Raw genomic sequence first — 57,671 nt, 5'->3', positions numbered from 1 at the left:
CGGCCCGAAGCCGCTCTTGGCGGCGCGATCGGCGACCGCGTCCAGACTCACCCGTACCCGGTCCAGCAGTTCCGGATCGGCGGTGCCGCGTAGGTCCAAAGCCCGCTCGAAATGCAGGCAGGCCTCGATCAGTCGACCTTGGTCAACGCAACACCGTCCCGCGTGTTCGTGCAGCGCCACCCGCAGCCGGTCGGGTAGCTCCGGCGAGTTCGCCTGGGCGAAGAGGCGGTCGGCTTCGTCGTACTCGCCCCGCCACCGCAGCACGTGCGCAAGCCGGGCCTGCGCGAGAGCGGACCGTCGCAACTCGCCGGTGGCCTCCGCGTAGGTCAGGGCCAGTCGGCCGTCTGCCAGCGCGTCGTCCAGATCACCAGCTGCCCGGGACGCCACGGCCCGCAGACTGAGCAGCCGGGCCCGGGATCGGTTGTCCAGGGCCGTGCCGAGCTTCTCGGTCAGCCGGTGTCGGATATTCCGGAACTGCTTGGGATCGGGGATGACCTCGCGGAGCGTGGCCGGGTCCAGCCGCCAGGGAAGGTTGGCCAGCACCCGTTCGGGGTCGCCCGGTGGGGCAGCGTCGTTGACGTCCGCGGCCTCCGGTGGGTCACTCCGGTCCGTGGTGGGCGGAACCGTCGCGGGAGTGGCAGCCGTCTCCGGCGGGGGAGCGGCTTCTGCCTCCGGCGCGGGGACTTCCGTCGCCTCCGTTGGGTCCGCCTCCGTTGGGTCCGCCTCCGCTGAGCCGGCCTCCGGTCGCGGTGTCGGGGGCGCGGGGAGCACCTGGGCCGGTTCCGGCGCAACCGCCGCCGTGGTCGTCACGGCCGGGGCTACCGGCACCGAGGTCGCTACAGTCTCTGGTTCTGGTTCTGGTTCTGGTTCTGGTGTTGGTTCCGGTTCCGGCTCGGGCTCCGGTTCTGGCTCCGGCTCCGGCTCGGGTTCTGGTTCCGGCTCTGGCTTCCGGTCCGTCCCGACCGGGGGCAACGCGGTCTCCGAATCCGACGAGGTCGGCTCGGCGGTGGGAGCGAGTCCCGTCGCTGGTGCCCGTTCCAGGTCAGCGTCGGCGTGCGCCGGGTCTGGGTCTTCCGTTGGGGCAGCGTCTGCGGACGGGGCTGGATCCTCGTGCGGGGCTTCGTCGTTGCTGCTGAGGATGTCAGCGGAGTCGGCCGGTGCGGCATCGGCCGGCTCGGTCTCCTCCGGTGCGGGGTAGGCGGATTCCGTCTCCTCCTCGGGGATGCTGACAGGTTCCGCGTGCTCAGGTGTGGCGCTGGCCGCTGTCGCCGAGGGCGGTGACGCGTCGTCGAGCTGGTCGGATGCGGCCGTCGACGGTGGTGCGTCTGGGCTGGACGGGTCTGCGGCGGGGGTGAGCGGCTCGGTGGGGGCGGTTGGCTCGGCGGGGGTGGCCGGCTCGGCGGGGGTGGCCGGCCCGAACCAGGCGCTTGGCCCACCTGGCCCGGGTGCAGGCCGGACGGGCTCCGCGGTGGGCGGCGGCGGAACGTACCGCTGCGGAACGTACCGCTGCGGCCGCGGTTCCTTGATGACTGGTGTCGGTCCGGCCGCCTTGGGCGGCGGCGTCGGTCCGGGAGGTACGCCGGTGACCGGGCGGTCCGGGTCCGGATCCGGATGAGGCGGCGGGACCGTCCCGGCGCCGCCGGATACCGGTCGGCTGGGCGTGCCGGATACCGGTCGGCCGTATGGGGGTGCCGACGTGCTTGTCGGGGGACCAGCCTGCGCCGGTCGGTGGGGTGGCGGGAGGTACGGTCCGGGTGGTTTGCCGTGTTGGGGGTTCTCCTGGTTCGGGCCCGGCTGTGCTGGGTGCCAAGGGCGTCCGATACCGGGCCGAGGGTTGGCGTGCGGCTGCTGCTGGCCGGGGTGCCGGTCGGGATGGCGGACCGGTCCGGGTGCCCCATCACGGTGCGGATGGACGGTGCCGTGCTCTGCCGAGGGACCGGGGCCGGCCGGGTTACCAGGGCCAGCGGAATGTCGTCGTGGGTATGGATCAACCCGTCCGTCCCGGTGCGCCCGGGGCCCGTCCGGCCGCGGGCGCCCTTCGTCGCTCTCCGCCGGTGCGCCGCGCCGACCATGATCGGTATTGGTTGACCGCTCCCACGGGTGGCGGGTCCGAGGTGGCGGCTCTCCTGCGTCCCGACCGAAGGCGTGGCGGTCGCGCCCCCGGGGTCGCTCCTCGTCCGGTTCGGGTATCCAGCCCGGTTCCGGGTGCCGGGCGGGGGAGACCGGCTGACTCCGTCCGACGGGCTCGTGCCACGGAGCCGGGCCGTCGTGCCGGTCCGGGCGGGCGTACGGAGCCCGCCCGGAGTCGGTGCGCTGGCTTTCCCGTTCCCGGCCGGGGTTGCCCTCCCGGAAACCGCCCGGCGCCGGTCGCCGGCCTCGGTCCGCTACCCGGGATGTCTCACCCGGCCATCGGCGGCGCGGCTCCTCGTCGTGGTGGGCGCGGTGGTCGTCCGGTTCATTCCAGGAGCGGCCGGTGTAGGTCCCGTCGGGTCGGGTCGGCGCCAGCGGGGGTACCGTGGCCCGACCGACGACGGCAGCTCGTCCGCGCGGGGCGGGCGGTTGGTTGTGCTCAACGCCGATGTCACCGGGGTAGCGCTGGCCGGGGAATTGCGGATGCCACTCGTTCGTCGGCTCGACCATCCAGGACGGCTCGGTGGTGCGGTGCCACGGGTCGTACTCGCCGCGACTCATCCGTGCGACCCGTCGGTGTGGACGAGGGGGCGACCCCGGCCCGCGGGTGGGGGTTGGGCAGGATCTGTCGGGGGCGTCGGTCTGCTTTCGGGCGCGCCCCGATGACCGGCTCGCGTCCGCTCGCTCACGGCGATTGTCACCTCGTTGCACCTTGTCGCGCTGGGCACCCGCCGGCCGGTAGCGTCTCCCGTCCCGCAAGGCGTAGCTGCGGAAGGAGGGTAGCGGCGCGGGCTCGGTTGCCGCCACTGTGGCGCCCGCGCGGGACCCAAACGTTATCCCATGTTCCGGAAATTTGGGTCATATCCGGACCAGAGTTTGGTTCCGGGCAGCTAACCGCCGCTTGGTAGCTGCCCGGGTTCGACTCCGGTGGCGTCAGCGCCCCGCCGCGTGCCGTGCGGCATCGGGCCGAGGTGTCGGAAGGGGGCGAGCGGGTGCTCGCCGGCGGGCACCGTCAGACCGGGTCGCCGATGGCGACGCGGGGTACGGGGGTCCGCATCCGGCGGAAGGTGATCGACCGCATGATCGCGTAGAGGTAGAGCGAGCCCAGCCGTTGCCCGGTGTTCGGGAAACGCTCCCGGACCAGCTTCTTGATCTTCCGTGAGATCAGGATGGAGTCGACGATCAGGGCGAACGCGAGCACCACCCAGAGGACGTTGGAGCCGAGTCGGACCTCCGGTGGCATCGCCTGGTTCGAGCCGAGCAACACGATCAGTGCGCCACCGAAGAACCAGGTGCCCACTGTGCGTCGGGAGTCGACCACGTTGCGGACGAGCAGCCGCTCCGGCCCCCGGTCGCGGGGGCCGCCCTCGCGGCGGAACTCCGCGGCCGACTCGGCGCGCAGTCGGCGGCGCTCCGCGCGTCGCTCGTCTTTGCTCAGCGACTTGACCGCCGCGGTGGGGCGGCGCCCGATGCTCGGCCGCTTGGGCGTCTCGCGCCCCTTCGCCGGCGTGTAGCCCCGGGGCTGGGCGGCGGCGGACTCCTCCTCGGGCGTCACCGGCGTGGTGGACTCGTCGAGCAGGTCAGTGGCTTTGCGACGAAACAGGGGCACGCAACAAGCGTAGCCAAACGCCCGCGCCCGGTGCACATCGCGGTGCGCCGGGCGCGGGCGTCAGGAGCGGGCGGTGCCGCCCGGGGTGGTACGGGTCACGGGCGTTCGATATGTGCGCCCAGGTCGGAGAGCTTCGCCTCGAAGTCCTCGTAACCACGGTTGATGAGATCGACGCCGTACACCCGGGAGGTGCCTTCGGCGGCGAGCGCCGCGATCAGGTGGCTGAACCCGGCCCGCAGGTCGGGGATGACCAGATCGGCGGCGTGCAGCTTACTCGGCCCGGCGATGACTGCCGAGTGCTTGAAATTGCGCCGGCCGAAGCGACACGGCGTGCCGCCCAGGCAGTCCCGGTACACCTGGATGTTCGCACCCATCGAGTTCAGCGCCGAGGTGTAGCCGAGTCGCTGTTCGTACACCGTCTCGTGCACGATCGAGAGGCCACGGGCCTGGGTCAGCGCCACGACCAGGGGCTGCTGCCAGTCGGTCATGAAACCCGGGTGTACGTCGGTCTCCAGTGCGACCGACTTCAGCTCCCCGCCCGGGTGCCAGAATCGGATACCGCCCTCCTGGCCCGGGTCGTTCAGCCGGGGTGGGCGGGCGTCGGTGACCTCGTACTCGCCGCCAACCGAGCGGAAGATGTTCAAAAACGTCATCATGTCGGCCTGCTCCGCGCCCAGCACCTCGACGTGGCCGCGGGTCGCCAGCGCGGCGGCGGCCCAGCTGGCCGCCTCGATCCGGTCCGGGATCGGGCGGTGCGAGTAGCCGTGGAGCTTCGGCACACCCTGGATCTCGATCACCCGGTCGGTGTGCACCTTGATGATCGCGCCCATCTTCTGGAGGACGCAGATCAGGTCGACGATCTCCGGCTCGACCGCGGCGTTGCGCAGCTCGGTGACGCCCTCGGCCATCACCGCGGTCAGCAGCACCTGCTCGGTGGCGCCGACGCTCGGGTAGGGGAGCGCGAATTTCGTGCCGTGCAGGCCGTCCGGCGCCGACAGGTGTAGGCCCTCCGGCTGCTTTTCGACGGTCGCCCCGAACTCGCGCAGCGCCTGGAGGTGGAAGTCGATCGGTCGGGGGCCGATGTGGCAACCGCCGAGGTCGGGGATGAAGGCGTGGCCAAGCCGGTGCAGCAGCGGCCCGCAGAACAGGATCGGGATCCGGCTGGAACCGGCGTGCACGTTGATCTGGTCGGTGCTGGCGCTCTCCACGTTGGCGGGGTCGAGGATCAGTGCGCCGTCCTCGTCGCCATCAGTGACCTTGACCCCGTGTACGCCGAGCAGGCCACGGACGACCTCGACGTCACGGATCTTCGGTAGGTCGTAGAGCCGGCTTGGGCTGTCACCAAGCAGCGCGGCGACCATCGCCTTGGAGACGAGGTTCTTCGCGCCGCGTACGCGAATTCGCCCTTCCAGCGGAGTGCCTCCGTGTACGACCAGGACGTCGTCGGTCAACGCAACCTCCAGCGCGTCGAGTGGTGCCGGGTATCGGTGGGGTTGGATGTCCTGCGATCTGCGATGACAGGGGTCGGGGACCGGGACACCCACGAGTCGTCGCCCAGGGCAGCATAGCCCTCTGTGACGAAGGCGGAGTCGGTCAGATCGCGCTTGGCGGCAGCTATCGGCGTTTTGGCACTTTTTGCGCCAGAGTCGATACGGACAGTTATCACACTCGGCTTGGCGGCCGGCTCGCCGTTCCTGGTAGGGCCAGCATCTGGTCCAGCGCCACCCGCGCCTGGTGCGCGGTCTCCGCGTCCACCGTGATCTGGTTCACCACCCGGCCGGCGACCAGTTCCTCCAGCGCCCACACCAGATGGGGTAGGTCGATGCGGTTCATCGTCGAGCAGTAGCAGACCGCCCGGTCCAGGAACATGATCTGCTTGTCCGGGTTGGCCAGCGCCAGCCGGCGGACCAGGTTCAGCTCCGTGCCGACCGCCCACGCCGAGCCGGCCGGCGCCGCCTCGATCATCTTGATGATGTACTCCGTGGATCCGACGAAGTCGGCGGCGCGGACCACCTCGTGCCGGCACTCCGGGTGCACCAGCACGTTGACGCCCGGCACCCGCTCGCGTACGTCGTTGACGCTGTCGAGGGTGAACCGGCCGTGGACCGAGCAGTGCCCCCGCCAGAGAACCATCCGAGCGTCACGTAGCTGCTCGGCGGTGAGCCCGCCGTTTGGCTTGTGTGGGTCGTACAGCACGCAGTCGTCCAGCGAGAAGCCCAACTCCAGCACGGCGGTGTTCCGGCCCAGATGCTGGTCGGGGAGGAAGAGGACCCGCTGGCCCTGCTGGTACGCCCACTCCAGCGCCCGCTTGGCGTTCGACGAGGTGCAGACGACACCGCCGTTGCGCCCGACGAAACCCTTGATGTCCGCCGAGGAGTTCATGTAGGTGACCGGGACGGTGCCTTCGGTGAGACCGAGGTCGGCCAGGGTCTCCCAGGCTGCCTCGACCTGCGGAAGCGCCGCCATGTCCGCCATCGAACAACCGGCGGCCAGGTCGGGCAGGACGACCCGCTGCTGGTCCGTGGTGAGGATGTCGGCGCTCTCGGCCATGAAATGCACGCCGCAGAAGACGACGTACTCCGCGTTCGGCCGGGCGGCGGCCTCCCGGGCCAGCTTGAACGAGTCGCCGGTCACGTCGGCGAACTGGATCACCTCGTCGCGCTGGTAGTGGTGGCCCAGCACGAAGACCCGGTCACCCAGCTGTGCCTTCGCTGCCGCCGCCCGGGCCACCAACTCGGGGTCGCTCGGTGCCGGCAGGTCGCCAGGACACTCGACTCCCCGTTCGGAGGCCGGATCGCTGCCCCGACCGAGCAGCAGGAGCGCGGTGGCGGTGGCGGAAGGTTCAACCCAGGTCGACGTCACGCCCCCTATGGTTCCACAGTATGACGGCGTTGCGACTGTCGCCGGTGTGTGCTGCCACACTGCTCGGCATGCGTGTGCTGCTCTGTCCGGACAAGTTCGCCGGCACCCTGTCGGCGTCGGCGGTGGCCGCCGCCGTGGCCGCCGGCTGGCGATCGGTGGCACCGAACGACGACCTGCTGGTGCACCCCCTCGCCGACGGTGGCCCGGGGTTCCTGGACGCGTTGGCCGGGGCGGTGGACGCGCGCCGGGTGCCGGTACCAACCGTTGACCCCCTTGGCCGTCCAGCGGCCGGTGAGATCCTGCTCACCCAGGCCGGCACCGGGTACGTGGAGAGCGCCCAGGCCTGCGGGCTGCACCTACTCGCCCCGGCCGAGCATGACCCGAGGCGCACCACCTCGTACGGAGTCGGGCTCTTGGTGGCCGCTGCCGTCGAGTGCGGCGCTTCCGAGGTGGTGATCGGGCTTGGTGGCTCGGCCACCAACGACGCTGGTGCGGGCCTGCTCGCCGCCCTCGGCGTGACCTCGCTGGATGGCGTCGGCGCGGCCCTGCCGTACGGGGGAGCGGCGCTGGCCGCTGTCGCGGCGCTGGACGGGGCGCCGCGGTTGCGGGACGCCCGGCTGGTCGCGGCCACGGACGTGGACAACCCGTTGCTCGGGGTACACGGGGCGAGCAATGTCTTCGGACCGCAGAAGGGCGCCGACCGGGCGGACGTGCTGCTGCTCGACGCGGCGCTGGAGCGGTTCGTCGCGGTCCTCGAACGGGACCTGCCCGGCTGCCCTGGTGATCTGGGCGCTCTGCCCGGCGGCGGGGCGGCCGGTGGGCTGGGCGCGGCGGTACTCGCCCTCGGCGGTCGGCGCTCCTCGGGGATCGGCCTGGTCGCCCGCGCCGTCGGGCTGGACACCGCGCTAGATAACGTCGACCTGGTGATCACCGGCGAGGGCTCGTTTGATCAGCAGTCCCTGCGCGGCAAGGTGGTCGCTGGAGTCGCCGGTGCGGCCCGGGACCGGGGCGTGCCGTGCGTGGTGCTGGCGGGGCGGGTGGGCGCGGGCCGGCGCGAGGCGGCCGCGGCGGGTGTCACCGAGGCGCACAGCCTCGTCGAGCACTACGGCGGGGCGGAACGCGGCGGGGTGGAGGCGGCGATCGGCCAGCCGGCGGACGGGCTGCGGGCCCTGGCGGCCCGGTTGGCCCGGCAGTGGAGTCGTTGACCGGCCCGGGTGCGGCCCCCGTCACCTGGGTGGCCCGGCAGCAGGCGGCCTACAATCGAAAGCCGGACCGCAGTGGGAATCGTTGACCGACGTGTTGGCCACGACGACCACACCTTACGTGTGCAGGGAGATTCCACGTGACCACGCCAGCGCAGACCGAGTCGACCGAGGCCCCCACGACCGTCATCCTCACCGACGTCGCGGCCCAGAAGGTCAAGGCTCTGATCGAGCAGGAGGGCCGTGACGACCTGCGGCTCCGGGTCGCGGTGCAGCCGGGCGGCTGCTCCGGCCTGCGGTACCAGCTCTTCTTCGACGAGCGGTCGCTCGACGGCGACGTCGTCACCGACTTCGACGGCGTGGAGGTCGTCGTTGACCGGATGAGCGCCCCCTACCTGGGCGGCGCCACCATCGACTTCGCCGACCGCATCGACGCGCAGGGCTTCACGATCGACAACCCGAACGCGGGGAACTCCTGCGCCTGCGGCGACTCGTTCAGCTGACCGCTTTCGGCGGGCCGGCCCCGGTTCTTCAGCATGGGACCGGACCGGCCCCCGGTGGTCGTTACGGGAGTTGTCGATGGTGCATCTGAACGGTTACCTCGGGGTAGCCGGAGCGGTAGGCTGACCGACGCCCCGCTCCCGACACCCCAAGGGATGACATGAAGATCGCCGTGACCGGCTCGATCGCGACTGACCACCTGATGAGCTTCCCCGGCCGATTCGCCGAGCAGTTCATCGCCGACCAGCTCGACAAGGTGTCGCTCTCCTTCCTGGTGGACGACCTTGTGCTACGACGGGGCGGGGTGGCCGCCAACATCGCCTTCGGGATGGGCCAGCTCGGCCTGCGCCCGGTTCTGGTGGGCGCGGTGGGCGCCGACTTCGCCGACTACCGTTCCTGGCTGGAGCGGCACGGCGTCGACTGCGACTCGGTGCATGTGAGCGAGATCGCCCACACCGCCCGCTTTGTCTGCACCACCGACACCGAGATGTGCCAGATCGCCTCCTTCTACGCGGGGGCGATGAGCGAGGCGCGTAACATCGAGCTGAAGCCGATCGCCCACCGGGCCGGCGGTCTCGACCTGGTGCTGGTCGGCGCCAACGACCCGGAGGCGATGCTGCGCCACTCCGCCGAGTGCCGGGAGCGGGGGTACGCGTTCGCGGCCGACCCCTCCCAGCAGCTTGCTCGGATGCCCGGCGAGGACGTCGTCGCGCTGGTTGAGGGCGCCGAGTACCTGATGACCAACGAGTACGAGAAGTCGCTGCTGCAGAGCAAGGCCGGCCTCAACGACGAGCAGCTGCTCGATCTGGTCAAGGTACGGGTGACCACCCTGGGCAAGCAGGGTGTGGAGATCGCCGGACGGGACATCGACCCGATCCATGTGCCGATCGCCCGCGAGATCCGCGCCGTCGACCCGACCGGGGTCGGCGACGGATTCCGGGCTGGCTTCTTCGCCGCGCTCTCCTGGGGGCTGGGGTTGGAGCGGGCCGCCCAGGTCGGCTCGTTGCTGGCCACCCTCGTGCTGGAAGCCGTCGGTACCCAGGAGTACCAGCTCCACCGGGATCTCTTCGTCAAGCGGCTCGCCGACTCGTACGGCGACGCTGCTGCCGAAGAGGTCCGTTCGCACCTGGTGCCGTAGTCCCACGCCGGCACTGAGCCCCGGGGCCCTCGGGGCTCAGTGCCGGCGGCGAACGTCGAATCCCGGGCCGTCGGGGCCGTCCACCCGGCCCACGAACTCCTGACCTCGAAGCCGGCACCAGGCGGGCAGGTCCACCGCGGCCGCCGGATCGTCGGCCAGTACCCGGACGAGGGCGCCAACCGGCAGCTCGGGCAGGCGGCGGGCCAGCGCGATCACCGGTAGCGGACAGCGCTGCCCCCGGCAGTCGACCACCTCGGGCGCCGTCACAGCCCCACCACCCCGGCTTCGGCCCGCAACGCGCCCACGATCTCCGGCAGTTCGGTCAGGAACCGCTCCACCTCGGCCTCGGTCGTGTCCCGGTGCAGCGAGACCCGAACGTTGCCGTGCGACAACACCCCCATCGCCGCCAGCACGTGCGACGGGCGCAGCGTTGACGAGGTGCACGACGACCCGGAGGAGACGGCGAAGCCGCGCCGGTCCAACGCGTGTAGCAGCGCCTCACCATCCACGTACAGGCAGGAGAAGGTCACCAGGTGCGGAAGTCGATCTTCTGGATCACCGACCACCTCCACATCCGGCACCTCGGTCGCCACCCGAGCCCGGATCCGGTCCACCAGGCGGGCGAGTCGGACCGACCGCGCCGCCGCGTCGGCCGCCGCCGCGCGCAGACTCGCCGCCGCCGCGACGACCGCCGGTAGGTTCACCACCCCCGGGGTGCGCCCTGCCTCGCGTTCGTCCATCGGCCACGGCGACTCCCAGCGGGTGCCCTTGCGGACCACCAGCAGCCCGACCCCCGGCGGTCCGCCCCACTTGTGGGCGCTCGCGGTCAGCACCGACCAGCCCGCCGGCACCGGCGCGTGCCCGACCACCTGTGCCGCGTCAACGTAGAGCGGTACTCCGGCGGCGGCGCAGACGGCACCGGCAGCGGCGACCGGCTGCACGGTGCCCACCTCGTGGCTCGCGGCGATCAGGGCCGCGAGCGCGGTGCCGGGCGCCCCGACCGCCGTTGACCAGGCGTCCAGATCGATTCGGCCCACCCGGTCGACCGGGACCGATGTCGCCGTGCCGCCGTCAGCCACGTGCCGCTCGGCGGCGTGCAGCACCGCCGAGTGTTCGATCGCGGAGTGCACCAGGCCGGATCCGGCCCGGCGTCGTCCGGCGAGCCCGCCGAGGACGGCCGAGTGCGCAGCCGCCGTACCGCTTGGGGTGAAGGAGAGTTCGTCTGGTCGGACGCCGAGCGTGGCCGCGGCGGCTTCCCGCGCCGCGTCCAGGAGTTGACGCGCCCGCCGTGCCGGGGCGTAGAGCCGTTGTGGGTCGGCCCAGCCGTCGTCAAGGGCGGCCAGTAGCGCCTGTCGGGCGACGGGGTGCAGCGGCGCGGCGGAGGCGGCGTCCAGGTAGACCGGAGAGGCGTTCACGGAGTTCCACGATATCGCCTCCGCTGTTCCGTGATCACCCCGATGGGGGCGGACAACCACCCCAATCGGGTCCAGCCGGTCCTGGTCGAGTAATCTGCGACCGTCGGTGACCCCTTTGCCGCCGGTGTTGTAGCTCCACCGGCGGAGGCCGGCAGACCAGATGACACGGCGGCGCGCTAGGGAGGCAGGACCAGGTGGTCGCAAGGAGTTCGGAGGTACGGCCGTCGGCCGTACGGCACAGCGCCTACCCGGGAGCCGGTGGGCGCCGGGTGCGGGGTGCCGGCCGGGTGGCTGGGCTCGGTCTCGGCGGAGCGGCACTGTTGGTCCTGCTCACGGGCTGCGATGTCGGCGCCGCGTTCGGCGGCTTCGGCTGGCCGCAGGGCGGCATCACCCCCGAGGCGAACCGGATGTACGACCTGTGGATCGCCTCGTGCATCGCGGCGCTCGCGGTCGGTGTGTTCGTGTGGGGCCTCATCTTCTGGTGCGTGGTGCGCTACCGGAAGCGGGGCAACGAGCTGCCGGTGCAGACTCGCTACAACCTGCCGATGGAGTTCCTCTACACCATCGCCCCGATCCTGATCGTCGCCGTGCTCTTCTACTACACGGCGATCGTGCAGACCGATGTGGGGAAGACCTCCCGGGACCCGGACGTCACCGTCGAGGTGGTCGCCTTCAAGTGGAACTGGCAGTTCAACTACCGCGACGGCCAGGGCGTGGAGGCCAACACGGTCGCTTCGGTCCTCGGCACCAGCGAGGTCATCCCGATCCTGGTTTTGCCCTCGGACCGGTCGATCCGCTTCGAGGAGACCAGCCGCGACGTCATCCACTCGTTCTGGGTGCCGGAGATGCTGTTCAAGCGCGATGTCTTCCCCGGCAGCATTCGCAACGTCTTCGAGGTCTCCAAGCTTGAGGGCGAGGGTGCGTACGTGGGCCGCTGCGCCGAGCTGTGCGGCACCTATCACGCCTTCATGAACTTCGAACTGCGGGTTGTCACGCCGGAGAAGTACGACCAGTTCCTCGCCGCCAAGCAGGATGGACAGTCCACGCAGGAGGCGCTGATCGCGATCGGTGAGGATCCGTACGCGATGACCACGGAGCCGTTCGACACCCGACGCACCGAGTCGAACTTCAACCCCGACAAGTCGGCCAGCGGCGCGGGTAACTGAGGGAGCAGGCATGAAGACCGAGTGGCGCATCTTCCTCATCATCGCCGGGTTCCTGCTCTTCGCCGCGGCGCTCTATGGGGGCTGGACCTATGGCGACGGCGGCCAGATCGAGTGGGTTGGCACCATCGCCCTGTTGTTGAGCTTCGCGCTCTGTCTGATGTGCGGTGGCTTCTTCTGGTTTGTCGCCCGGCGGATCGATCTGCGCCCCGAGGACCGGGCTGATGCGGAGATCGCTGATGGCGCGGGTGAGGTGGGCTTCTTCAGCCCGGGCAGCTACTGGCCGTTCGGGATCGCGCTGGCAGCCACGGTCGCCGGTCTCGGCCTCGTGTTCTGGCAGCTCTGGCTGCTGGCTGTCGGCCTGGTAGCGGTCGTCTTCGCCGCCTGTGGCCTGCTCTTCGAGTACTACAGCGGTACCCGGCGCACCGCCGAGCACTGATCACCACCGGTCGAACGGCCCGTTCCCGGCAGGGAGCGGGCCGTTCGCCGTGTGGATGGCGCTCGCAGCTGGACACGGGAGATCGGCCGGGTCGGTTGATCGTCTCCCGGCCGGCCCAACCTGGCCGCCGGCCCCTTCCGGCAGTCTGGCGTTGGCTGAGCTGGTCCGGCGTCCGTCTGGGCCGGCCTGGCGTTGGCTCAGACGGACGCCGGCCGGACGGCCTGGGCGACCTCGATCCAACGGTCCAGAGTCCGGGCCGCGGCGCCGGAGTCGATCGAATCGGCGGCGCGGAGTAGGCCGGCCCGGAGCGCCTCGGTGAGGTCTGTGTTCAGGGGTCCCTGGGTGGCAAGTGCGGCGGCGGCGTTGACCAGCACCGCGTCTCGTACCGGCCCGGTCTCTCCAGCCAGCAGGCGGCGTACCGCGTCGGCGTTGTAGGCGACGTCACCACCGCGGAGGTCGGCGAGGGTGGCCCGGGGTATCCCAAGGTCGGTCGCGTCGAGCACTGCCTCGGAGACCGTGCCGTTCTGTGCCGCCCAGACGCGGGTGGGGGCAGCGGTGGTGAACTCGTCGAGCCCGTCCTCGCCGCGCAGGACGAGCGCCGAGTCACCGCGGGCGGCGAAGACCGCGGCCATGACCGGCGCCATCCGAGCGTCGAAGCAGCCGACCGCGCCGGCTCGGGGACGAGCCGGGTTGGTGAGCGGGCCGAGGAAGTTGAAGGCGGTCGGTACGCCCAACTCCCGACGGACCGGGCCGGCGTGGCGCATCCCGGGGTGGAACCGGGCGGCGAAGCAGAAGCCGATCCCCGCCTCGGCGACGCAGGTCGCCACCGCCTCGGGGCCCAGGTCCAGCGGCAGACCGAGGAACTCCAGAACGTCCGCGGTACCGCAGGACGAGGAGGCGGCCCGGTTGCCGTGCTTGACGACCCGTACGCCGGCGCCGGCGACCACCAGAGAGGCCATGGTGGAGATGTTCACGGTGTGCGCGAGATCGCCACCGGTGCCCACCACATCCACTGCGGTCGCGCGTAGCTCCGCGGGTAGATCGACTCGAACGGCGTGCGTGAGCATCGCCTCGACCAGGCCGGAGAGCTCGGCGGGGGTCTCGCCCTTGGCCCGCAGCGCGACGGCGAAGCCGGCGATCTGCGCCGGGCCCGCCGATCCGGACATGATCTCACCCATCGCCCACGCGGTGTCGGCGGTGGATAGCTCGTCGCCGCGCAGCAGCGCGGCGAGCAGGTGCGGCCAGGTCCGTTCGCCCATCGGGGCCTCCCGAGCGGTCCAGGGGTTGGGATCCGGCGCCGGCGGATCCGGCGCCGAGGCGGTGCCGGAGTGGGGACGTCAGGTCGGTGCGTGGGTCCGCAGCACTTCGGCAACGGTCGTGCCGGTGGTCACCGGATCGAGTGGGTGCACCAGGGTGGCGTCAACCTCGGCGTAGGCGGCGAGCCATCGGTCGGCGGCGCGAGCGAGCACCACGCAGGTGGGCGGGGCGTCGGCCCGGTCGTCCTTGATCTGCCGGGCGATGCCGAGGCCGCCGCCGGGGTGGGCCTCGCCGTCCAGGAGCAGGAGATCAATTTCGTAGTCGTCGACCAGCCGGATGCACTCGGCGTAGTCGGACGCGTCGACGAACTCAACCAGGAGGCCGGGTGCGGGCCGGGTGCCGACGGCGAGTCGCATCCGATCCCGGACCTGTGGGTCGTCACTGTAGAGCAGGACAGTGCACCGACGATCGCTCATTGCTTAACTGGCTCCCACCTCGTAGCTATCCGCCGATCGTACCGGGCGTACCCAGCAGGGCTTCCGCGGGCGGTGCTCCCCGATCCCCGGCAGTCAGCCCATCGCCGGGCTGGCCCGCTGTTCGGCATCCTGGCGGTCCAGCTCGCGGTCGATCCGGCGGGCCTCCTGTTCGGCCTGGCGCATCCAGCGCACGACCAGCACCGCCAGCATGGTGACGCTGACGAACTCGCCGCCCGCCCAGAGGATGCCGCCGGCGATCACCTGGTCCTCCCACGGGTCGGCCCAGGTCAGGCCGAGCGAGGAGTGCCAGTCGCCACCGAAGAGGGCGGTTGACTGCATGACGGTGAGTCCGAGCACGGTGTAGAACGGCACGGAGAGCAGCATCAGCAGCGCCCGGCCCGGGTAGGGCCAGCGGTTGGGCAGCGGGTCGAGCCCGAGTAGCGGCCAGAAGAGGACGCATCCGATCAGGAGTACGTGTGCGTGGACCAACTCGTGCGCCCACGCGTGTTCGAGCGTGTAGCGGTACAGGTCGGTGAAGTAGAGGGCGAACGGGGTGGCCATGAAGATCGCGAAGGCGACCAGGGGGTGGCTGCAGAGCCGGGCGGTCCGGCTGTGCACGAGCGTTCGCAGCCGCTCGCGCGGGTGTGGTGGCAACGCCTGTAGCGCCAGCGTGACCGGGGCGCCCAGGGCCAGGAAGATCGGTGCCACCATGGAGAGCACCAGATGCTGCGTCAGGTACACCGACAGCAGCGTCGTGTCGTAGGCCGCCAGCCCGCTGAGGGTCACCGTGGCGATGCCACCGAGGCCGGGGCCGAGGAAGAGCAGCGTTCGGGCCACCGGCCATCGGTGGCCGCGCATCCGGAGCCGACGTACGCCGTAGAGGTAGAGTCCAGCTGCGAGCGCCAAGCCGACGGCGATCCAGCTGACTGGCTGCACCTCGGTGAAGATTGACGTGAGGCTGAATGGCGGTGGGACGGTCGCGGGTGCCGCCGGTGCGGCGACCGAGGTCGCGGCTGGTGCGGCGACTTCGGTGGCAATGGAGACTGGATCGACGCGCTGCACGTTTTTACCCTAGGTGAGGCTAATCGGACCCCCCCGATCGGGCTGCCCAGAGCACCGGTTTGGGCCCCCGCTGATCGCCGGCCTCGCTTAACGGCAATAATGACCGCGTGACTGCGGCCCCAGCGATTGACAAGAGCCGGATCCACTCCCTGACGCGACCCAACATGGTCAGCGTCGGGACGATCGTGTGGCTCTCCAGCGAACTCATGTTCTTCGCGGCGCTGTTCGCGATGTACTTCTCGATCCGTGCCGCGGCGCCGGAGCAGTGGGCGGAGCACACTCCGCACCTGAATGTTCCGTACGCGACGACGTTCACGGTGATTTTGGTGCTCTCGTCGGTGACCTGCCAGATCGGCGTGTTCGCCGCGGAGAAGGGGGACGTGCACGCCCTGCGGCGCTGGTTCACGATCACCTTCGTGATGGGACTGATCTTCGTACTCGGCCAGCTGAACGAGTACCGGGAGCTGATCCACGAGGGCGTCAAGATCAACGAAGATGGCTACGGGTCGATGTTCTACCTCACCACCGGCTTCCACGGCCTCCACGTGGCGGGTGGTCTGGTCGCCTTCGTCATCTTCATGATCCGCACCACCATGGGCCGATTCACGCCGGCGCAGGCGACGTCGGCGATCGTGGTGTCGTACTACTGGCACTTCGTCGATGTGGTGTGGATCGCGCTCTACGGCATGATCTACTGGCTTCAGTGATCTTGGCGCCCCGAATCGCGCCGCTGCTTCGTCCCCTCAGGCAAGGTCCAACCGGTTAAGGACACAGGTCATGACTTCTGACAACGACCGCCGACGCGGTCTGTTCGCGCGGCTGCGCGGGCGGCCCGCGGCGCGCAGCCGGGGCCGCCGCCGGCTGGGTGCCGCGGTCCGGCTGCTGGCAGCGCTGATGTTGGCCGGCGGCGCCTACACGGCCTTCGCCCCCAGCGTGCAGGCGCAGGACACACCGATGTCCAGCGCCGCCGCGGACGGCAAGGCGCTGTTCAACGAAAGCTGTGTGAGCTGCCACGGTCGCAACGCGCAGGGCGTCGAGGGGCGCGGCCCGAGTCTGGTCGGTGTTGGCTCCGCCTCGGTTGAGTTCCAGGTGGGCACGGGTCGCATGCCGATGGTCCGGCAGGAGGCCCAGGCGCCCCGCAAGCCTCCGGTCTTCAACCCCGATGAGATCCGCCAGCTCGGGCAGTACATCCAGGAGCTTGGTGGCGGCCCGGAGTTGCCGGCCGGCGAGGACCTCCACCAGGACGGCAACCTCGCCGCCGGTGGTGAGCTGTTCCGGATCAACTGCGCGCAGTGCCACGCCTTCGGCGGTGGCGGCGGAGCCCTCTCGTCGGGTAAGTACGCGCCGAGCCTGAAGCCGGCCAGCGACCGTCAGATCTACGCCGCGATGCTCAGTGGCCCGCAGAACATGCCGGTGTTCGGGGACAACCAGATCACGCCCGAGCAGAAGGCGGACATCATCGCCTACATCCAGGCGAACCTGAACCACAACCAGGACCCGGGTGGCTTCAACCTCGGCCGCTACGGCCCCTCGACCGAGGGCTTGGCGATCTTCCTGGTCGGCATCGTCGCGCTGGTCTTTACCACCCTGTGGATTGCGGGTAAGTCGTGACCGGGCGGTTCCTGACCAACATTGCGCCGGTGTCGCGGGTCGGCACCGCCCACAGCGAGGTGACGGCATGACCACCACTCACCCTGGACACGCGGGCGGCGACCAGCCGGTCGACCTGGATGATCCGGATCTCAGTCGCTTCGACATCGTCCGCGCGGGCGCCCGTGCGGACGACATCCAGATCGTGCACTACGAGCCGCAGGTCGTGCCGGGTAGTAAGGCCGAGCGGCGACTGAGTCGTACGGTCGCCCTGTTCTTTCTGCTGACCGGCGTCTCCGCGACCGCCTTCCTGGCGATCTACATCTGGTGGCCCTGGGAGTACGAGCTGGGCTACGGCGGCGACAAGTGGTATACGCCGCTACTCGGTGTCACCCTGGGTATCTCCCTGCTCGGTATCGGCTTCGGCATCCTCACCTGGGGCAAGAAGCTGCTGCCCAAGGAGGTGTCGGTTCAGGACCGGCATGAGGGCGAGGTCAACGAGCGGGACCGCAAGATCACCGCGCAGACGATGCTCTACATGGCGGACGAACTGGGCGTGAAGCGCCGGCCGTTGCTGGGAGTCTCGTTGCTGGCGGGTCTCGCGCCGGTCGGGGCGGTTGCCGCGGCGCCGCTGGTGGGTGGCCTGATCTCGCAGCCACACAAGAACAACCAGATGTTCACCACGGGTTTCGCGCCCACCGAGGGCGGCCAGAAGGTCCGGCTGGTCCGTGAGGACGGCCGACCGATCCGCCCGGCGGACATCAGCACTGGTGGCCAGATCACTGTCTTCCCCGGCATCGAACACGGGGTGAGTAACAAGTACGCGGACTCGCCGGCGTTGTTGATCCACCTTCGGGACGCGGATGCGCAGGAGGCCCGCGAGGCCAACGCGCGGATCGGTCACGACGACTTCATGTGGGGCAACTTCGCCGCCTACTCCAAGATCTGCACGCACGCTGGCTGCCCCGCCAGCCTCTACGAACAGCAGACCAACCGGCTGCTCTGCCCGTGTCACCAGTCGCAGTTCCTGATCACCGACAACGCGAAGCCCATCTTCGGTCCCGCCAGCCGCCGGCTGCCGCAGTTGCCGATCGTCGTTGACGACGAGGGTTACTTCGTGGCCACGTCCGACTACACCGAGACCGTCGGGCCCGACTTCTGGGAGCGGCCGTGAAGCGGCGCAAGTTTGAGATGGCAGCCGTCCCGGGGAACGTGGCCCGGGGAGTGGACGACCGCTTTCAGATGGCCACCCCGCTCCGTCGGCTGCTGAACAAGGTCTTCCCGGACCACTGGTCCTTCCTGCTGGGTGAGATCGCGCTCTTCTCGTTCATCGTGCTGCTGCTCACCGGGGTCTTCCTGACCTTCTTCTTCGAGCCGGCGATGACCGAGGTGATCTACAACGGCAGCTATGCCCCGCTGCGGGGCACGCCGATGTCCGCCGCGTACGCCTCCAGTCTGGACATTTCGTTCGATGTCCGGGGTGGCCTGATCATGCGGCAGATGCACCACTGGGCGGCCCTGCTGTTCATGGCCGCGATCGTGGTGCACATGCTGCGGGTCTTCTTCACCGGCGCGTTCCGCAAGCCGCGGGAGGCCAACTGGATCATCGGCTCGCTGCTGTTCTGGGTCGGCTTCCTGGCCGGCTTCACCGGCTACTCCCTGCCGGACGACGGCCTCTCCGGCACCGGGCTCCGGATCGCCTCCGGCATCATGTTGTCGATTCCGGTGATTGGCTCCTGGCTCACGTCCTCGATCTTCGACGGCGAGTTCCCCGGAACAATCATCGTCAGCCGGTTCTACATCGCGCACGTGCTGCTCATCCCCGGCTTGCTGCTCGCCCTGATCGGCGCCCACCTGGGGCTGGTCTTCAAGCAGAAGCACACCCAGTGGCCCGGCCCCGGCCGGACCAACGACAACGTGGTCGGCGAGCGGATGTTCCCCCGCTACGCGTTGAAGCAGGGCGGCTTCTTCATGGTCGTCTTTGGCGTGATCGCGCTGATGGCTGGCCTGTTCCAGATCAACCCGATCTGGCTGTTCGGGCCGTACGAGGCGTGGGTGGTGTCGGCCGCCAGCCAGCCCGACTGGTACGTCATGTTCCTCGACGGCTCTACCCGGCTGATGCCCGCCTGGGAGATCTACATTCCGATCGGCGATGGGTACGTCATCCCGCCGTTGTTCTGGCCAACGGTCGTGTTGCCCGGGGTGTTGGTGGGTATGTCCGTGCTCTATCCGTTCATCGAAGCCCGGCGCCTCAAGGACTACCGTCACCACAACCTGCTCCAGCGGCCGCGGGACGTTCCGGCGCGGAGCGGGCTGGGCGCCATGGCCGTCACCTTCTACCTGGTGCTGGCGCTCTCCGGGGCGAACGATGTCATCGCCGACAAGTTCAATATCAGCCTGAACGCGATGACCTGGGGTGGCCGGATCGGTCTGCTGCTCCTCCCGCCGCTGGCGTACTTCGTCACCTACCGGATCTGTCTGGGGCTCCAGCAGCATGACCGGGAGGTTCTGGCGCACGGGGTCGAGACCGGCATCATCCGGCGGCTGCCGGACGGTCGGTTCGTCGAGGTGCACCAGCCGCTTCACCGCGAGGACGGCGAACTGGAGTACGTCGGCTGGGTGGTGCCGAAGAAGATGAACCGGCTCGGCGCGCTCGGCCCGGCGATCCGGGGCTTCTTCTACCCGATCGAGAAGCCCGCCGAGGCGCCGGTATCGCCGGCGCCCCCGGTCGATTCGGACACCGAGCGTTCGGAGATCACCAGCGGCGAGCGCCGCTGACCTCACTGCGACGTAACCGCACGTGGCGCCCGCCGGAGTTTCCGGCGGGCGCCACGCCTGTTGGCATACCTGGGCCGGGACCGAGGTATAACCCCGGCCAGCCGGGTATCCGTGCGGTCCAACGTCTCTAGGGGAGGACGAATGTTGGGATTCAAACGCCTGGGCCTGCTGGCCGCGCTGGTGCTGGTGGGTATCGCACCCGCCGCGGCTGCCCACGCCGCGGCGCAGCCGTCACAGCAGGACACCCAGTACCTGCAGGCCATTCACCAGGTGAATCAGTTTGAGATCAGCAAGGGGGAGCTGGCCGGACAGAAGGCCCAGGACCAGGGGGTCAAGAACTTGGGCCAACAGATCGGGACTGACCACACCCAACTGGACGAGACGGTCCAACAGGTCGCCAACCAGCTCGGTGTCGAGCTGTCGAGTGAGCTGACCGCCGACCAGCAGGACCTCACCGACCAGATGAACAACGCCAGTGGCCAGGAATTCGACCAGCTCTGGGTGACCAGTAACCTGACCGCCCACGTCCAGGCCATCCAGGCCACCCAGACGGAGATCTCGCAGGGCTCCGACCCGTCGGTGATCGAGCTTGCGCAGACCGCGCTGCCGACCCTGCAGACCCACTACGACGAGTTGGTCGAGCTGGCCAACCAGATGGGTGTCCCGGTCCCGCAGAGCACCGGCACCGGCACCCCGAGCCCGGGTATGACCACTCCGGGCCCTGGCACCACCGAGAGCCCGGCTCCGGGTAGCACCACCGAGGCGCCGGCTCCGGGTGGCGGTACCGGTACGGAGACCCCGGCTCCGGGTACGAGCTGACCACGATGAGGTAGGTCTGGACCATGATGAGGTAGGTCGACGGCTGGTCCGCCCCGGATGGGGTGGACCAGCCGTCTGCTGGCCGGATGGGTGGACCAGCCGTCCGCTGGCGCAGGGGCTGCGCCCTGCCGCCCCGTCAGTCGGCGGTGCCGAGGCCGATCGCGAACGTCTGCTCGAGGTCGTGCTGCGAGTACGCGCGGAACGCGATGTGGGAGTCGGTGTTCAGCACCCCCGACACCTTGGAGATGCGCCCCGCGATCACCTCAGCGATCTGCTCGAACTCGCGGACCCGGACTATCGCGACCAGGTCGACCTGCCCGGCCACTGAGTAGACCTCGCTGACACCGGGCAGGGCGGCGAGTGCCTCCGCCACCTCGGGGATCGAGTCGGTGGCGCAGTCGATCAGGACAATCGCGGTGATCACGGGAGTTCGCTCCGTTCGTCGGCTTCCCCGCTCATGCTAGACGCTCCGGTAGTGGCGGTTCGCTGACGACGACGGTGAGATCGGTCCCCACCCGGATCGCGTTCTGAACATGCTCCTCCGCTGCTACGGTGGCGCCCGGCCAGACCACGGCCCTGGTGACAGCCCCGTGTACCCGGGCACCCGCCCCGACCACTGCCGACCGGCACCGGCCGGTGACCAGCGCCGTGGGGTGAACCAGGGTGTCGCCACCCGCGGCGTGCAGGTTGGCGGTGAGGTAGTCGGCGGGTGTGCCGGTGTCATAGAACGTGCCGGGATAGGGGACCACGGTCAGCTCGCCGGCAGCCTCCGCCGGCCGCCAGACCGTCCGGACCAGATCGCCGAACTCCAGTGGTAGGTCCCGAACTCGCCACCAGGGCAGCAGGGAGAAACCGGTGAAGGCGTGGCCGTCGAAGGTGCCGGGTGCCGTTGGGTTCACGGCGGGCTGACCCAGCAGTCGTACGGTCTCGCCATCCCAGTCCTGCAGGAGCGCGGCAATATCCAGCCCAGGTGGACGGTCCGGGTCGGCGAGGTACGCGTCGGCGTTTCCGACCAGCACGCCCCGCCCGTTGATCCAGTCGCGTAGCTTCGCCAAGCCGCCGGCGGTGCCGAGCGGGCCGTCGGGCTCCACCGACCGGTGGGCGCGGTCGCCGACGTGCGCGACTACCCGCTCGGCGAGGTAGCTGGCGTTGACCGCCACCCGGCTCGTCCCCGCCAGACCGATCCCGGCGAGCCGCGCGAGCACCCGGTCGAGTAGCGGGACGTTCCCGACCGGACAGAGCGCTTTGGGTACCCGCTCGGTCAGCGGACGCAGCCGGCTGCCCTCGCCGGCGGCGAGGGCCACCGCGCAGATCTCGACGGCGGTCACGGCTGGTGGTCGGGGAGCTCAGGCGGGAACTGCCCGGCCAGCGGCCCGATGTCGAAGTAGCCGAGCAGGCGGGCCGTGGGCCAGGTCAACTTCGGCAGGGCGTCCAGCGGGTGCCAGGCGGCCTCGAAGACCTCCGCACCGTCAACCCGCAGGGTCGTGGTTGACGCCGGAACCTCGGCGGTGAACACCACGTCCACCCAACCCTTGTCGTGGACGACTGCGTTCGGTACCGCCGGGGTCAGCTCGTGGGGGGAGAGCCGGATGCCCGTCTCTTCGTATAGTTCGCGGCACGCCCCGAGCACCGGCGCCTCCCGCTTCTGCAACAGCCCCGCTGGCAGCGTCCACCCCCGGCCGGGCGGTTGGCGCAGCAGGAGCAGCCGGCCGGCTCCCGTGGCCTCGCTGTCACGGACGAGGGTGACCGCACCGACGATGTACTTGGGCACGGTCAGCCGGACCAGGCGACGTCGCACGGGCAGCGGGAGCCGGTAGAAGACCTGGTATGCGACGGCACGTCCGGTTACCCGCAGGCGGCAGATCATGCGTTCAGGCTAATGCCGTCGGGTGAATCTCTGCCGGCCTGGGGCCGGTCGGGTCACCGTCGGTGGTCGACCAGGTCGATGAGTTGCTGTACCACCGCGTCCGGTGCGATCGCCCGGTCGAAGACCGCGACGAGCATCGTCTCCAGGTCGGGGTAGCCGAGCTCCTCGGAGAGTCGGAGCAGGGGTAGGTCGCTGGCCAGACCGCGATCGTGCTTGCGTAGGGCCAGCCCGACGGCGGCCCGGCCGAGGCGGACCTTGTCGGCGATGGAGATTCCGGGTTCGGTGTGGTCGGCGAACCAGCGGTTGATTTGCATCTGGGCTTGCGGGGACTTGACGAAGCCGAGCCACTCCCGGCGGGGACCCCGCGGAGCCCCGTCGAAGTCGCTGGGCGTCTGCTCAGTCTCGGTGAATATCTCCACGACGTCGCCGTCTTCGAGGCAGGAGGAGAGCGGGGCGAGTCGACCGTTGATCCGGGTCGCCAGGCAGTGGTCGCCGCGCTCGGTGCCGAGTTCGTACGCGAGGTCGACCGGGGTGGCACCGGCGGGCAGCACCACCTGTCGCCCGTCGGCGAAGACCTGGATCTGCGCCTCGGCGAGGTCGCTGCGCAGTGACTCCAGGAACTGCGCCGGGTCGGCGGTCTCCTGTTCCCAGTCCAGCACGCGTCGCAGCCAGTCCAGCCGTTCGTCCCGGACGGCCTGGTCAACGCGGGCGCGGGGGAAACGATAGCTGGCGGCGATGCCGTACTCCGCACAGCGGTGCATCTCTTCGGTGCGGATCAACACCTCCACCGTGCGATCTCTTAGCCCGCGGACGCTGGTGTGTAGGGAGCGGTAGAGGTTGTTCTTCGGGGAGGCGATGTAGTCCTTGAACCGGCCGGGTACCGGGGGCCACGTGCCGTGGATGGCGCCCAGAGCCGCGTAGCAGTCGGTGTCCGGACCGTTCACGACGACGACGACCCGGGGCAGGTCGTACGGGCTGGCGTGGTCGCCGGCCACGGTGTCCTTCCAGATTGAGTAGAGGTGGCGCGGCCGAGGGGTCACGTCGGCGTTGACCCGGCTGCGGCGGAGCGCCGTCTTCGCCCGGGAGACGATTTCCGTCAGGTATGCGTCCCAGCCGGGTCGGTCGTGCAGGTGCCGGGAGATGCGATCGTGCTCCTCTGGCTCCAGGTGCATCAGGACAATGTCATCCAGTTCTCGCTTGAGCTTCTGGATGCCCAGCCGATCGCAGAGCGGAACGAGTACCTCCTGGGTCTTGCGGGCGATGCGTTCCCGGGACGCGGCGGAGCGAACCCCGAGCGTGCGCATGTTGTGCAGCCGGTCCGCCAGTTTGATGATCAACACGCGGACGTCCTTGCCGGCCGCGATGATCATCTTTCGGGTCGTCTCGGCCTCGGCGGCCTTACCGTAGAACGCCTTGTCGAACTTGGTCACTCCGTCCACCAGGTGGGCGACCTCGGGCCCGAAATCGTCGGCGAGGGCTTGGAGCGTGTAGCGGGTGTCCTCGACGGTGTCGTGCAGCAGCGCTGCGACCAGGGTGGTCGCGTCCATGCCGAGGCCGGCGCAGATCTGGGCGACCGCGAGCGGGTGGGTGATGTAGGGCTCGCCGCTCTTGCGGAACTGCCCGCGGTGCATCGTCTCGGCGATCGTGTACGCCCGACGCAGCACCGACGGGTCCGTTCCGGAGTGGATGTTCCGGTGGGTGCGGACCAGCTCACCAACCGGCTCGGCCTCGGCGGTGGACCACGCCAACAGCGTCCGCAGTCGGCGGGTCAGCGGCAGCTCCGCCGGTTGGGGCGGAAGCGCGCCCTCCAGGGCGGCGCCGTGTCCGGCGTCGACATCCACGAGGGATACCTCCTCACCCCGACCCCAGGTCACCGTGCCGGTGCCGGGAGCCGGCCCAGAAACGGGCGGGACTGCACTTGTTAACAGCTTATGCGAGTCAGCGTCATCCGATCAGCTGGTTGGTCCTGGGCTTTCGGTCGAGAATTGGTGGGAAGCCGCGTTTGCCGCCTTCGTAAGCAGGGCTCGGAACCGGCCCGCACCGGCAGCCGGGGAGGCCCAGGCGGACGACATCTCCACCAACCGCGTCTCCGGACGCTCCAACCAGGACAGGATGCGCTCGGTCTCCTCGGCGCTGGTAGCCGGAGTAGGTCCGTGCCCCGGGGCGACGGTCTCCGCGGTCGCCCGGATCGTGGCGATCGTTGGTCGTGGGTGGATCCCGGGCGGGGACACCGCGGCGCCGGCCAGCCGTCCATGCCGTACCAGCGCCAACTCCCAACCTCCATCCGGCGCCGGCCGGGCAGCCACCACCTCGGAGATCCCGGTGAGCGCGGCGAGTCGCTGCATCCGGGTGATCGCGCGGAGCACGGCGGTGAGCCGGGACCGCACCACCGCGGCCTCCTCGTAGCGTTGTCCCGCCGAGAGCGTCTCGATTCGGTCAAGCAAGGCGTCCACCACGCCCTGCGGGTCGCCGTCACACGCCGTACGGAAGGGCGTCGTCGCGCGGTCCGCGTACTCCGCCGGGGTGATCCGGTGCTCGCAGGGTGCCAGGCAGCGACCCAGCTCGGCTACGGCGCAGGCCGGCGTGACCTTCCGCAGCGACAGCCGGTGCGTGCACTGCCGCAGCGGTATCGCGTCGTGGAAGCCGGCCGCGGCGAGCTCCGCGGCGCGGCGGGAGGCGAAGGGCCCGAGGTAGGCCTCGTCCCCCGGGGCCAGGTTTCGCACCACCGACAATCGTGGGTACGCCTCGTCGGTCAGCTTCAGCCAGACCACCCGCTCGGGGAACTTCGACCGTCGGTTGTACGGCGGGGCGTGCGTCCCGATCAGGCGCAACTCCCGCACCTCCGCCTCGAGCGAGTGGGCGCACTCCACCGCCTCCACCCGCTCGGCGGCGGCGAGCATCTCCGAGATGCGGGCCCGCTTCTCCCCGGCCGTGAAGTAGCTGCGGACCCGGGTGGCGATGTCGACCGAGGTGCCGACGTAGAGCGGGCGTTCGTCGGTGCCCCGGAACAGGTAGACCCCCGGCGAGTGGGGCAGGCCCTCGGCGAGGTGCCGCTTGCGGCGCTGCGTCGGGGTGACCGCCCGGGCGAACTCGATCGCCTCGCCGACAGTGTGCACCCGGTGACCACCGAGCCGGGCGATCAGGCCGTGGAGCACGTCAACGGTGGCCAACGCGTCGTCCAACGCCCGGTGGGTGGGCCGGGTGGCGGTGCGAAAGTATGCCGCGAGGGTGCCGAGTCGGCGGTTGGGCACCTCGTCGCGGGTCAGCACCCGTCGGGCCAGCGCCGCGGTGTCCAGCACCCGCGGGCTCGGCCAGCGATAGCCGTGCGCCGCGCAGGCCGCCTTGAGAAACCCCACGTCGTACGGGGCGTTGTGGGCGACCAGGACCGCGTCGGCGGAGAGGAACTCGAGGAAGCTCGGCAGGACCTCGGTGATCGGTGGGGCGGGCAGCAGCATCGCCTGGGTGATGCCGGTGAGCACGGTGACGAAGGGCGGGACCGGAGTGCCGGGATTGACCAGGGTGCCGAGCACACCGAGCTGCTCACCGCCGCGGACCTTCACCGCACCGATCTCGGTGATGCCGCCGCCGTCCGGCGCGCCGCCCGTGGTTTCGAGGTCGACCACGACAAAGGTGGTCGCGTAGAGCGGCAGCGCCGGGTCAACGCCGCCGACAGCGGGGTCGAGACCGGCTAACAACTCCTGGACATATTTCTGTGGTGCCATCGGCGGGCACGCTAACGGCCCGGTCCGACACCGCTTCCTGCGGCCTTCGCCATCGCGTCGTCCGGAGCATCGCCGACTTCGGCGGGCGGCGTAGCGTTGACAACAGTCCTGCGATGAGATATTGGCTCACTCGCTCGGCGGTGGGTCGGGTGACAGTGGGAGACTTACCATATGCCCCTCGCCGAGCCGTACGACGACGACCACCGCCCCGCGGAGGAGTCGGTCGCCGCTGCGCCGGAGCCGGGCATCGAGGGTACGGGGGGCACCCTCGATGATCCGGTCGCCGCCGGCGCCACCGCGTCCACCGCCAACCCGGCCAGCACCGGCATCGCCGGTGCGTCCGGTTCCGGCCCCGGCAGCGGGGCCGATCCCGTGCCGTCCGCTGACGGTCCCGCCTCGCCGGGCGACGATCCCGTGCCGTCCGCTGACGGTCCCGCCTCGCCGGGCGACGGTGTCGTGCCGTCCGCTGACGGTCCCGCCTCGCCGGGCGACGGTGTCGTGCCGTCCGCTGACGGTCCCGCACCGTCGGGCGACGAGGACCCCGCAGCGGAGGACGGTCCGGAACCGGTGCTGCCGGAGCCGGTCCGGCAGCGGATCGTGGTGCTGGCCGCCGCGGTGTTGCCCAGCCTGCCCGCGGACGAGGTGCCGGTCCCGCTGCGCCGGGTGGCCAAGTTCGCCCCCAACCGGCGGGCGCGGCTCGGCGCGCCGATGATCGCGACCCAGTTGACCGGCGACCCACTGTTTCGTCAGCGGGTAGCCGCGCGGGTGCTTGCCGACGCCGGTGACCTTGGCGCGGCGGTACTCGGGGGCACCGCGCCGGCCGCCGCCGAGCCGGTGGAGGTTGCGGCCCTGGCGTACCTGGCGCGCCCGCGGGGGTGGCGGGACCTCATCGAGTCCAGCGGCGCGGCGGTCCGGGCCGAGGCTGACAGCGCAGTCGTCGCCGAGCTGGTCCGAGAGGCCGAGCAGCGGGCTACCCGGGCAGAACACGACCGTGCGGTGGCTCGGGTGGAGGCGGACAAACTCCGCGACGAGCTGGCCCGGGTCCGCGAGGAACTCGGCCAACTCCGGGAGGAGTCGCGGCAGCTTGGCCGGTCGTTGCGGGAGACGCAGGCCCGAGAGCGCCGGGCGAGCGAGCTGCTCGCCACCGAGCGGGGCCGGTCGGCGCGCGCGACGGCGGACGCCGATTCGGAGCTGCGCCGGGCCCGGGCCCGGCTGGCCGAGGCGGAAGCGGCGGCCGGGGTGGCCCGGGCCAGTGCCAAGGAATCCAGGTCGGTTGACGACGCCCGGTTGTGGCTGCTGCTGGAGACGATCGGTCAGGCCGCGGTGGGCCTGCGGCGGGAGCTGGCGTTGGATCCGGCGGACAGGTTGCCGGCCGACTTCGTCGCCGACGCCTTCGCCGACCAGTCCAACGCTCCCGCCACGGGCGTCGCCACCCGAGCCCGGGACTCCGACGATCCGGCCCGGTTGGACCAACTACTCGCCCTGCCCCGGGCTCATCTGGTGGTGGATGGCTACAACGTCACCAAACGGGGCTTCGGCGAGATGTCACTGGAGCAGCAGCGCAAGCGGCTGATTACCGGGCTGGGGGGGATCGCCGCGCAGACCGGCGACGAGGTGACCGTGGTCTTCGACGGCGCTGAGCGGATGCATGGCCTGCCGCCGAGTCCTCGCGGCGTCCGGGTGCTCTTTTCCCGTAAGGGCGAGACGGCCGACGAGTTGATCCGGCGGCTGGTCCGGGCCGAGCCGTCGGGGCGGCCGGTGGTGGTGGTCTCGGCGGACCGGGAGGTGGCCGATGGCGTACGTCGGCACGGCGCCTACCCGTTGGGCGCCGACGCGCTGCTGCGCCGGCTGGCCCGTTCCTGACCGGCCGGGTGACCGGCCCGAGCGGGACACGGCAGTCGGTTTGACTCCCGGGGATCCCGGTGGCGAGTTGATCGAGTTGTCCCGGATCTGTCATACGCTTTGGCTAGCGTCGATGTGACTGACGGTGCTGGGCAGACCTCGCAGAGGTGGGATGGGTCACCGTCGGCGCGGCGGGAGGCGTGATGGTGATCGACTGTGACGGGTGCGTGGGCCGGACAGACGGCTGTTCGGGTTGCCTGCTGACCGTTCTGCTCAACGAGACCGTGGAGTTCGGCGCGGCCGAGGCCCGGGCGATCGAGGTGTTCGCTCGGGCCGGGTTTGACGTGCAGGTGCTGCCGGAGCCCCGGCCTCCGGTACACCGGCCCGGTCATCGCCACCATCGGGTGGCCTGACCTGCCCGTGGGAGCGGGTCGGGCCACGTGGTGCCGTGGGGCGGGAGCTGCGTGGTGCCCGCGGAGCCTCGACACACCCGCCGCGGTCGGCCGCGATCGTCCGGTGGTCGTCGATGGTGTGTGCACCCCGCCCGTCGGGACCGGGTGGCCACTACGATGGGCGCGCACAGCGGGAGGAGTGGCATGACGCGGGAATGGCGCGCTGCGGGCAGGTCCATCGCGATCGCCGGCATCGGGGGCCGGGAGGCGATCCAGTGAGTCCGCGCGGCTGGGCCCTGCTCACGCTGGTCGGGCTGGTCGCTGCGCTGGCCGTCACCGCCGCTGTGCTGATCCCGTGGCAGCGCCCGCCGGCCCCGCGAGCCGACCAGCTCGCCGCCCTGGATGAGCTGCCCGGAGAGCAGGTGCGTAGGGGGCGGGAGTTCCGGGCGGCACTGCGGCCCGGCGGCTGGGCGGCGCTCGGCGTCGGCCTGTTGGTGGCGCTCGCGCTGGGGCTCACCCCGCTGGGCAGCCGCTTGGTGGAGCTGGTCGGCCGCCCGTTCGGTGGGCACTGGGCCGCGCAGGCGGTGCTCGGCGGGCTCACCGTGGTGCTCGTCGCCGACCTCATGACCCTGCCGTTCGCCGCCTGGCGACACACCGTGCTCACCCGCTACGGGCTGGCCACCAACGGCTGGGGTGGCTGGACCGTTGACCTGCTCCGGTCGTACGCGGTCAGCGCCGTCATCGGGGCGGTGGCCCTGGGTGGCTTCTACACCGTGATCCGGCTGGCGCCGCGCTGGTGGTGGGCGTTCGGCGCGGCCGGGGCAGCCGGCCTGGTGATGCTCCTGTCGTTCGTGTTCCCGGTGCTGGTGGAGCCGGTGTTCAATCGGTTCACCCCGTTGGAGCCGAGCCCACTGCGGACAGAGTTGATGGAGCTGGCGGAGCGCGACGGCGTACCGGTCCGGGACGTGCTGGTGGCGGACGCCTCCCGGCGCACCCGTGCCGTCAACGCCTACGTCTCCGGGCTGGGGCCAACCCGCCGGATCGTCGTCTACGACACGCTGCTACGCGAAGCCACCGCGGAGGAGGTGACCGCGGTGGTGGCCCACGAGTTGGGGCACGCCAAGGACCGCGACGTGGTGGTCGGCACGCTGACCGGCGCGCTGGGCGCGGCGATACTGGTGGTGACGCTCTACCTGCTCGGGTTTGTCGCTCCGTTGCTCCGGATGGCCGGTGTTGACTCGATCGACCAGCCGCGGGCCTTCCCGTTGCTGTTGGCGCTGGTGACGGTGGCCGGCCTGGTCGCCACGCCGGCGCAGGCGTTGATTTCCCGTCGGGTCGAGGCGCGGGCCGACGCACACGCGCTGGCACTGACCAAGGACCCGGGCGCCTTTGTGGCGATGCAGCGCCGACTCGCCGGCATCAACCTCGCCGACCCCGACCCGCCCCGGCTGGGATACCTCTACTCCGCCAGCCATCCATCCACCGTGGAGCGGATCGCCGCCGCCCGCGCCTACGCCAGGAAGACCAGTCGATGAGCGAGAGCCGAACGTTGCTTGTCACGAACGACTTCCCACCTCGGCCCGGGGGGATCCAGTCTTTCGTGCATGGCCTCGCGGTGCGCCAGCCCGCGGGCTCGGTGGTGGTCTACGCCTCGAGTTGGCGCGGCGCCGAGACGTTCGACACCCAACAGCCCTTCGAGGTGGTGCGGGAAGACACCAAGGTGCTGCTGCCCACCCCACTGGTGGCGCGGCGGGTCACCCAGCTTGCCCGGGAGAACGGCTGCGACACGGTCTGGTTCGGTGCGGCGGCACCCCTCGGGCTGCTCGCCGCGGGTCTGCGGCGCCGGGCCGGCGTCCGGCGGGTGGTGGCACAGACCCACGGGCATGAGATTGGCTGGGCAGCGCTGCCCGGTGCCCGTTCCGCGCTACGCCGGATCGGCCGGGACGTTGATGTGACCACATACCTGGGGGAGTACACCCGGCTCCGGCTGGACCGGGCGTTGCGCGGGGCGACCGAGCTGCGTCGGCTCGCGCCCGGTGTCGACCTTGACACCTACCATCCGACCGTGCGGGGCGACTCGGTGCGGGCCCGGCTCGGGCTGGTTGACCGACCGGTCGTGGTCTGTGTGTCCCGGCTGGTGCCGCGAAAGGGGCAGGACACCCTGATCCGGGCGTTGCCGGAGATCCGCCGCCGGGTCCCGGACACCGCACTGCTGATCGTTGGGGGTGGTCCGTACCGGAACGGGCTGGGGAAACTGGCCCGGCAGGTCGGTGTCGAGCGAGACGTGGTCTTCACCGGTACGGTGCCGGCGGCGCAGTTGCCCGCGCACTACGCGGCCGGTGACGTGTACGCGATGCCGTGCCGTACCCGGAACCGGGGCTTGGACGTAGAGGGGCTGGGCATCGTCTACCTGGAGGCCTCCGCGACCGGGCTCCCCGTGGTGGCCGGTGACTCCGGCGGCGCACCGGATGCGGTGCGCGACGGCGAGACGGGTTTCGTGGTGCGGGGGCGGGACGTGGCCCAGCTTGCCGACCGGGTGGCGACCCTGCTCGCCGACCGGGATCTGGCCCGCCAGTTTGGTGCCGCCGGTCGGGCCTGGGTCGAACGCGAGTGGCGGTGGGAGACCCAGGCCGCCCGGATGACCACCCTCCTGCAGCCCTGAGCGACGCGGTGGGCGGGTGGCCCGGGAGGAGCAGGGGCCCGAAGTGCACGCGGTGGGCCGGGCGGAGCGGTGCTCAGCCCCGACGGCTGTCAGCCCAGTCGGGCCAGAATCCGGTCGGCAGGTTCTGGGCGGCCGAAGTGCCAGCCCTGCCCAGCGTCGCAGCCAATGGCCCGCAGCCGTTCGGCCTGCCCGGCTGTCTCCACCCCCTCCGCGGTGACGGTCAGGTTGAGCGCGTGGGCCAGCGAGACCAACGACGCGACGATCCTCTCGTCTGCCTGGGGCTCCTGGGCGCGCAGCCCGGCAACGAACTCCCCGGCCACCTTCAGTTCGGTTACCGGTAGGTCGCGCAGGTACGCCAGGTTGCTGTAGCCGGTGCCGAAGTCGTCGATGGCGATGCGGACACCGAGGTCTGCGAGGTGGCGCAGCGCCCGCACCGGTTCCTCGGCGGGGCTCATCATGGCGCTCTCGGTGATCTCCAACTGGAGACGTTCCGGCGGTAGTCCGGTGTGCCGCAGGATGCTGCGGACCTCCTGCACCAGGCCCGGTCGGTGCACCTGCCGGACGGCCAGGTTCACGCTTACGAACGGCGTCCCGGCGGTCGTCGACCAACTGCCCGCGGCCCGGCACGCTTCGGCGAGCACCCAGCCGCCGAGCGGGATGATCAATCCGGTCTCCTCGGCGAGGCCGATAAACTGGCCCGGCCGCAGGACACCCAGCTCCGGATGCCGCCAGCGCACCAATGCCTCCACACCCAGCACGCGGCCGTCGCGCAGGGAGGCGAGTGGTTGGTAGTCGAGGTAGAACTCCCCCCGGTCCAGCCCAGCCGGGATCGCCGCGGTCAGTGCCTGGCTGGTCAGCTCTCGGCGGTCGCGCTCGGCATCATAGAGCATCCACCGACCGCCGCCGGCTGCCTTGGCCCAGTGCAGGGTGCAGTCGGCGGCCCGCATCAGCTCGTTCGCGGTGGCGCCGGCAACCTGCCGCTCCACAATGCCGATGCTGGTCCGAACCGTCACCTCGCGGCCCGCCACCTCGGCCGGTTTGTGCACGGCGGCCAGGGCCGCCTCCGCCACGGCGATCACGTCCCGGGTGCCGCCGGTGCGTTCGATCAGGATGACGAACGCGTCGCCGCCGAGCCGGGCGACCAGATGCCCGGTGAGGGCCTGGCGCAGCCGGTTGGCCACTTCCGTGAGCACCCGGTCTCCGGCCTGGTGTCCGTGCTGGTCGTTGACCCGCTTGAACCCGTCCAGGTCGAGAAAGCAGAGGCCGACCCGGTCCGTGTCCCGCTGCGGCGCCTTCAGCGCCGCGGTGAGCCGTTCGGTGAAGAGATTCCGGTTTGGCAGGTCGGTGAGCGAGTCGTGGGTGGCCTGGTGCCGAAAGCGGGCCTCACTGGCCCGGAGCGCCCGCTCGGCCTTCGTTCGCTGCGCCATCGCGGCCCGCCGGATCGTCTCCTGCTCGTCCAGCGTGCGATCGCGCAGCGCGCGGGCGTACCCGGTGGTCACGGCGGCGAGCAGCCGGGCCAGCCGGTCCGCCACGTCCTCGGCGACCAAGCCCAGGTCGCGCACCAGGCGAAGTTGAACGACCTCAACGGTACGGCCCAGCGCCTCGGCGGAGGCGATGTGTGCGGCCACCAGCTCGGCGCCGACGCGCTGCCCGGCTCGCAGGTCGAACGGCTCGGCGAGCAGGGCTGCCGCCAGCTGCCGGGCGAGGCGGTCAAGTAGTCGCTTGAGCTGTGCCTGGGTCATCGGCAGGTAGCTCGTCCCGGTGATCGCGTTCGCCCACTCCTGGGTAAAGGTCGCCATGCCGGGGCTGGCGCCGTTTGGGTGAGCCGCGGTGGCTGGGCTAGCCACCGATCCGCCCCACGCCACCGAGGAACGCCGACGCCTCGGCGTTCACGCTGCTTTCCGGTGTCTCCGGTCGCCACTGCGGGACCCACACCACCCCGGGCTCGACCAGCTCGAAACCGTCGAAGAGCGTGGTCAGTTCGGAGCGGTCGCGGAACCACAGTGGACTGCCGGTGCGTTGGTACACCGCCTCGGCGTCGCTCCGCTCGGTGTCCCGCCGCCCCTCGTCGCTGGCCTGCGAGAGCACCAGCCAGCTTCCGGGAGCGAGGGCCTCGCGCAGGGTCCGCAGCAGCTCGGCGGGGCGGTCGTCGTCGGAGACGAAGTGCAGGACGGCGACGATGAGCACCGCCGTCGGCTCGTTGAGGTCGAGCAGCCGACGGAGCTCGGGATGGCTGAGGATGCGGTCGGGGTGCCGCAGGTCCTCCTGCACCACGGTTGCCTGGTTGTTGTCGGCGAGAATCTCCTGGCTGTGCGCCACCGCCACCGGGTCGGTGTCGACGTAGACGACCCGGGAACTGGGCGCGACCTGCTGGACGATCTCGTGCACGTTGCCGACCGTGGGGATTCCGGAGCCGATGTCGAGGAACTGCCGGACCCCGGCATCGACCAGGAAGTGCGCCGCCCGGCGCAGGAAGGCGCGGTTTGCCTGAGCCATCAGCGGGGCCTCGGGAACGGCTGCGACCATGGCCTGTGCTGCTGCTCGGTCCACCGCAAAGTTGTGGGAGCCGCCAAGGTAGTAGTCGTACATGCGGGCGACACTGGGACGCTCGATGTCGATGTCGTCGGGTGCCCAGTCCGGCCGTCGCATGCCTCACCTCTTCGTGCGCACGGGGACCGTCCCTGCAAACTGCCCCTCCGCCGGGGGAGACCATAGCGCGACATCGCGCCGACCAACACCGCCGTAGGTGAGAAGTTGTCCGCTCGTTAGCTGAGCGGTGGGTCAGAATTTGGGTGCGTCGGGAGCCTCGAGCAGACCGAGTCGGAGCGCAGTCATCAATGCCTGGGCACGATTGGCGGCGCCGAGCTTCTCGTACAGTTTGGAAATGTGCGTCTTGGCAGTGGACTCACTGACGAAGAGTTGCTTGGCGATGCCAGCCACGCTCATTCCATCGGCGAGTAGGCGCAGCACCTGCCCTTCGCGTGGGGAGAGCTGCGGCCCGGACGGGGCCAGCCGGCGCTTCATCGCCTCAGCCAGGTCGGCAGCGGTGAAGGCGCTGGGTGAGGAGGCGGCGTGCCGGGCCGCAGCGACCACCTCATCCGCCGGGGCGGTCTTCGGGACGAAGGCGCTCGCGCCCGCCTCGAGCGCGCCGAAGAGCTGGTCGTCGCCGGCGTACATGGTCAGCACGACGATGCCCATCGTGGCGCTGGACTTGCGTAGTGCGCGGGTGGCCTCGAGGCCGCTGCCGTCGGGCAGTCGCAGGTCCATGATGACCACGTCTGGTTGGAGGGCGCCGGCTTGGCGGACCCCCTCGGCCGCGGTGGCAGCCTCGCCGACGACCTCGAACTGCCGGTCGCGCTCGAAGGCATGCCGCAGCCCCTTACGGATCAGGTCGTGATCGTCCACAAGGAGGACCTTGGTGCGAGTGGCGGGTGTCGGTGTGGTCATCCTCGGGTTACTCCCCTTCTGCTGTGGTACTGCCACGCACGCTATCGCGCTGGGACGACGAACCAACCACCACGGCCACCGTTGTGCCGCTCGGTTGCCGCGGCCGGATCTCCAGTCGACCTCGGATACGTTCCGCCCTCTCTGCCATGATCGCAAGACCGTAGTGCCCGTCCGCAGGGTGGTCGGAGATTCCGTGACCGTCATCCGACACCTCGATCTGGGCGTACGGCGGATCCACCGCACAGGTGACCCAGAGGTTCGAGGCGCCAGCGTGCTTGCGGGCGTTGGCCACCGCCTCCTGGGCGATCCGCAGGAGCTCGGCCTCGGTGGCGGCGGGCAGCCGGGCGGTCGACTCGTCCAGCGACAGGTGTACCCGCAGGCCGCCGGAGACCCCGACTGTGCGCGCGTACTCGGCGATGGCGGCGGCGAGGCCACCGTGCCGGTCCACCTCGCTGCGCAGCTCGAAGAGGCTGAGCCGCAGCTCGGTGATGACCCGGGTGACCTCCTGACGTAGCCCACGCAGCGACCCAGCGGTCTCCTCGGTGTCCTCGTGCACCGTGGCCAGGGCGTTGTCGATGCCGTAGCCGACCATCACCAGCTCCTGGGCCACCCCGTCGTGGATCTCCCGGGCGAGTCGTTGTCGCTCCTCGTTCGTGGCCAGGGAGCGCACCTCGTCGAAGAGCAGGGCTGCCTCCAGGCGCAGCGCGGCGGGGGAGGTCAGTCCGGTCGCCCGGGCCACCACCGCGGGCGGGTACGCCTGCGCGACATCCGCCTCCAGCACCACCAACCCGACCGTACGCACCCCGGCGACCAGTGGCACGATCAGCGCGGAGACCTCCCCACCGACGGGTGAGCGGGCTTGCGAGTGCGCGGCGGTCTGTGGCTGCTGGCTGGCCCACGCGTCGGCGATCGCCGAGTCCGCGTCCAGTGTGGTTTCCCAGTCCACCCGGTCGGCACCGCACTGGGCCAGGACGACCAACCGGCCACCACCACTGGCCGACAGGACGGCCCCCCGGTCTGTCCGGGCCAGCGTCCGCAGCTCCTCCAGCAGGTGCTCGGAGATGCCACCCGGGTCCAGTGTGGCGCCAGGTAGCTTCCGAGCGACTGTGCGTAGCTGGGTAAGGAGGCGGGTCGCCTCCGCGTACGGCTGGGGCTTGCTGTCGCTGCGCGCCCGGATCACCCGGTGCAGGGTTCGCGCCGCATAGAGCCCGAGGCCGGAGAGGGTCAGCCACTGGACGCTGACTGCCAGGTAGCCGACCTGGAAGAGTTGCCGCTGGCCGTCGATCTCGGTCAGCGCTCCGGCCAGCAAGAGGGTGAGGCCGATGACCGTCAGCAGCCCTGCGCCCTCGCGAAAGCGTCGGCGCAGGGCGGTGACGGTGACCGGGACGGTCAGGTATGGCAGCACCGCCGAAGCGCCCAGCCCGGCGTTCTGCGCGCCAATCGTCGCCACCGAGGCGACGTGGCTGGTGGCGAGCCCCAGCACCACCACCTCGGCGCCCCGGCTCAGCGGCCCGAGCCGGTCGTGTGTCGGCGCGAGCAGTGCCGGCAGGCCCGCCGCCGCCAGGAGTGCGATCCACCACAGCTGGGCGAGGTCGTGCGTGGCGAGCAGGCTCAGTACCGCCACCAAGGCCAGCATCACCACGCGCGCGGCAGCAGCGAGGGGATGCGGTCGGGGCAGTCTCGGAGTGGAGGCGGGCACCTGACGGATGGTAGTCAGCTTCGGTAGATTTCGGCGATTTCTGCCGCGTATGACCTGTGCACGATTTGTCGCTTTACTTTGAGGGAGGGGGTCAGCTCGCCGGTCGTCTCGGCGAAGTCCCGGGGCAGGATTCGGAAGACCCTGATGGCCTCGGCCCGGGACACGGCGCGGTTGGCCGTGTCGATCGCGGACTGGATCTCGGACCGCAGCCCCTCATGATCGCGGAGCTGCTCGACCGGGGTGTTCGCCGGCAGGCCGGCCTCCTCCAACCACGCCGGCAGCGCCTCCTCATCCACGGTGACCAGCGCCGCGACAAAGGGCTGCCGGTCGCCGACCACCACGCACTGGCTGACCAGCGGGTGCGCCCGGACCTGATCCTCAAGGACCGCCGGAGCGACGTTCTTGCCGCCCGCGGTCACGATGATCTCCTTCTTCCGGCCGGTGATCCGCAGGTAGCCGTCGCTGTCGAGCTGGCCCAGATCGCCGGTGCGGAACCAGCCGTCGGCGGTGAGCACATCCGCGCTGGCGGCCTCGTTGCGCCAGTAGCCCCGGAAGACCAGGTCTCCGGCGACGAGGACCTCGCCGTCGTCGTCAATCCGGATGGTCACCCCGGGCAGCGGGCGGCCGACACTGCCAATCCGGATGGCATCGGGCAGGTTGGTGGAGGCGGCGGGGGACGTCTCGGTCAGCCCGTACCCCTCGTAGATGGTCACCCCCACGCCGCGGAAGAAGTGTCCAAGTCGCGCGCCGAGTGGCGCCCCGCCGGAGATTGCATCGTTACATCGTCCACCGAGCGCGGCCCGCAGCTTGCGGTAGACCAGTCGGTCGAAGAGCGCGTGCTGCACCCGGAGCGCCAGGCCCGGCCCGGTCGAGGTCTCCAGCGCCTCGCTGTACGCGATCGCGACTGCCTCGGCACGGGCGAAGATCCGGCCCTTGCCGGAGGCGTCGGCCTTCTGCTTGGCGCTGTTGTAGACCTTCTCGAAGACCCGGGGGACGGAGAGTACGAAGGTGGGGCGAACCGCCTGCAACCGGGGGAGCAGGTCGCTGGTGTCCGGGCAGTGGGCCATGGTGGCGCGGGCCTGCACCACACCGACCTGGATCAGCCGGGCGAAGGCGTGGGCGAGCGGCAGGAACAGCAGGGTGGAGGCGCCCGGACCGAACAGGTTGGGTAGCACGGGCACGGCGTTGGCGATGTCGGCGAACATGCTGCGGTGGGTCAGCATGCACCCCTTGGGGCGGCCGGTGGTGCCGCTGGTGTAGACGAGGGTGGCGAGGTCATCGGCCCGCACGGCCGCGCGGCGCTGCTCGATCTCGGTCGGGTCAACCGACTCACCGGCGGTGACCAGCTCGTCCATTCCGCCGCGGTCGATCTGCCAGACGCGCGTCAGCTCGGGCACCCCGTCGCGGACCCTGGCGACCAGCGCGGCGTGCGCGTCCGTCTCCACCAGGACGCCGACCGCCCCCGAGTCGGACAGGATCCAGGCGGTCTGCTCGGCGCTGGAGGTCTCGTAGATCGGCACAGTGACCGCACCGGCAGCCCAGACCGCGTAGTCGAAGAGCGTCCACTCGTACCGGGTGCGACTCATCAGCCCGACCCGGTCGCCGGGCTGAACCCCGGCTGCGACCAGGCCGCGTGCCGTCGCGACCACCTCGTCGCGGAACTGGCGGCAGGTCACGTCGACCCAGGAGTCGCCGGCACCCGCACGGATGAACTGCACCACGTCTGGGGCTACCTCAGCGTTTTCCCAGACCGGATCGGTTAGGTTGGCCGAGTCGCCGACGGTGACGATCGGTGGGACGGAGAACTCGCGCACCTGCACTCTCCTCGTGTTCACGCTGGCCGGGCAGGCCGCCCTCACGGTCGGCTCTGTCGCAACCTACCCGTCCAGCGCCGTGGGTGGTGCAGACAGGTTCGTCACACGGCCGGGTAGCCTCCCCCCATGGCGGACTCCTCCACCCAGTCGATCACGATCGGCGCGGCACCGGAGCAGGTGGCGGCGGTCATCTGCGACCTGGCCCGCTACCCCGAATGGACCGAGGCGTTGCGGCAGGTGGAGGTGCTTGAGGAGGACGCCGACGGCTACGCCCGTCAGGTCCGGTTCACCCTCGACGCCGGCGTTCTGATGGACGAGTATGTGCTGGTCTACGAGTACGCAGCGGACCGCAGCCGGATCGAGTGGCACCTGGCGGCGCCCTCCCGAATGCAGCGCTCTCAGCACGGTTCGTACGACCTGGTGGGCAACGCGGATGGCACGACCACGGTGACCTACACACTGGAGGTCGAGCTGTCGGTTGGGATGCTTGGGATGTTTCGCCGCAAGGCTGAGAGAATGATCATGGAAGCTGCGTTGAAGCAGCTCAAGCACCGGGTAGAAGGCATCTGACGCGCCGTGTTGACGCGGCCGTTTCGGTAGGGGGAGCCGCCCATGGGGGCAACGGATCCGGGTTCGGCCCGGGAAGAGGCGGAACGGCTGGTCGCGACCCTGTTGGCCGCGGCGCGGCTCGCCGCGGCCGGCACGGAGGGCGGAACCTCGTGGGGCCCGCTCGGTGGGATCGTCTCGAGTGTTCTCGGTCACGCTGAAAGTTCGACCGGTGCCGGTCTGTCGACCGGTACGGCGGAGTGCTGTATCTGCCCGCTCTGCCGGGCGATTGTCGCCTTACGAGACCCGAGTCCGGAATTCGCCGAGCGGCTCGCCACCGGAGCCGGTGACCTGGCTGCCGGAGTGGCGAGCCTGCTCCGGGCATTCGCCTCGGCACAGCCGGACCCCACCGCGGCGGACCCCACCGCGGAAACCGCGGCACCGGGGAGGCCAACCCCGGTGTGGCAGGCAGCCACCCGGAGCAGGCATGATTCTCCGTCGGCGCCCGAGGGGGATGTCTGGTCCGCCGCAACTCGGGCGGAGGAGGACCCCGTCCCGGCCGCCGCACCGCCCGTCAACGGCGCCGGGCCGACCGCGACAGAGAAGATACCGGCGACGGCTGACCGTCCCGTGGTGCCCGCCGCTCGGGTGCCCGGCGACATGGGCGAGGACGCCCGCGGGGCCTGACCCAGCACCCCGACCCAACCGGCGTAACGCCTCGGGCCGGGCAGTACAGCAGAGGGGAGTGGCAGCGGTGACGCTGACCATCGGAGTGGACGTCGGTGGCACGAAGGTCGCAGCCGGTGTCGTGGACGACACGGGCACGGTGCTCGTGCAGACCCGACGGGACACTCCCGCGGACGACGTCGGTAAGACCTGTGACGTCATCGTCGAGGTGATCCGAGAACTGGCCGAGGGGCGGGCGGTCGAGGGGGTCGGCATCGGTGCGGCCGGCTGGATCGACGCCAGTCGTTCGACGGTGCTCTTCGCCCCGAACCTCGCCTGGCGGGACGAGCCGCTACGCGAGTTCGTCAACGGCGCCACCGACCTGCCGGTGATCGTGGAGAACGACGCCAACGTGGCCGCCTGGGCGGAGTTCCGCTACGGTGCGGCCCGCGACGCCGAGGACTCGATGGTCATGTTCACCATCGGCACCGGGGTCGGCGGCGGCATCGTGCTCGGTGGCGAGCTGGTGCGTGGCGCGCACGGCATCGCCGCCGAGCTGGGACACATGCTCAGCGTGCCGGACGGGCACCAGTGCGGCTGCGGTCGGCTGGGCTGCATCGAGCAGTACGCCAGTGGGAGCGCCTTGGTGCGCTTCGCCCGCGCCGCAGCCCGCCAGGAACCGCACCGCGCTGCCGCCCTGCTGGCCCATGCCGGTGGCGACGTCGATGCGATCACCGGCCGGATGGTCACGGTCGCGGCGCGGGACGGCGACCCGGTCTCCACCGAGGCTTTCGCCCAGGTCGGCCACTGGCTCGGCAGCGGTCTCGCCGACCTGGCGCAGATCCTGGACCCGCAGGTGTTGGTGGTCGGCGGTGGCGTCGTCGAAGCCGGTGATCTGCTGCTGGGACCGGCCCGCTCCGCCTACACCGAGGCGCTCGCGCAGCGGGGCCGGCTGCCGGTGGCGCAGGTCTGCCCCGCCAAGCTCGGCAACGACGCCGGTCTTATCGGCGCTGCCGACCTCGCCCGTCGAATCCCGGACGCGGGCCGGTAGCGACGCCGGGCGGCTCAGTGCCGTCGCGGGTCCGGGTCGTACCGTACCCACCGCCAGCGGGACGATGCGGCAGCGCCGCTGGCGGTGGTGCCCGACGGCCGGCGGGTCGTCGGGCTGGACATTGGGCATCCGATGTGGGCAGGATGCTGCGCGACCTGGCATCCGTGCCGCACCTAAGGAGATGCCTCGGTGACCACCTCCACCGATCACGGCCGGCCCGACCCGGAGTTGAGCACCCTCGACCTGGCCCGGGGGGCCCGCTCCGTCTCCTACCGCGGTGAGACCGTCTGCGTGATCGGGGCGGGCCCGACCGGGCTGACCGCGATCAAGAATTTGACCGAGCACGGGTTCGGTGTCGACTGCTACGAGCGGGAGACCGGAGTCGGCGGGGTGTGGAACTGGCGGCACGACCGCAGCCCGGTCTACGCCAGCACGCACCTGATCTCGTCGCGTCCGTTAACCCAGTTTCCCGACTTCCCGATGCCGGACGACTGGCCGGACTACCCGCACCACAGTCAGTTGCTGACCTACCTCGAGCGGTACGCGGACCATTTCGACCTGCGCCGGCACGTCTGGTTCGGTACGGAGGTGGTGCGGGTCGAGCCGGCTGAGGGCGACCGGTGGGACGTCACGACCCGCAGCACCGGCGGCTACGGCCCGGAACGGACCTCCCGGTACGCCGCGGTTGTGGTCGCCAACGGCCACAACTGGTCGCCGAAGCTACCCACCCACGAGGGTCTTGCCGAGTTCCGCGGCGAGGTCATGCACGCCTCGGCCTACCAGGATCCGGCGCAGTTGCGGGGCAGACGGGTGCTGGTGGTCGGAGCCGGCAACACCGGCTGCGACATCGCTACCGAGGCAGCTCAGCAGGCCGCCCACTGCTGGCACTCCACCCGCCGTGGCTACTGGTACGCGCCGAAGTATCTCCTTGGCCGTCCGGCTGACCAGCTCAACGACCTGATGCTGGCGCTGCGGGTGCCCCGGCGGCTCCGGCAGTGGCTCTTTCACCGTCTCCTCCAGGCGAGTGTGGGGGATCTGACCCGTTTCGGTCTGCCGCGACCAGACCACCGGATGCTGGAGACGCATCCGATCGTGAACAGTCAGCTTGTCTACTATCTGGGCCATGGCCGAGTCACTCCGGTGCCGGAGGTCGTCCGTTTCCACCCGGATTCTGTCGAGCTGGCGGATGGCCGGCAGGTCGATCCGGAGCTGGTCGTCTTCGCCACCGGCTACCTGCCCCGGTTCGAGTTTCTCGACCCGAAGATCCTTGGCGACGATGGCACGACCGGACGTCCGGTGCTGTGGCTCAACGCCTTTGTGCCGAATCATCCGACCCTCGCCGTGGCCGGCCTGGTGCAGCCCGATTCCGGCATCTTCCCGCTGTCCCACTGGCAGAGCGTGCTCTTCGCCCGGTTGCTGCGGCTGCGGGAGACCCGGCCCAACAAGGCGGCAGCCTTCGCCGCCACGGTGACCACCCGGGCGGGGGAGCGCTACTCGGGGCCGGTCAAGGAGAGCAGCCGACACTGGTTCGAGGTCGGTCACGCCGACTACCTGCGCGCCCTGCAGCGCGCCCTGCACGACCTGGAGGCCAAGTAAGTGCGAGGAGTGAGCTTGCGAGCCCCGCAGTCGCGAGCGGAGGGTGGGCGTGGTGAGTGCGAGGAGTGAGCTTGCGAGCCCCGCAGTCGCGAGCGGAGGGTGGGCGTGGTGAGTGCGAGGCGTGAGCTTGCGAGCCCCGCAGTCGCGAGCGGAGGGTTCATTCGGTGAGCCAGCAGGTGCGGATCATGCGGGGGCGGGAGTGGGCTCGCCCGGTCCGTCCGGTGCGACGCGAGGTGCTCGAGGCCATCCCCGGGCTGGATGAGGGCCGACCGCCGTTGTTGTTCGTCCCTGGTTTCGGGCACGGTGCGTGGGCGTTCGCTGAGCACTGGTTGGGGCACGCCGCCGAGCGCGGCTTCTCTGGGTACGCGTTGAGTCTGCGTGGGCAGGCTGGCAGTGGACCGGCGCCGGAAGCCACGCTGCGGGCGTACGCCCACGACGTGGTGCAGGTGGCCGCGGGCCTGTCCCGCCGGGCGGTGCTGGTGGGGCATGGGGCTGGGGCGCTGGTGGTCGCGCACGCCCTGGCCCGCTACCCGGCCCGGGCCGCCGTGATGGTGGCCCCGGTCTTCGGTGGTTGGGCAACGGCGTTCACGGCGCTGCGCCGTAACCCTCTGGGTACGCTACCCGCGCTCGTTGGCGGCCGGCTGCAGTGCAACCGCGCCCAGTTGTTCGGTCGGGAACTGCCCCGGGACGAGGTGCGGCGGCACCTGTCCCGGCTGGGCCGCCCCGCCCGGCGTGCCCAGTGGCAGCTACTGCTCGGGCGCGAGCCCGAGCCGGCTGTGGGCGACCCACCGGTGTTGGTGCTCGGCAGCCCGGAGGACCGGGTCGTGCCGCACTCGGTGCTCATCCGGGCTGCCAGACGGTACGGCTCGGCCCCGCTGCTCTTCCCCGGCATGAGCCACGACCTGATGCTGGACGCCCGGTGGCGGGAACCGATCGACGGGATCCTCGACTGGCTGGAGAAGGAGCCGTCCGGCGGCTGAGCCCGGGTGGGTCAGCGGGTCGTGCCGAGTCGGCTGAGCAGGGCGCTGTCCTGGTCCAGCGCGGTCAGGTAGGAGCGAGCCCAGGCGTGGATGTCGTGCTGGCGCAGGTGCGTCCGCATCGCTCGCATCCGCTCGCGGACCTGCTCCGGCTGGGCCCGTAGCGCCGCGAGCAGGCCCTGCTTGAGGCCTTCCAGGTCATGTGGGTTAACCAGGTACGCCTGGGCCAGCTCGGCGGCAGCGCCGGCGAACTCACTGAGCAGCAGCGCGCCGGTGTCGTTCACCCGGGCGGCCACGTACTCTTTGGCGACCAGGTTCATGCCGTCTCGAAGCGGGGTCACCGCCATCACATCTGCGATCCGGTAGAGCGCTGCCAACTCGGCGCGGCCGAAGGGCTGGGTCAGGTAGTGGATGGCCGGCTCGCCGACGCGGCCGAATTCGCCGTTGATCCGACCGACTTCGCGCTCCACCCGTTTGCGGAGGATCTGGTACTGCCCCACTCGCTCCCGGCTGGGCACCGCGACCTGAACCAGGACAGTGTCCTGTACCTTGACGTGCCCGTCGGCGATCAGTTCGCTGTACGCCTTCAGCCGCTGCTCGATGCCCTTGGTGTAGTCCATCCGGTCCACGCTGAGGATTACGCGCTCCGGGCTGCCAAGGTCACGGCGGAGCCGGCTGGCGCGGTCGGCGACGTCGGGCTGGTCGGCCAGTGCGGCCATCTCAGCGGTGTCAATGGAGACCGGGAACGAACCGATGCGGACGATCCGGCCGTCAACGGCGATTCGATGGTCGGTGGCCGGCAGCCCGAGCACCCGGTCGGCGAGCTGGGCGAAGTTGTGTGCGGCTTGGGCCCGCTGGAAGCCGACGAGGTCGGCGCCGAGCATTCCCCGCAGTAGCTCGGCTCGCCGGGGGAGCTGCATGAACAGCTCCGGCGGTGGGAACGCCACGTGGAGGAAGAAGCCGATTCGCAGGTCCGGGCGGAGTGCCCGGAGCAGGCCGGGTACGAGCTGTAGGTGGTAGTCCTGCACCCAGACCACGGCCCCGGGCTCGGCCACCTCGGCGACGGCCGCCGCGAACCGTTGGTTGACTCGCTGGTACGCCTCCCACCAGCGGCGGTGGTGCTCCGGCTGTTCAACGGCGTCGTGGTAGAGCGGCCAGAGCGTGGAGTTGACGAAGCCCTCGTAGTGGTCACGCAGATCGTCAGCGGTGAGCGGCACCGTGTGCATCCGGACACCGTCAACGTCGGGCAGCGCCGGTGCCGGTCCGGTGCCACCCGCCCAACCCACCCAGGTGGCGGGTGTCTGCCGTAGTGGCGAGTGCAGGGCGCTCACCAGCCCGCCGGGGCGGCGGCGCCACTCGCAGGCACCGTCCGGCGCCGTACTGTCGTCGATGGGAAGGCGGTTGGCGACCACCACCAGGGAACTCTGTCGCACCTCGGACGTTTCCGATCTGCCGGTGACCGCCGCAACAGGGGGATAGGGCCGGCAGCCGGCGGAGGGGGAATGACGGACAGCAGTATTCCTACTAACCGTAAGTTACACCACTGTTACGTCCCAGCTTTGGAGTGGGTGCCCGGTCGGCCCGCAATCGGTGCGGCGGGCCGCAGCTGGTGGGGCGGGCCGTGATCGGTGGGGCGGGCCGTGATGTCGATGCGGGGACCGCGGTGGGTGGGCTGACGGGGGTGGTGGCTGCGCGGTTCGGGCCAGGAGGCCGAGCTCAGACGACGGCGCCGTCGTCCGGGTCGTGTTCGTCCCGGTCACCGGGGCGGAGCCGGCTGATCAGGGTGACGAAGCCGGCGAGGATGCCGGTGAAGCCGAGCAGGGTGACAATCCCCGGGTCCACCGGGAGTAGCTCGGGGTACAGGAAGAGCAGGAAGCCGGCCACGATGGCCAGGGTGCCGAGCGCGGCGTACTTGGAGATGCGGGGCAGCGGTGGGGGTGGGGGCGGCGTGTACCGCTCTGCCTCCTCCTGCTCGTCGTCGGGCAGATCCGCGCCGAAGGTGTCCAACCCGTCGAGGAGCGATGGCTCCTCCTCCCGCCCTTGGCTGACGGTGACGCCGGAGACATCCGCCGCGTAGGGCAGCCGCCGCGTGTCGGTGGAGGTCCGGCCGGCCCGGTCGTCGTCCACGTCCTCGGCGGCGGGCCACCGGTTGTCACCGCCGCTGGCGGAGGTGGTGTGGAATCCGGCGACTATCCGTGCCCATTCGGCCTCGATGTCGGGTTCGTTGTCCCGGGCGCGGTCGGTGGCACCCTCGTCGGCGAGCTGGGTGAGGTAGTCCCGGGCGGTACGCAGGTGGGAGCGGTCGACGTACAGCCGGTCGGTCGGCCGGGGTGGGACGGTGGTGGTGCGGGTGACCGGGTTGAGGTCGGCCGAGGGTTGTAGATAGGCGGCGATGCCCCCGGCGGCGAGCACGTCCAGAAGATGCTCACCGACGCGGGGATCCACATCGCCAGCGACCGCGTATTCGCTTGCGTCGATCCCGTTGTCCCGCCGTCCCCGGCGGGCCCCACCCGCTGACACCGGACAACCTCCTCTTCGCGCGCCGGGGGCGCGCTCCCGAAGCCCTCTCGGCGTCCTTGCCCGCCGTGCCTTGAATCGTGACACGCCGGGGACCGGTTGCGGGAGTGCGTTCGCTCGCGTCTTGCGATCGGAGCAATCGCGGGCGGGCCCGGCCGGGGCCCGCCCGCCTACCCCGGCCCCGATCGTACGTGCCGTCAGCGCTCGCTCATGCCGGCGCGGCGGCGCAGCGACGCCACGTCGGTCACCACGATCCGGCGGCCCTCGGTGCGCAGCCAGCCCCGGTTGGCGAAGGAGCCGATCGCCTGGTTGACGCTCTGTCGGGAGCCGCCGGCCATCTCGGCGAGCTGGCTCTGGTTGAGCTCGATGGTGATCATCGGGGCCTGGCTCTCCCCGGCCAGGCGGACCAGCGTCTTTGCCACCCGTCCGGGCAGATCGAGGAAGACATGGTCGGCGTTCTGCTCGGTAAGCCGGCGGATCAGGCTGCCGAGGGAGCGCATCACCGCGTCGAGGATGCGCGGATTGGAGTGCACCAACTCCATGAACGCCCCCCGGGACAGGGCGAGGGCCGCGCAGTCCTCGATCGCCTCGGCGGACGCAGATCGGGTGGAGGCATCCAGCAGGGAGACCTCGCCCAGCACCTCCGGCGGCCGGATCACCGACAGCACCGCCCGCTCCCCGGTGGGAGCCGTGCGAAAGACGGCCACCGCGCCGCGGCGCAGCACGATCAGGGACTCGCCCGGGTCGTTCTCGACGAAGAGCAGCTGCCCCTTGCGGTAGGTGCGTGGCACCGCCGCCGAGATCACCCGTTGCCGGGCTTCTGGCTCGAGCCCGGCGAACATCTCGACGCCCGTGAGCGCGTCACCTGGCTCCGGTAGGCGCACCTCCACGGCCCAACCCCTCCCCCGGTCAAGGACCCCTGACTCGCTCCCGGGTGAACCTGACAGGGACTGCCAAGATGCTCCGACGCCTCCGGTAGCGGTACACATCAGATCATGACGGCCTGGTTGCTTGCTGTACACCCCTCAATTCGTTTGCGTGACCTTCGAGACCTATCCGATACCAGTTCTGACCTGCGAGGACGCGGAGCATTCCGGCCGGCGGCACCCACCCCGGCCCGGTCGTGGCGGCGTACGCCAAGATGGCGGTGATGGTTTATCGCTACTTTTATGACTGCGAGTTCATCGAGGATGGCCGCACCATCGATCTGGTGTCGATCGGCGTCGTCGATGAGTACGGCCGTGACTTCTACGCCGTCTCCACCGAGTTCGACGACTCTCGGGCGGTGCCCTGGGTGCGTCGTAACGTGCTGAGTCAGTTGCCGTCGCCAGCGGATCGGGCCTGGCGGTCCCGCGCGCGAATCCGGGACGAGCTGGAGGAGTTTCTGTTGGAGCCGGTCCGGGGCCGTCCCGGCGAGCAGCTGGAGCTGTGGGCGTGGTACGCGGCGTACGACCACGTGTCGCTGGCGCAGCTGTGGGGGGCGATGCTGGCACTGCCTCGGCAGATCCCGCGCTTCACCAAGGACCTGCGCCAGCTCTGGGACGACCGGGGTCGTCCGCCGTTGCCGGACGCGGACGCGGCGCGGCACAACGCGCTGGTGGACGCACGGCACAACCTGGCTCGGTGGCAGGCCATGACCGGATCGGGTCGGACGGGACCGGGTCACCGTTGATCAGATCTCGCTTCGGGGCTGGTCTGCCGCCTGGTTCCCAGGGGCGCGGTGTCGGCGCACTCCGGACGGGACTACAGTTCGCAATGACGGCCCGCCCCGGGCCGGCAATGGCGCCGATGGTCTGTTTCGACACATATCCTGGGGCTTAACCGGGCTTTACCCAATTGTTCCCAGGAGGATGAGCAGATCATGCGTATCGGCGTGCTCACCGGCGGCGGCGACTGCCCCGGTCTCAACGCGGTCATCCGGGCGGTGGTTCGGAAGGGCGTGGCCAACTACGGCCACGAGTTCGTGGGCTTCCGGGATGGCTGGAAGGGCCCGCTCGAGGGGCTTTCTCGCCCGTTGGGGATCGCGGAGGTGCGGGGTATCCTGCCACGTGGCGGTACAATCCTGGGCTCCTCCCGGACCAACCCGTTCAAGATTGAGAACGGCGTTGAGCGGATCAAGGAGAACCTCGCCACGCAGGGCGTTGACGCGCTGATCGCGATCGGCGGCGAGGACACTCTCGGTGTCGCCACCAAGCTGCACGAACTCGGCGTCAACGTCATCGGCGTGCCGAAGACGATCGACAACGACCTGGGCGCCACCGACTACACCTTCGGTTTCGACACCGCGGTCAACATCGCGATGGAGGCCATCGATCGGCTGCACACCACCGCCGAGAGCCACCACCGCACCCTGGTCGTTGAGGTGATGGGCCGGCACGCTGGCTGGATCGCCCTGCACGCCGGGCTCGCCGGGGGTGCCAACGTGATCCTGCTGCCGGAGCGGCAGTTCGACGTGAACCAGGTCGCCGGCTACGTCGAGAAGCGTTTCCAGCACCAGTACGCCCCGATCGTCGTGGTCGCCGAGGGCGCCCACCCGCTCGAGGGGCAGATGGTCCTGCACAACCAGGAGCTGGACGCCTTCGGCCACGTCCGCCTCGGTGGCGTCGGCCAGTGGCTCGCCGAGCAGCTCGAAGCCAAGACCGGCAAGGAGGCCCGTACCGTCGTGCTCGGTCACATCCAGCGCGGCGGCACCCCGACCGCCTTCGATCGGGTGCTCGCCACCCGGCTCGGTCTCCAGGCGATCGATGCCGTGCACGAGGGCGACTGGGGCAAGATGGTGGCGATGCAGAGCACGGACATCGTTCGCGTGCCGCTGGCCGAGGCCACCCGCGAGCTGAAGACCGTGCCGCTGGAGCGGTACGCCGAGGCCGAGGTCTTCTTCGGTAGCTGATCGTCAACCGGTGCGCGGTGGGCCCACGGGCCACCGCGCACCGGCCTACGCGGGAAGAGGTACGGCCGATGGCGGAAACCGTGCACCCGGTCGCGGTCATTGGGGCTGGCAAGATCGGCGAGCTGGTGCTCTCCGGCCTGCTGCGCTCGGGCTGGCCAGCGGAGCGGCTGTTGGCCACCACCCGGCGGCAGGCGCGGGCCGAGGAGCTGGCCCTCCGCTACGGCGTGCGGGTGGTCGACAACCACACCGCGGTGGCCGAGGCCGAGGTGCTCGCGATCGCGGTCAAGCCGCAGGATGCGGCCGCGTTGCTGGACGAGATCGGCCCGAAGATTCCGGCCGAAAAGCTGGTTATCTCGCTCTGCGCCGGCCTACCCACCAGTTTCTTCGGTCGGCGGTTGGCCACGGGCACCCCGGTGGTGCGGGTGATGACCAACACTCCGGCTCTGGTTGACGAGGCGATGTCGGCGATCTCCGCCGGAGAACACGCCACCGCCGCGCACCTGGCCCTGGCCGAGGAGATGTTCACCCCGCTCGGCGGAACCCTGCGGGTCCCCGAGTCGCAGCAGGACGCGGTGACCGCGTTGTCGGGTTCCGGGCCGGCGTACTTCTACCTGCTGGTTGAGGCGATGGTTGACGCGGGCATCCTGCTTGGCCTGCCCCGGCAGGTCGCCCACGAGTTGATCGTGCAGACCGCGATCGGGTCGGCGGTCATGCTGCGCGACTCCGGCGAGCACCCGGTGAAGCTGCGGGAGGCGGTGACCTCGCCCGCCGGCACCACCATCTCCGCCGTCCGCGAGTTGGAGAGGCACGGGGTGCGGGCGGCGCTGTTGGCCGCCCTGGAGGCGGCCCGGGACCGGGCCGGGGAACTGGCCGCGCAAGCCGACTGAGCGGCAACGGACACCGGTGGGATGCCGCACCGGGAGCAGGCCGGGGCTGACCGCTGCCGGGACGGGAGCGGCCCCGAGGGGCAACCTCGGGGCCGGCGGCGGGGCCGACCACCGTGCCAGCGGCCGGCCCCGAAATCGTTACAGGTCCTTACACTGCCCGGAGGTAGGTCCTCGCACCGAGTTCGGCACCCCGTTGTCGGTGGGCGCGACAGTGTTGCGGGAGCACGACAGGGGCCCGTCGACCGACGCCGCCGCGATCACCGGCGCCTGGTTCTGCGTCAGGACCACCGGTCCGGCGACGGTGGTGCGTTCGATGCTCACCTCGCCGGTCACGTGGGACACCGCCAGCGGCCCTCCGAGCTGGACCTCCCGAAGTACCACCGCCTCGGCCCGGTTGGCGGCGACCGGACCGGAGATGGTCGAGTCAACCGCGTGGAGCGCGGCACCGGATCGCACCGTCACCGGCCCGTCGATGGTCGCCTCGGACAGGCACGTCACCCCGGACTCGACCTTCAGCGGCCCCTTGACGGTGCCGCTCACCGTCTTCGTACACGAGGGGGAGGTTGTGGCGAGCAACTCGACCTCGGCGAGGACGGGGACGGAGTCGCCGCCCTCGGGCGTGAGCCGGTAGTGCAGGTACCGCCCGGGCCGGTCTACGGCGAAGGACCGGGTCTGCAGTCGCCAGGTGAACTCCGCACCGGCACGACTGTCGATGGTGGTCCAGGTGTCTCCGTCGTAGGAGCCCTGCAGCTGCCAGCCCACCGGGTCGGTCCCGGTGTCCGGCCCCGACGTGAGGGTGTAGTGCGTGACCCGCTCCGGGGCGCCCGCTACCGCCCACCGCACCGGCGCCGCCACCGAAGCCGAGGTGGTGGAGGTGTTGTCGGCCAGCGCCGCGGGACCACCGGTCACCGCGATGTCGGACATCGGTCGGGGGGCCGCACCGGAGGGGGTGAGGGACGGGGGGAGGTCCGCTTCGCCGCTGCCCCAGGAAGACGGCTGCGAGCCCATGGTGAAGTCCAGCACCGCGCCGCCGGCCAGCACCTCGTGTGAGATCGAGGTCTGCTGGTACGGCTTCCCGTTGACCTTGAGGCCCTGCACGTAGACGTTGTCGGCGCTGTTGTTCGGCGCGTTGACGACGATCTTCTTACCGTTGTCCAGGTGCACGGTGGCCTTCGTGAACAGCGGTGAGCCGATCACATAGTTCTCGCTACCCACCTGGAGCGGGTAGAGGCCCAGCGCGCTGAACAGATACCACGCCGAGGTCTCGCCGTTGTCCTCGTCGCCGGCGTACCCCTGGCCGATCTCACTGCCGATGTACAGCCGGGACAGCACCTCTCGTACGATCTTCTGCGTCTTGGCCGGCTGGCCGGCGTAGTTGTACATCCAGGGAATGTGGTGCGACACCTGGTTGCTGAAGCCCCACATGCCCATCCGGACGTCCCGGGCCTCCCGCATCTCGTGGATGATCCCGCCGTACGAGCCGGGGAAGGTCCCCGTCTCCGGCGTGGCGAAGAACTCGTCCAGCTTCTCGGCCAGCGCCTCCCGCCCTCCGTACAGGCTGGCGAGGCCGGCGCCGTCGTGCGGGACGTGGAAGGCGAAGTTCCACCCGTTGGTCTCGGTGTAGTCGTGCTCGTGCCCCCACACGTGCGGCTCGTACGTCTCTGGCGTCGACTTCCACTGCCCGGACGCGTCGCGCCCCTGGAAGAACTCGATCGCCGGGTCGAAGGTGTGCGTGTAGTTCAGCGCCCGGCTGCGGAAGTACTCCGCCTCCTCCCGGTAGCGGGACCGGTCGGCCTCCGGGGTCTCCGGGTCCTCGGCCAGCTCGGCGGCCATGTTCGCGATGCCGAAGTCGTTGATGTAGCCCTCCAGCGCCCAGGAGACGCCTTCGGAGACCGCGGTCGAGGTGTACCCGTGGAAGATCGATTCCGGTAGGCCCTTCCGGCCGACGCTGCTGTTGTTGGCGTTCCCGGGTGGCACGACGGTGGCGTTGCGCACCGCCGCGTCGTACGCGGCCCGTACGTCGAAGTTGCGCACCCCCTTGACGTACGCGTCGGCGAACGAGACGTCCGAGCTGGTGCCGGTCATCAGGTTCCGGTAGCCGGGGGCCGACCACCGCGACACCCAACCACCGTCCCGGTACTGCTGGACGAAGCCGTCGACGAGTTCACCGGCGGTGGTGGGGCTGAACAGCGCGTACGCCGGCCAGGTGGTGCGGTAGGTGTCCCAGAAGCCGTTGTTGACGTACACCTTTCCCGCTACCACGTCCGCGCCGGTCTCGGTTGGTGTGGTCCCGGGTGGCAGGGTGCTCGAGGTGGACGACTGCACCGCGTGCTTCCACACCGGAGCGGTTGCCGTTCCGACGTTCTCATGTGCGGAGTTTGGGTAGAGGAAGAGCCGGTAGAGGTTGGAGTACAGGGTCACGAGTTGCTCGTCGGTGGCGCCCTCGACCTCGATGACATCGAGCTTGTCATCCCAGAGGTCCTGGGCGCGGGCACGGATGGTGTCGAAGGTGTCGTTTTCGGCGATCTCCAGTGCCAGGTTCTTCCGAGCCTGGTCGAGAGAGATCAGCGAGGTCGCGATCCGTAGTGTCACGACCTTTGCCGTCGACGTGTCGAAGGCGAGGTAGCCGGTCACGTTGTCGCCACCGCCACCGGTCAACCCACCGTGGGCGACGACGGGGCGGTCCACCGTGCCATAGACGAACATCCGGGTGGCGCCGCTGCCCAGCCGGGTGTCGGAGTAGCCGGTCACGGTTCCGTCGGGGTTGAGGGTCAGGCCGCCCTGGTTGTTGAGGTTGTCGAAGATCAGGTTGCCGCGGTCCCCGGTGAAGGTGAATCGGAACATGGCGGCGTGGTCGGTGGGAGTGATCTCCGTCTTGAGCCCGTTGTCGAAGGTTACGCCGTAGTAGTGGGGCTTGGCGGTCTCGTTGACATGTTGGAAGGCCAGTGCCCGCGCCGTTCTGTCGGCGTTCGGTTTGTCGCTGGTTGCCGCGGGCATGACCTGGAAGGTCTGCCGGTCACCGATCCACGGGCTGGGCTCGTGGCTGGCGGTGAACGCCTGGATCGTCGGCCGGTTGTCGGCGTTGTTGTCCCGTTGGTATTGGTAGACCCAGCTGTTCGAGCCGGCGTCGGTCATCGGCGTCCAGAAATTGAAGCCGTGTGGCACCGCGGTCGCCGGGAAGGTGTTTCCCCGGGAGAAGTCGAAGCTGGAGTTCGTACCCCGGGTGGTCAGAGCGTAGTCGGAGAGCCGCTCGTAGGTGGGGCGCTCGGGGCTCCCGGTCACTCGGATGTCGTCCACCCAGCCCCGGAAGGTGCCGGGGCCGGTGCTGCTGTCGTACCCGATCAGAATTCGATCGATCCGCTTTCCCGCGGCCACCTCGCCGAGGGACGATCGTTTGCTGTTCCACTGGTCGGCGTAGAGCGACTTGGTGGTCCCCTGCTTCGATGGGTGTAGACCGAAGCCGTACTGGTCAACCGCGTTCAGGTCGCTGAGGTAGGTGCCGTCGTCGAAGGCCAGGTCGACCGCGGCGTAGGTGCTCGGATAGTCGAGATCGCCCCGGGTCAGCTCGGGGAAGATCAGGTACGACAGTTCGCTGGTTGCGGTGACGTCGATGTCAACATCAAAGATCTTGTTGTAGGCGTAGCCGCGTCCGTCAACGGTTTGTCCCCCCGAGTACCGCAGCGCGTGTTTGCCGCTCCAGCCGGCGTTGGCCTTGGCGGTGGGGCTTCCCGCGGGCCCGTTGTCAACGACGCTGTACATCGGTGTCGGCGGCTTTGGGGTGGTGTCGCCGTCGGAGAGCTGGAGATCCGCCAGCTGGACGATGTCCGCGCCGTGGTTGGCCGTGATGTCCAGGCGGTAGTGCGAGTACTCGGTGTCGTTGCTGAACCGGTACTCCTTGGTCTGGAACCGTTCGGGGAAGTCCTGCCCGGCCTGGGTGTCGAGGGTGACCCAGGTGTCGCCGTCGGTCGACCCCTGCAGCTCCCAGTCCTGCGGGTCCCGCTCCGGTACGTCGTTGGCGGAGGTGAGCGCGTAGTGCACCACCGTCGCCGGTGTCTCGAGCTGGGCCCGTACCCAGCCGGTGGGCTCGAAGACCAGCCACTTGGTGGACGCGTCATTGTCGATGACCCGCCGGACGGTTTCGTTGGGCGGGTTGTCGCCGTTGGCGGTTACCTCGGCGATCGTGTCATTGATGTTGCCGGGGATTCCGCCGGAATCTGGATTCCCGGTTACGCCGGACATCTTGGGTTTTCCGGCCGCGTCGGTTTCCACGGTGTTGGTCCACGTCGGATGCGAATCGTCGGAATCGAACGAGGAGAAGAAGTCGGTGTCGAGCGACGGTGCCGCCGCTGCTGGCAGTTGGGTGCCCGGTATCGCCAGGCCAACCGCGAGCACGGTGGCTATCGCCCTCCGGTGTCTGCCCACGTGATCCTCCAGGGGGTCGTCAAGCGTGCGGGGGGTCACGCTTGAGGGTCGGAAAAAGCGTGTCGGCAGGAGACAACGTTGTCAATAGGTTGGTGAATGTCTTGGGTGGGCCTCCGGTGGCGCGATTCATGATCGCCGCGCCAGAGTGGCTGTAATAGGGGAGTTAAGTGGGTTTTGACGGATCGTCTCGTGACGCCATCGTTACTTTTTCGTAGCTTGGTCGACGTTGACGAAGACTGGCCGCAGCGAAAGTGTGGTGGCTCTTAGACAACGATGTCATCCCTAGCGGAGGAAGCATGGGCAGGATGCGTAGGGCGGCCGTCGCCGCGGTTGGGGCGCTCGCGTTGCTGTCGCCCGCCGCCTGCGGTGGTGCCGACAGCGGGGCCGACCAGGAGGTGGAGGTCTTCACCTGGTGGGCCGACGGGGGCGAGAAAGCTGGCCTCGACGGTCTGGTCGCCGCCTTTGACGAGCAGTGTGACTACTCGTTCGTGAATGGGGCGGTGGCGGGCGGCGCCGGTTCGAACGCCAAGCAGGTGCTGGCCTCCCGGCTCCAGCAGGGCGACGCGCCGGACACCTTCCAGGCGCACGCCGGCGCCGAGTTGTCGGACTACATCGCGGCGGGCCAGATCGAGGATCTCAGCGCCCTGTACGAGGAGTGGGGCCTCACCGAGGCGCTGCCGCCGGGCCTGATCGACAACCTCAGTGTGGACGGCAAGGTCTACTCGGTGCCGGTGAACATCCACCGGTCAAACGTGCTCTGGACGAACACGTCGGTCCTGGTCGACGCTGGTGTCACGGCCGAGCCGACGACGCTGGCCGAGCTCTTCACCGCGCTCGACACGTTGCGGACCGCGGGCGTCAGTGCGCCGCTCGCGATCGGCAAGGACTGGACCCAGCTGATGCTGCTGGAGGCGGTCCTGATCAGTGACCTCGGCCCGGAGAGCTTCACCGGCCTCTGGACCGGTGCGACCGATTGGAACAGCCCCGAGGTCACCCAGGGTCTGGAGAACTACAAGCGGCTGCTCAGCTACACCAACACGGACCGGGACACCTACGACTGGACTGACGCCGGCAAGCTCCTCATGGACGGCAAGGCCGGCTTCTTCCTGATGGGGGACTGGGCCCCAAGCGACTTCGAGACCAAGGGCTTCACCGACTTCGACCACCTCGCGTTCCCCGGCAACGGGGACACCTTCCAGTGGCTCGCCGACTCCTTCGTGTTGCCGCAGGGCGCCGATAACCCTGAGGGCACCAAGTGCTGGCTGAAGGCCGTCGGCAGCGCCGAGGGACAGCAGGCGTTCAACATCAAGAAGGGCTCCATCCCCGCCCGTACCGACGTCACCGAGGCCGACTACCCCGCCTACCAGCAGTCGGCCATCCAGGACTGGAAGACCGGCACGCAGGTCCCGTCCTGCGCCCACGGCGCCGCCTGCTCGCAGGGCGCCATGGAGGCGGCGAACTCCGCGATCGGCAAGTTCTCCAGCGATCAGGACCTGGCGGGACTGCAGCAGGCGATGTCCGCCGCCGCGCTCGGCAAGAACTAGAACGGCTCGCAGTTTCGGTAACCGCACGGCTGGCGCTCTCGCTCGTCGTGCGGTTACCGGTCCCGGTTGACACCCGTCCGCCCGAACCCACCAGGAATCTGCCATGCTTACTCGCGTCCGGCGATGGGGACCCGGCCTATTGCTGATTTCCCCCTCGTTGCTCCTGCTTGGAGTGTTCGTCTACGGCCTCATTGGTTGGACGATAAAGGTCTCGATGTCGGATCGGCACACCGCCGCTGAGTCGGACGGCTTCGTCGGGCTGAGTAACTATGTCGATCTGTTTGCCAACGACATCAATGGCCGGTTCCTGCACTCCCTACGGAATCTGCTGATTTTTACCGTCGTCTTTCTGCTCGGCACGATGCTGCTGGGCCTGCTCTGGGCGTTCCTCCTGGAGCGCGGGGTTCGGGCAGAGGGGCTGTTCCGGACCGTCTACCTGTTCCCCATGGCAGTCTCGTTCGTCGCCTCCGGTGTGGTCTGGCGATGGCTGATGAACTCCGGGCAGGGTGACGACGCTGGCGGCCTGAACGCGGTCTTCGGGCAGTTGCATCTTGACTTTCTGCAAAACCCTTGGTGGACCGACCCGGAATGGGGCATGGTCGCCATGGCGGTCCCGGCGATCTGGCAGCTCTCCGGCTATGTCATGGCGCTGTTCCTCGCTGGTTTTCGTGGCATTCCGGCAGAGCTTCGCGAGGCGGCCGCGGTCGACGGAGCCAGCACCTTCCAGCTCTACCGGCGGGTCCTCTTTCCGCAGCTGACCCCGGTGGCGCTCTCCGCGTTGATCATCGTCGGACACATGTCCATGAAGATGTTCGACCTGATCATGTCGGTCTCCGGCGCCCAGTGGCTGACCGAGGTGCCGGCCGTCTACGTCTGGCAGACCCTGTTGACCAGTGACTACGCCAAGGCCTCGGCGATCTCGGTGATTCTGTTGCTGCTGGTCGCGCTGGTCATCGTGCCCTACCTGGTGCAGACGATGAGAACGGAGCGACGTTCGTGACCACCACGACCACCCAGCGGACGTCCCCACCGGCCGTCACGGCGCCGCCCCCACCGCGTCGCCGTCCCGCCGCCGGCGTGATCGGGCGTACCCTCCGGTACGGCCTGCTGCTGCTCTTCCTGCTCATCGTGCTGATGCCGGCGTACGTCCTCGTCGTGACCAGCTTCAAGTCGGGCTCTGACATCGGCGTGAACGGGCAGTGGAACCTGCCCGAGCAGTGGAGCACCGAATCGTGGGCCAAGGCGTGGGCGGCCCTGGGCCCGTCGTTCGTCCGGACCTTCCAGCTCGCCATTCCGGTCGCGGTGATCTCGTCGCTGCTCGGTGCGGCGAATGGCTTCGTCCTGTCCCGGTGGCGGTTTCCCGGTGCGGACATCGTGTTCACCCTGATCCTGTTCGGGATGTTCATCCCCTACCAGGCCGTGATGATTCCGCTGCGGGATGTGGTCAGCACCCTCGGTATCGCGCCGGGTATTCCTACGCTGATCTTCGTGCACTGCGTCTACGGCATCCCGATCTGCACGCTCATCTTCCGTAACTACTACGCCACCACGGTGCCGGTGGAGATGGTCGAAGCCGCGTGGGTCGATGGTGCGGGCCTCATCCGTACCTTCCGGTCGATCATCCTGCCGGTGTCCATTCCGGGCTTCGTGGTCGCCGTGATCTGGCAGTTCACCTCGGCGTGGAACGACTACCTGTTTGCGATCTTCCTCTCCAACACCCGTAATGGGCCGATCACGATCGCGCTCAACGCGCTCGCGGGAGCTCAGTCCCCCGACTACGCGGCCTCGATGGCCGGGGCGCTGATCACCTCGTTGCCCACGCTGGTTGTCTACGTACTCCTGGGTCGCTGGTTCATCGGTGGCCTCATGGCAGGATCGGTGAAGAGCTGACATGACCGAACATCTCTCCGGCCGGCGGCCGACGCGAACCGGCCCGACCCCGGACACCGCCCATCAGCAGCTCCTCGCCGACCAGCGCGCCGCGCTGCTGCGCGCCGCCCGCACCTCGGTTCGGCCCGAGGGAGGGTTCTGGTGGTTGGGCGAACATGGCGGCCCCGACCCCCGTCAGCCGCTGCACACCTGGATCGCCTGTCGGATGACCCACGTCTTCGCCCTGGCACACCTGCAACAGACCCCGGACACCGCCGACGTGGTTGACCACGGCGTCGCCACGCTGCGCAGTACCCTGCGGGACGCGCGGCACGGCGGTTGGTTCAGCGCCGTGGAGCTGGGTGGGGAACCGGTCACGGACCGGAAGTCCGCGTACGAGCACGCCTTTGTCCTCCTGGCCGCGAGCAGCGCGACCCACGCCGGCCGGCCCGGCGCCGACCAACTCCTGGCCGAGGCGATCGCGGTGGTGGGCGAGCGGTTCTGGGACGAGACCGCCGGTCGGACCCGGGAGTCGTGGAGCCGGGACTTCTCCGAGCTGGAGCCCTACCGGGGTGCGAACAGCAGCATGCACATGGTCGAGGCGTTCCTGGCCGTCGGTGAGGTCACCGGGGACCGTCGCTGGGCGCAACGCGCGCTGGCGATCTGCGAGCACCTGGTGCACGGGGTGGCCGCCCGACACGACTGGCGGCTGCCCGAGCACTTCACCGCCGACTGGGAACCGCAGCTGGACTACAACCTCGACCAACCCGCGGACCCCTTCCGGCCGTACGGGTCCACGGTGGGCCACTGGCTGGAGTGG

At 70.0% G+C, this 57,671-nt stretch carries 49 protein-coding genes (2 of these 49 cut by a window edge); 26 read left to right on the top strand and 23 right to left on the bottom strand.

The genetic code is table 11. The features are described from left to right. From B118_RS29900 to nadA, 4 genes are all read right to left on the bottom strand, one after another. Nucleotides 1-2,691: the 5' portion of a WG repeat-containing protein gene (locus B118_RS29900; RefSeq protein ID WP_080678024.1), read on the bottom strand. Its footprint begins 735 nt before the window's first position; the window shows 2,691 of its 3,426 coding nt (coding positions 1-2,691); it begins with the start codon at nt 2,689-2,691; its stop codon lies off the left edge, out of view. 451 nt (nt 2,692-3,142) lie between these two features. Further along, complete coding sequence (locus B118_RS0105365) at nt 3,143-3,739, bottom strand: DUF3043 domain-containing protein (RefSeq protein ID WP_028192468.1); 597 nt, start codon at nt 3,737-3,739, stop codon at nt 3,143-3,145. Nucleotides 3,740-3,834: 95 nt separating this feature from the next. Beyond that, entirely contained in the window at nt 3,835-5,283 is a 1,449-nt protein-coding gene (murA, locus tag B118_RS0105360) for a UDP-N-acetylglucosamine 1-carboxyvinyltransferase (protein ID WP_026185785.1), read from the bottom strand. 118 nt (nt 5,284-5,401) lie between these two features. Next, nucleotides 5,402-6,601 (bottom strand): quinolinate synthase NadA, encoded by a 1,200-nt coding sequence (nadA, locus tag B118_RS0105355; protein WP_028192467.1) that lies wholly within the window; start codon nt 6,599-6,601, stop codon nt 5,402-5,404. A 68-nt stretch (nt 6,602-6,669) separates the two neighbouring features. Here nadA and B118_RS0105350 point away from each other — a divergent pair, with 68 nt between their 5' ends. The 3 genes from B118_RS0105350 to B118_RS0105340 all read left to right on the top strand — a co-directional run bounded on the left by B118_RS0105350 (nt 6,670) and on the right by B118_RS0105340 (nt 9,442). Continuing rightward, nucleotides 6,670-7,806, top strand: coding sequence for a glycerate kinase family protein (locus B118_RS0105350; RefSeq protein WP_043541023.1), 1,137 nt, complete (start codon nt 6,670-6,672; stop codon nt 7,804-7,806). Nucleotides 7,807-7,943: 137 nt separating this feature from the next. Continuing rightward, nucleotides 7,944-8,306 carry an iron-sulfur cluster insertion protein ErpA gene (erpA, locus tag B118_RS0105345; protein ID WP_018216456.1) on the top strand — a complete coding sequence of 121 codons (363 nt, stop codon included), beginning with the start codon at nt 7,944-7,946 and terminating at the stop codon, nt 8,304-8,306. Nucleotides 8,307-8,464: 158 nt separating this feature from the next. Beyond that, nucleotides 8,465-9,442 carry a carbohydrate kinase family protein gene (locus B118_RS0105340; protein ID WP_018223179.1) on the top strand — a complete coding sequence of 326 codons (978 nt, stop codon included), beginning with the start codon at nt 8,465-8,467 and terminating at the stop codon, nt 9,440-9,442. Between the two features lie 36 nt (nt 9,443-9,478). Here the strand turns inward: B118_RS0105340 and B118_RS0105335 are convergent, their stop codons facing one another. Together B118_RS0105335 and B118_RS0105330 are read right to left on the bottom strand one after the other, a co-directional pair. After that, complete coding sequence (locus B118_RS0105335) at nt 9,479-9,709, bottom strand: sulfurtransferase TusA family protein (protein WP_018223180.1); 231 nt, start codon at nt 9,707-9,709, stop codon at nt 9,479-9,481. Continuing rightward, nucleotides 9,706-10,857 carry a cysteine desulfurase family protein gene (locus B118_RS0105330; RefSeq protein ID WP_018223181.1) on the bottom strand — a complete coding sequence of 384 codons (1,152 nt, stop codon included), beginning with the start codon at nt 10,855-10,857 and terminating at the stop codon, nt 9,706-9,708. The genes B118_RS0105335 and B118_RS0105330 overlap by 4 nt, the downstream gene beginning before the upstream one ends. 194 nt (nt 10,858-11,051) lie before the next feature. Between B118_RS0105330 and ctaC the strand changes: the two genes are divergently transcribed. After that, complete coding sequence (ctaC, locus tag B118_RS0105325) at nt 11,052-12,023, top strand: aa3-type cytochrome oxidase subunit II (protein WP_026185786.1); 972 nt, start codon at nt 11,052-11,054, stop codon at nt 12,021-12,023. 10 nt (nt 12,024-12,033) lie between these two features. Continuing rightward, nucleotides 12,034-12,459 (top strand): cytochrome c oxidase subunit 4, encoded by a 426-nt coding sequence (locus B118_RS0105320; RefSeq protein WP_018223183.1) that lies wholly within the window; start codon nt 12,034-12,036, stop codon nt 12,457-12,459. 197 nt (nt 12,460-12,656) lie between these two features. On the opposite strand, the gene trpD is transcribed toward B118_RS0105320, so the two are convergent. From trpD to B118_RS0105305, 3 genes are all read right to left on the bottom strand, one after another. Then, entirely contained in the window at nt 12,657-13,718 is a 1,062-nt protein-coding gene (gene trpD / locus B118_RS0105315) for an anthranilate phosphoribosyltransferase (protein WP_018223184.1), read from the bottom strand. A 78-nt stretch (nt 13,719-13,796) separates the two neighbouring features. Beyond that, complete coding sequence (locus B118_RS0105310) at nt 13,797-14,192, bottom strand: response regulator (RefSeq protein WP_018223185.1); 396 nt, start codon at nt 14,190-14,192, stop codon at nt 13,797-13,799. Between the two features lie 93 nt (nt 14,193-14,285). Next, nucleotides 14,286-15,254 (bottom strand): cytochrome c oxidase assembly protein, encoded by a 969-nt coding sequence (locus tag B118_RS0105305; RefSeq protein WP_018810848.1) that lies wholly within the window; start codon nt 15,252-15,254, stop codon nt 14,286-14,288. Nucleotides 15,255-15,361: 107 nt separating this feature from the next. Between B118_RS0105305 and ctaE the strand changes: the two genes are divergently transcribed. The 5 genes from ctaE to B118_RS0105280 all read left to right on the top strand — a co-directional run bounded on the left by ctaE (nt 15,362) and on the right by B118_RS0105280 (nt 20,441). Further along, on the top strand, nt 15,362-15,961 hold the full coding sequence (gene ctaE / locus B118_RS0105300) for an aa3-type cytochrome oxidase subunit III (RefSeq protein WP_018223187.1): 600 nt from the start codon (nt 15,362-15,364) through the stop codon (nt 15,959-15,961). Nucleotides 15,962-16,031: 70 nt separating this feature from the next. After that, a complete protein-coding gene (gene qcrC / locus B118_RS0105295; RefSeq protein ID WP_028184583.1) occupies nt 16,032-16,865 on the top strand; it encodes a cytochrome bc1 complex diheme cytochrome c subunit in 834 nt (277 codons plus the stop codon). Nucleotides 16,866-16,932: 67 nt separating this feature from the next. Then, nucleotides 16,933-18,018 carry a cytochrome bc1 complex Rieske iron-sulfur subunit gene (gene qcrA / locus B118_RS0105290; RefSeq protein WP_018223189.1) on the top strand — a complete coding sequence of 362 codons (1,086 nt, stop codon included), beginning with the start codon at nt 16,933-16,935 and terminating at the stop codon, nt 18,016-18,018. Then, nucleotides 18,015-19,622 (top strand): cytochrome bc1 complex cytochrome b subunit, encoded by a 1,608-nt coding sequence (gene qcrB / locus B118_RS0105285; RefSeq protein ID WP_018223190.1) that lies wholly within the window; start codon nt 18,015-18,017, stop codon nt 19,620-19,622. The genes qcrA and qcrB overlap by 4 nt, the downstream gene beginning before the upstream one ends. 141 nt (nt 19,623-19,763) lie before the next feature. Then, nucleotides 19,764-20,441: a DUF4142 domain-containing protein gene (locus tag B118_RS0105280; RefSeq protein ID WP_018810849.1), complete on the top strand. Its 678-nt coding sequence runs from the start codon at nt 19,764-19,766 to the stop codon at nt 20,439-20,441. 136 nt (nt 20,442-20,577) lie between these two features. On the opposite strand, the gene B118_RS0105275 is transcribed toward B118_RS0105280, so the two are convergent. From B118_RS0105275 to B118_RS0105255, 5 genes are all read right to left on the bottom strand, one after another. Continuing rightward, nucleotides 20,578-20,865 carry an Lrp/AsnC family transcriptional regulator gene (locus B118_RS0105275; RefSeq protein WP_018223191.1) on the bottom strand — a complete coding sequence of 96 codons (288 nt, stop codon included), beginning with the start codon at nt 20,863-20,865 and terminating at the stop codon, nt 20,578-20,580. A 31-nt stretch (nt 20,866-20,896) separates the two neighbouring features. Then, nucleotides 20,897-21,769: a sugar phosphate nucleotidyltransferase gene (locus B118_RS0105270; protein ID WP_028192465.1), complete on the bottom strand. Its 873-nt coding sequence runs from the start codon at nt 21,767-21,769 to the stop codon at nt 20,897-20,899. Next, nucleotides 21,766-22,308: an NUDIX hydrolase gene (locus B118_RS0105265; RefSeq protein WP_018810851.1), complete on the bottom strand. Its 543-nt coding sequence runs from the start codon at nt 22,306-22,308 to the stop codon at nt 21,766-21,768. The genes B118_RS0105270 and B118_RS0105265 overlap by 4 nt, the downstream gene beginning before the upstream one ends. A 53-nt stretch (nt 22,309-22,361) precedes the next feature. Continuing rightward, complete coding sequence (locus tag B118_RS0105260) at nt 22,362-24,149, bottom strand: RelA/SpoT family protein (RefSeq protein ID WP_018223194.1); 1,788 nt, start codon at nt 24,147-24,149, stop codon at nt 22,362-22,364. Between the two features lie 111 nt (nt 24,150-24,260). Continuing rightward, nucleotides 24,261-26,030 (bottom strand): DEDD exonuclease domain-containing protein, encoded by a 1,770-nt coding sequence (locus tag B118_RS0105255; RefSeq protein ID WP_028192464.1) that lies wholly within the window; start codon nt 26,028-26,030, stop codon nt 24,261-24,263. A gap of 171 nt (nt 26,031-26,201) precedes the next feature. Here B118_RS0105255 and B118_RS0105250 point away from each other — a divergent pair, with 171 nt between their 5' ends. The 4 genes from B118_RS0105250 to B118_RS0105230 all read left to right on the top strand — a co-directional run bounded on the left by B118_RS0105250 (nt 26,202) and on the right by B118_RS0105230 (nt 30,926). Further along, entirely contained in the window at nt 26,202-27,893 is a 1,692-nt protein-coding gene (locus B118_RS0105250) for an NYN domain-containing protein (RefSeq protein WP_028192463.1), read from the top strand. A gap of 182 nt (nt 27,894-28,075) precedes the next feature. Next, nucleotides 28,076-28,285, top strand: coding sequence for a hypothetical protein (locus tag B118_RS0105245; protein WP_026185787.1), 210 nt, complete (start codon nt 28,076-28,078; stop codon nt 28,283-28,285). Nucleotides 28,286-28,539: 254 nt separating this feature from the next. Continuing rightward, nucleotides 28,540-29,799, top strand: coding sequence for a M48 family metallopeptidase (locus B118_RS0105235; protein ID WP_028192462.1), 1,260 nt, complete (start codon nt 28,540-28,542; stop codon nt 29,797-29,799). Beyond that, a complete protein-coding gene (locus B118_RS0105230) occupies nt 29,796-30,926 on the top strand; it encodes a glycosyltransferase family 4 protein (protein ID WP_028192461.1) in 1,131 nt (376 codons plus the stop codon). Before B118_RS0105235 ends, B118_RS0105230 begins: the two co-directional genes overlap by 4 nt. An 89-nt stretch (nt 30,927-31,015) precedes the next feature. On the opposite strand, the gene B118_RS0105225 is transcribed toward B118_RS0105230, so the two are convergent. From B118_RS0105225 to B118_RS0105205, 5 genes are all read right to left on the bottom strand, one after another. Further along, nucleotides 31,016-32,725 (bottom strand): putative bifunctional diguanylate cyclase/phosphodiesterase, encoded by a 1,710-nt coding sequence (locus B118_RS0105225; RefSeq protein WP_196231349.1) that lies wholly within the window; start codon nt 32,723-32,725, stop codon nt 31,016-31,018. Nucleotides 32,726-32,765: 40 nt separating this feature from the next. Next, complete coding sequence (locus B118_RS0105220) at nt 32,766-33,575, bottom strand: SAM-dependent methyltransferase (protein WP_028184576.1); 810 nt, start codon at nt 33,573-33,575, stop codon at nt 32,766-32,768. Between the two features lie 132 nt (nt 33,576-33,707). Further along, nucleotides 33,708-34,373 (bottom strand): response regulator transcription factor, encoded by a 666-nt coding sequence (locus B118_RS0105215; protein ID WP_012014490.1) that lies wholly within the window; start codon nt 34,371-34,373, stop codon nt 33,708-33,710. Nucleotides 34,374-34,380: 7 nt separating this feature from the next. After that, a complete protein-coding gene (locus B118_RS0105210) occupies nt 34,381-36,072 on the bottom strand; it encodes a sensor histidine kinase (protein WP_033660472.1) in 1,692 nt (563 codons plus the stop codon). 14 nt (nt 36,073-36,086) lie between these two features. Beyond that, a complete protein-coding gene (locus tag B118_RS0105205; RefSeq protein ID WP_033660479.1) occupies nt 36,087-37,886 on the bottom strand; it encodes an AMP-dependent synthetase/ligase in 1,800 nt (599 codons plus the stop codon). 126 nt (nt 37,887-38,012) lie between these two features. On the opposite strand from B118_RS0105205, the gene B118_RS0105200 reads away from it, so the two are divergent. The 5 genes from B118_RS0105200 (at nt 38,013) to B118_RS0105180 (ending at nt 42,725) form a co-directional block, all read left to right on the top strand. Beyond that, complete coding sequence (locus B118_RS0105200) at nt 38,013-38,456, top strand: SRPBCC family protein (protein ID WP_028187747.1); 444 nt, start codon at nt 38,013-38,015, stop codon at nt 38,454-38,456. A 42-nt stretch (nt 38,457-38,498) separates the two neighbouring features. Continuing rightward, the gene (locus B118_RS0105195; protein ID WP_018810859.1) at nt 38,499-39,119 is read left to right on the top strand and encodes a hypothetical protein; all 621 of its coding nucleotides are present in this window, start codon (nt 38,499-38,501) and stop codon (nt 39,117-39,119) included. Between the two features lie 58 nt (nt 39,120-39,177). Further along, nucleotides 39,178-40,149, top strand: coding sequence for an ROK family glucokinase (locus tag B118_RS0105190; RefSeq protein WP_018810860.1), 972 nt, complete (start codon nt 39,178-39,180; stop codon nt 40,147-40,149). Between the two features lie 189 nt (nt 40,150-40,338). Further along, the gene (locus tag B118_RS0105185; protein ID WP_018223209.1) at nt 40,339-41,745 is read left to right on the top strand and encodes a flavin-containing monooxygenase; all 1,407 of its coding nucleotides are present in this window, start codon (nt 40,339-40,341) and stop codon (nt 41,743-41,745) included. Between the two features lie 164 nt (nt 41,746-41,909). After that, nucleotides 41,910-42,725 (top strand): alpha/beta hydrolase, encoded by an 816-nt coding sequence (locus B118_RS0105180; RefSeq protein WP_018223210.1) that lies wholly within the window; start codon nt 41,910-41,912, stop codon nt 42,723-42,725. 11 nt (nt 42,726-42,736) lie between these two features. Here B118_RS0105180 and B118_RS0105175 read toward each other — a convergent pair whose 3' ends face one another. The 3 genes from B118_RS0105175 to B118_RS0105165 all read right to left on the bottom strand — a co-directional run bounded on the left by B118_RS0105175 (nt 42,737) and on the right by B118_RS0105165 (nt 46,129). Then, nucleotides 42,737-44,155, bottom strand: coding sequence for an alpha,alpha-trehalose-phosphate synthase (UDP-forming) (locus tag B118_RS0105175; protein WP_018223211.1), 1,419 nt, complete (start codon nt 44,153-44,155; stop codon nt 42,737-42,739). 283 nt (nt 44,156-44,438) lie between these two features. Next, nucleotides 44,439-45,242 (bottom strand): hypothetical protein, encoded by an 804-nt coding sequence (locus B118_RS0105170; protein WP_018223212.1) that lies wholly within the window; start codon nt 45,240-45,242, stop codon nt 44,439-44,441. Nucleotides 45,243-45,436: 194 nt separating this feature from the next. After that, on the bottom strand, nt 45,437-46,129 hold the full coding sequence (locus tag B118_RS0105165) for a Crp/Fnr family transcriptional regulator (RefSeq protein ID WP_018216422.1): 693 nt from the start codon (nt 46,127-46,129) through the stop codon (nt 45,437-45,439). Between the two features lie 260 nt (nt 46,130-46,389). On the opposite strand from B118_RS0105165, the gene B118_RS0105160 reads away from it, so the two are divergent. The 3 genes from B118_RS0105160 to proC all read left to right on the top strand — a co-directional run bounded on the left by B118_RS0105160 (nt 46,390) and on the right by proC (nt 49,016). After that, nucleotides 46,390-46,911 carry a polyadenylate-specific 3'-exoribonuclease AS gene (locus B118_RS0105160; RefSeq protein WP_026185789.1) on the top strand — a complete coding sequence of 174 codons (522 nt, stop codon included), beginning with the start codon at nt 46,390-46,392 and terminating at the stop codon, nt 46,909-46,911. Between the two features lie 189 nt (nt 46,912-47,100). Further along, on the top strand, nt 47,101-48,129 hold the full coding sequence (locus B118_RS0105155) for a 6-phosphofructokinase (RefSeq protein ID WP_012014478.1): 1,029 nt from the start codon (nt 47,101-47,103) through the stop codon (nt 48,127-48,129). Between the two features lie 68 nt (nt 48,130-48,197). Continuing rightward, on the top strand, nt 48,198-49,016 hold the full coding sequence (proC, locus tag B118_RS0105150; protein ID WP_018223214.1) for a pyrroline-5-carboxylate reductase: 819 nt from the start codon (nt 48,198-48,200) through the stop codon (nt 49,014-49,016). A gap of 138 nt (nt 49,017-49,154) precedes the next feature. Here proC and B118_RS0105145 read toward each other — a convergent pair whose 3' ends face one another. Continuing rightward, nucleotides 49,155-53,438, bottom strand: coding sequence for a GH92 family glycosyl hydrolase (locus B118_RS0105145; RefSeq protein ID WP_026185790.1), 4,284 nt, complete (start codon nt 53,436-53,438; stop codon nt 49,155-49,157). Nucleotides 53,439-53,743: 305 nt separating this feature from the next. Between B118_RS0105145 and B118_RS0105140 the strand changes: the two genes are divergently transcribed. From B118_RS0105140 to B118_RS0105125, 4 genes are all read left to right on the top strand, one after another. Then, on the top strand, nt 53,744-54,982 hold the full coding sequence (locus tag B118_RS0105140; protein ID WP_028192460.1) for an ABC transporter substrate-binding protein: 1,239 nt from the start codon (nt 53,744-53,746) through the stop codon (nt 54,980-54,982). 103 nt (nt 54,983-55,085) lie between these two features. After that, nucleotides 55,086-55,982 (top strand): carbohydrate ABC transporter permease, encoded by an 897-nt coding sequence (locus tag B118_RS0105135; RefSeq protein ID WP_026185791.1) that lies wholly within the window; start codon nt 55,086-55,088, stop codon nt 55,980-55,982. Next, nucleotides 55,979-56,872, top strand: a complete 894-nt coding sequence (locus B118_RS0105130; RefSeq protein ID WP_018223218.1) for a carbohydrate ABC transporter permease — start codon at nt 55,979-55,981, stop codon at nt 56,870-56,872. The genes B118_RS0105135 and B118_RS0105130 overlap by 4 nt, the downstream gene beginning before the upstream one ends. 1 nt (nt 56,873) lies before the next feature. Beyond that, nucleotides 56,874-57,671, top strand: the 5' portion of a protein-coding gene (locus B118_RS0105125; protein ID WP_027645210.1) for an AGE family epimerase/isomerase. It continues 480 nt past the right edge of the window; the window shows 798 of its 1,278 coding nt (coding positions 1-798); it begins with the start codon at nt 56,874-56,876; the stop codon falls past the right edge of the window.

It is taken from the genome of Salinispora pacifica CNR114, from assembly GCF_000514775.1.
Lineage (GTDB): Bacteria > Actinomycetota > Actinomycetes > Mycobacteriales > Micromonosporaceae > Micromonospora > Micromonospora pacifica.
This window is presented reverse-complemented; position numbering and strand designations above follow the sequence as displayed.

What these genes read in the sequence shown, in the direction of transcription:
- B118_RS0105350 (WP_043541023.1), top strand. Translation starts at nt 6,670, where the DNA reads ATGCGTGTGCTGCTCTGTCCGGACAAGTTCGCCGGCACCCTGTCGGCG.
- B118_RS0105340 (WP_018223179.1), top strand. Translation starts at nt 8,465, where the DNA reads ATGAAGATCGCCGTGACCGGCTCGATCGCGACTGACCACCTGATGAGC.
- B118_RS0105320 (WP_018223183.1), top strand. Translation starts at nt 12,034, where the DNA reads ATGAAGACCGAGTGGCGCATCTTCCTCATCATCGCCGGGTTCCTGCTC.
- trpD (WP_018223184.1), bottom strand. Translation starts at nt 13,718, where the DNA reads ATGGGCGAACGGACCTGGCCGCACCTGCTCGCCGCGCTGCTGCGCGGC.
- B118_RS0105310 (WP_018223185.1), bottom strand. Translation starts at nt 14,192, where the DNA reads ATGAGCGATCGTCGGTGCACTGTCCTGCTCTACAGTGACGACCCACAG.
- qcrC (WP_028184583.1), top strand. Translation starts at nt 16,032, where the DNA reads ATGACTTCTGACAACGACCGCCGACGCGGTCTGTTCGCGCGGCTGCGC.
- qcrA (WP_018223189.1), top strand. Translation starts at nt 16,933, where the DNA reads ATGACCACCACTCACCCTGGACACGCGGGCGGCGACCAGCCGGTCGAC.
- B118_RS0105280 (WP_018810849.1), top strand. Translation starts at nt 19,764, where the DNA reads ATGTTGGGATTCAAACGCCTGGGCCTGCTGGCCGCGCTGGTGCTGGTG.
- B118_RS0105265 (WP_018810851.1), bottom strand. Translation starts at nt 22,308, where the DNA reads ATGATCTGCCGCCTGCGGGTAACCGGACGTGCCGTCGCATACCAGGTC.
- B118_RS0105255 (WP_028192464.1), bottom strand. Translation starts at nt 26,030, where the DNA reads ATGGCACCACAGAAATATGTCCAGGAGTTGTTAGCCGGTCTCGACCCC.
- B118_RS0105250 (WP_028192463.1), top strand. Translation starts at nt 26,202, where the DNA reads ATGCCCCTCGCCGAGCCGTACGACGACGACCACCGCCCCGCGGAGGAG.
- B118_RS0105245 (WP_026185787.1), top strand. Translation starts at nt 28,076, where the DNA reads ATGGTGATCGACTGTGACGGGTGCGTGGGCCGGACAGACGGCTGTTCG.
- B118_RS0105230 (WP_028192461.1), top strand. Translation starts at nt 29,796, where the DNA reads ATGAGCGAGAGCCGAACGTTGCTTGTCACGAACGACTTCCCACCTCGG.
- B118_RS0105225 (WP_196231349.1), bottom strand. Translation starts at nt 32,725, where the DNA reads ATGGCGACCTTTACCCAGGAGTGGGCGAACGCGATCACCGGGACGAGC.
- B118_RS0105220 (WP_028184576.1), bottom strand. Translation starts at nt 33,575, where the DNA reads ATGCGACGGCCGGACTGGGCACCCGACGACATCGACATCGAGCGTCCC.
- B118_RS0105215 (WP_012014490.1), bottom strand. Translation starts at nt 34,373, where the DNA reads ATGACCACACCGACACCCGCCACTCGCACCAAGGTCCTCCTTGTGGAC.
- B118_RS0105200 (WP_028187747.1), top strand. Translation starts at nt 38,013, where the DNA reads ATGGCGGACTCCTCCACCCAGTCGATCACGATCGGCGCGGCACCGGAG.
- B118_RS0105195 (WP_018810859.1), top strand. Translation starts at nt 38,499, where the DNA reads ATGGGGGCAACGGATCCGGGTTCGGCCCGGGAAGAGGCGGAACGGCTG.
- B118_RS0105160 (WP_026185789.1), top strand. Translation starts at nt 46,390, where the DNA reads ATGGTTTATCGCTACTTTTATGACTGCGAGTTCATCGAGGATGGCCGC.
- B118_RS0105155 (WP_012014478.1), top strand. Translation starts at nt 47,101, where the DNA reads ATGCGTATCGGCGTGCTCACCGGCGGCGGCGACTGCCCCGGTCTCAAC.
- proC (WP_018223214.1), top strand. Translation starts at nt 48,198, where the DNA reads ATGGCGGAAACCGTGCACCCGGTCGCGGTCATTGGGGCTGGCAAGATC.
- B118_RS0105140 (WP_028192460.1), top strand. Translation starts at nt 53,744, where the DNA reads ATGCGTAGGGCGGCCGTCGCCGCGGTTGGGGCGCTCGCGTTGCTGTCG.
- B118_RS0105135 (WP_026185791.1), top strand. Translation starts at nt 55,086, where the DNA reads ATGCTTACTCGCGTCCGGCGATGGGGACCCGGCCTATTGCTGATTTCC.